Source organism: Rhodococcus sp. I2R (genome assembly GCF_020889545.1).
In the GTDB taxonomy this organism is placed as follows: Bacteria; Actinomycetota; Actinomycetes; order Mycobacteriales; family Mycobacteriaceae; genus Rhodococcoides.
Genome location: NZ_JAHUTG010000017.1, coordinates 1 through 57,027 on the forward strand (window position 1 = coordinate 1; position 57,027 = coordinate 57,027).

58 protein-coding genes and 1 pseudogene are annotated in these 57,027 nt (G+C 64.2%); 46 read left to right on the forward strand and 13 right to left on the reverse strand.

What is annotated here, in order from left to right; translation table 11 throughout:
* Positions 1-15 precede the first annotated feature (15 nt).
* The 3 genes and pseudogenes from KVY23_RS17315 to KVY23_RS17325 all read left to right on the forward strand — a co-directional run.
* Positions 16-4,806 (forward strand): annotated as a pseudogene (locus KVY23_RS17315) (amino acid adenylation domain-containing protein); the annotation flags it as partial.
* A gap of 100 nt (positions 4,807-4,906) precedes the next feature.
* On the forward strand, positions 4,907-9,241 hold the full coding sequence (locus KVY23_RS17320) for an amino acid adenylation domain-containing protein (protein ID WP_363325476.1): 4,335 nt from the start codon (positions 4,907-4,909) through the stop codon (positions 9,239-9,241).
* A 106-nt stretch (positions 9,242-9,347) separates the two neighbouring features.
* Positions 9,348-10,316: a sulfotransferase gene (locus KVY23_RS17325; protein WP_230557587.1), complete on the forward strand. Its 969-nt coding sequence runs from the start codon at positions 9,348-9,350 to the stop codon at positions 10,314-10,316.
* Positions 10,317-10,325: 9 nt separating this feature from the next.
* On the opposite strand, the gene KVY23_RS17330 is transcribed toward KVY23_RS17325, so the two are convergent.
* The 7 genes from KVY23_RS17330 to KVY23_RS17360 form a co-directional block, all read right to left on the reverse strand.
* Complete coding sequence (locus KVY23_RS17330; protein ID WP_268995227.1) at positions 10,326-11,282, reverse strand: triacylglycerol lipase; 957 nt, start codon at positions 11,280-11,282, stop codon at positions 10,326-10,328.
* A gap of 372 nt (positions 11,283-11,654) precedes the next feature.
* Positions 11,655-12,494: an ABC transporter permease gene (locus KVY23_RS17335; RefSeq protein WP_230557628.1), complete on the reverse strand. Its 840-nt coding sequence runs from the start codon at positions 12,492-12,494 to the stop codon at positions 11,655-11,657.
* A gap of 11 nt (positions 12,495-12,505) precedes the next feature.
* Positions 12,506-13,351 (reverse strand): ABC transporter permease, encoded by an 846-nt coding sequence (locus tag KVY23_RS17340; protein WP_206509620.1) that lies wholly within the window; start codon positions 13,349-13,351, stop codon positions 12,506-12,508.
* Positions 13,348-14,319 (reverse strand): ATP-binding cassette domain-containing protein, encoded by a 972-nt coding sequence (locus tag KVY23_RS17345; protein WP_206509621.1) that lies wholly within the window; start codon positions 14,317-14,319, stop codon positions 13,348-13,350. The genes KVY23_RS17340 and KVY23_RS17345 overlap by 4 nt, the downstream gene beginning before the upstream one ends.
* A 125-nt stretch (positions 14,320-14,444) precedes the next feature.
* Entirely contained in the window at positions 14,445-15,401 is a 957-nt protein-coding gene (locus KVY23_RS17350; RefSeq protein ID WP_230557589.1) for a diiron oxygenase, read from the reverse strand.
* Positions 15,398-16,297: a prephenate dehydrogenase dimerization domain-containing protein gene (locus tag KVY23_RS17355; RefSeq protein WP_230557590.1), complete on the reverse strand. Its 900-nt coding sequence runs from the start codon at positions 16,295-16,297 to the stop codon at positions 15,398-15,400. Before KVY23_RS17355 ends, KVY23_RS17350 begins: the two co-directional genes overlap by 4 nt.
* 29 nt (positions 16,298-16,326) lie before the next feature.
* On the reverse strand, positions 16,327-16,839 hold the full coding sequence (locus tag KVY23_RS17360; protein ID WP_230557591.1) for a hotdog fold domain-containing protein: 513 nt from the start codon (positions 16,837-16,839) through the stop codon (positions 16,327-16,329).
* A 482-nt stretch (positions 16,840-17,321) separates the two neighbouring features.
* On the opposite strand from KVY23_RS17360, the gene rpsJ reads away from it, so the two are divergent.
* Genes rpsJ through rpsQ form a run of 11 tightly spaced genes read left to right on the forward strand, consistent with a single transcriptional unit; the run spans position 17,322 to position 22,614 of the window.
* A complete protein-coding gene (gene rpsJ, locus KVY23_RS17365; protein WP_003938093.1) occupies positions 17,322-17,627 on the forward strand; it encodes a 30S ribosomal protein S10 in 306 nt (101 codons plus the stop codon).
* Between the two features lie 14 nt (positions 17,628-17,641).
* Entirely contained in the window at positions 17,642-18,307 is a 666-nt protein-coding gene (gene rplC / locus KVY23_RS17370; protein ID WP_206509625.1) for a 50S ribosomal protein L3, read from the forward strand.
* Positions 18,304-18,981 carry a 50S ribosomal protein L4 gene (gene rplD, locus KVY23_RS17375; RefSeq protein ID WP_230557592.1) on the forward strand — a complete coding sequence of 226 codons (678 nt, stop codon included), beginning with the start codon at positions 18,304-18,306 and terminating at the stop codon, positions 18,979-18,981. The genes rplC and rplD overlap by 4 nt, the downstream gene beginning before the upstream one ends.
* On the forward strand, positions 18,978-19,283 hold the full coding sequence (gene rplW / locus KVY23_RS17380) for a 50S ribosomal protein L23 (protein ID WP_068432316.1): 306 nt from the start codon (positions 18,978-18,980) through the stop codon (positions 19,281-19,283). The genes rplD and rplW overlap by 4 nt, the downstream gene beginning before the upstream one ends.
* A gap of 38 nt (positions 19,284-19,321) precedes the next feature.
* Positions 19,322-20,161, forward strand: a complete 840-nt coding sequence (rplB, locus tag KVY23_RS17385; protein ID WP_075838824.1) for a 50S ribosomal protein L2 — start codon at positions 19,322-19,324, stop codon at positions 20,159-20,161.
* Between the two features lie 13 nt (positions 20,162-20,174).
* On the forward strand, positions 20,175-20,456 hold the full coding sequence (gene rpsS, locus KVY23_RS17390; protein ID WP_008718309.1) for a 30S ribosomal protein S19: 282 nt from the start codon (positions 20,175-20,177) through the stop codon (positions 20,454-20,456).
* On the forward strand, positions 20,453-20,872 hold the full coding sequence (gene rplV, locus KVY23_RS17395; RefSeq protein ID WP_230557593.1) for a 50S ribosomal protein L22: 420 nt from the start codon (positions 20,453-20,455) through the stop codon (positions 20,870-20,872). Before rpsS ends, rplV begins: the two co-directional genes overlap by 4 nt.
* A complete protein-coding gene (gene rpsC / locus KVY23_RS17400; RefSeq protein WP_206509626.1) occupies positions 20,872-21,675 on the forward strand; it encodes a 30S ribosomal protein S3 in 804 nt (267 codons plus the stop codon). The genes rplV and rpsC overlap by 1 nt, the downstream gene beginning before the upstream one ends.
* A gap of 2 nt (positions 21,676-21,677) precedes the next feature.
* On the forward strand, positions 21,678-22,094 hold the full coding sequence (rplP, locus tag KVY23_RS17405; protein WP_075838827.1) for a 50S ribosomal protein L16: 417 nt from the start codon (positions 21,678-21,680) through the stop codon (positions 22,092-22,094).
* Positions 22,094-22,339 (forward strand): 50S ribosomal protein L29, encoded by a 246-nt coding sequence (gene rpmC, locus KVY23_RS17410; protein ID WP_019663551.1) that lies wholly within the window; start codon positions 22,094-22,096, stop codon positions 22,337-22,339. The genes rplP and rpmC overlap by 1 nt, the downstream gene beginning before the upstream one ends.
* Positions 22,336-22,614, forward strand: a complete 279-nt coding sequence (gene rpsQ / locus KVY23_RS17415; protein WP_075838828.1) for a 30S ribosomal protein S17 — start codon at positions 22,336-22,338, stop codon at positions 22,612-22,614. Before rpmC ends, rpsQ begins: the two co-directional genes overlap by 4 nt.
* 89 nt (positions 22,615-22,703) lie before the next feature.
* Here rpsQ and KVY23_RS17420 read toward each other — a convergent pair whose 3' ends face one another.
* Entirely contained in the window at positions 22,704-24,056 is a 1,353-nt protein-coding gene (locus KVY23_RS17420; protein WP_374108739.1) for an AIM24 family protein, read from the reverse strand.
* A 269-nt stretch (positions 24,057-24,325) separates the two neighbouring features.
* Here KVY23_RS17420 and KVY23_RS17425 point away from each other — a divergent pair, with 269 nt between their 5' ends.
* From KVY23_RS17425 to KVY23_RS17535, 23 genes are all read left to right on the forward strand, one after another.
* A complete protein-coding gene (locus tag KVY23_RS17425; RefSeq protein ID WP_230557595.1) occupies positions 24,326-25,195 on the forward strand; it encodes a glycosyltransferase family 2 protein in 870 nt (289 codons plus the stop codon).
* A 155-nt stretch (positions 25,196-25,350) separates the two neighbouring features.
* Positions 25,351-25,719, forward strand: a complete 369-nt coding sequence (rplN, locus tag KVY23_RS17430; protein WP_008718280.1) for a 50S ribosomal protein L14 — start codon at positions 25,351-25,353, stop codon at positions 25,717-25,719.
* The gene (gene rplX / locus KVY23_RS17435; protein ID WP_075838829.1) at positions 25,720-26,037 is read left to right on the forward strand and encodes a 50S ribosomal protein L24; all 318 of its coding nucleotides are present in this window, start codon (positions 25,720-25,722) and stop codon (positions 26,035-26,037) included.
* 1 nt (position 26,038) lies between these two features.
* Positions 26,039-26,611, forward strand: coding sequence for a 50S ribosomal protein L5 (gene rplE, locus KVY23_RS17440; RefSeq protein ID WP_121114007.1), 573 nt, complete (start codon positions 26,039-26,041; stop codon positions 26,609-26,611).
* A 4-nt stretch (positions 26,612-26,615) separates the two neighbouring features.
* Complete coding sequence (locus KVY23_RS17445) at positions 26,616-26,801, forward strand: type Z 30S ribosomal protein S14 (protein ID WP_072806574.1); 186 nt, start codon at positions 26,616-26,618, stop codon at positions 26,799-26,801.
* 594 nt (positions 26,802-27,395) lie between these two features.
* Positions 27,396-27,794: a 30S ribosomal protein S8 gene (gene rpsH, locus KVY23_RS17450; RefSeq protein WP_072806577.1), complete on the forward strand. Its 399-nt coding sequence runs from the start codon at positions 27,396-27,398 to the stop codon at positions 27,792-27,794.
* Positions 27,795-27,808: 14 nt separating this feature from the next.
* A complete protein-coding gene (gene rplF / locus KVY23_RS17455; RefSeq protein WP_230557596.1) occupies positions 27,809-28,348 on the forward strand; it encodes a 50S ribosomal protein L6 in 540 nt (179 codons plus the stop codon).
* Between the two features lies 1 nt (position 28,349).
* On the forward strand, positions 28,350-28,766 hold the full coding sequence (rplR, locus tag KVY23_RS17460) for a 50S ribosomal protein L18 (protein WP_075838832.1): 417 nt from the start codon (positions 28,350-28,352) through the stop codon (positions 28,764-28,766).
* Between the two features lie 34 nt (positions 28,767-28,800).
* Positions 28,801-29,469: a 30S ribosomal protein S5 gene (gene rpsE / locus KVY23_RS17465; RefSeq protein ID WP_075838833.1), complete on the forward strand. Its 669-nt coding sequence runs from the start codon at positions 28,801-28,803 to the stop codon at positions 29,467-29,469.
* Complete coding sequence (gene rpmD / locus KVY23_RS17470) at positions 29,469-29,648, forward strand: 50S ribosomal protein L30 (protein ID WP_075838834.1); 180 nt, start codon at positions 29,469-29,471, stop codon at positions 29,646-29,648. Before rpsE ends, rpmD begins: the two co-directional genes overlap by 1 nt.
* A gap of 2 nt (positions 29,649-29,650) precedes the next feature.
* The gene (gene rplO, locus KVY23_RS17475; RefSeq protein ID WP_075838835.1) at positions 29,651-30,094 is read left to right on the forward strand and encodes a 50S ribosomal protein L15; all 444 of its coding nucleotides are present in this window, start codon (positions 29,651-29,653) and stop codon (positions 30,092-30,094) included.
* Positions 30,095-30,443: 349 nt separating this feature from the next.
* Entirely contained in the window at positions 30,444-31,766 is a 1,323-nt protein-coding gene (gene secY, locus KVY23_RS17480; RefSeq protein ID WP_230557597.1) for a preprotein translocase subunit SecY, read from the forward strand.
* The gene (locus KVY23_RS17485; RefSeq protein ID WP_075838837.1) at positions 31,763-32,317 is read left to right on the forward strand and encodes an adenylate kinase; all 555 of its coding nucleotides are present in this window, start codon (positions 31,763-31,765) and stop codon (positions 32,315-32,317) included. Before secY ends, KVY23_RS17485 begins: the two co-directional genes overlap by 4 nt.
* Positions 32,317-33,114, forward strand: coding sequence for a type I methionyl aminopeptidase (gene map / locus KVY23_RS17490; RefSeq protein ID WP_075838838.1), 798 nt, complete (start codon positions 32,317-32,319; stop codon positions 33,112-33,114). Before KVY23_RS17485 ends, map begins: the two co-directional genes overlap by 1 nt.
* A 269-nt stretch (positions 33,115-33,383) precedes the next feature.
* Entirely contained in the window at positions 33,384-33,605 is a 222-nt protein-coding gene (infA, locus tag KVY23_RS17495; RefSeq protein ID WP_005140011.1) for a translation initiation factor IF-1, read from the forward strand.
* A gap of 99 nt (positions 33,606-33,704) precedes the next feature.
* Positions 33,705-33,818 (forward strand): 50S ribosomal protein L36, encoded by a 114-nt coding sequence (gene rpmJ, locus KVY23_RS17500; RefSeq protein WP_003938068.1) that lies wholly within the window; start codon positions 33,705-33,707, stop codon positions 33,816-33,818.
* Positions 33,819-34,038: 220 nt separating this feature from the next.
* Positions 34,039-34,413, forward strand: a complete 375-nt coding sequence (rpsM, locus tag KVY23_RS17505) for a 30S ribosomal protein S13 (RefSeq protein ID WP_206509631.1) — start codon at positions 34,039-34,041, stop codon at positions 34,411-34,413.
* A complete protein-coding gene (rpsK, locus tag KVY23_RS17510) occupies positions 34,413-34,826 on the forward strand; it encodes a 30S ribosomal protein S11 (RefSeq protein ID WP_019663574.1) in 414 nt (137 codons plus the stop codon). Before rpsM ends, rpsK begins: the two co-directional genes overlap by 1 nt.
* 21 nt (positions 34,827-34,847) lie before the next feature.
* On the forward strand, positions 34,848-35,453 hold the full coding sequence (gene rpsD / locus KVY23_RS17515) for a 30S ribosomal protein S4 (protein ID WP_075838840.1): 606 nt from the start codon (positions 34,848-34,850) through the stop codon (positions 35,451-35,453).
* Positions 35,454-35,554: 101 nt separating this feature from the next.
* Positions 35,555-36,619 carry a DNA-directed RNA polymerase subunit alpha gene (locus KVY23_RS17520; RefSeq protein WP_075838841.1) on the forward strand — a complete coding sequence of 355 codons (1,065 nt, stop codon included), beginning with the start codon at positions 35,555-35,557 and terminating at the stop codon, positions 36,617-36,619.
* Positions 36,620-36,653: 34 nt separating this feature from the next.
* Positions 36,654-37,229 carry a 50S ribosomal protein L17 gene (gene rplQ / locus KVY23_RS17525; protein WP_206509632.1) on the forward strand — a complete coding sequence of 192 codons (576 nt, stop codon included), beginning with the start codon at positions 36,654-36,656 and terminating at the stop codon, positions 37,227-37,229.
* A gap of 5 nt (positions 37,230-37,234) precedes the next feature.
* The gene (gene truA, locus KVY23_RS17530; protein ID WP_230557598.1) at positions 37,235-38,134 is read left to right on the forward strand and encodes a tRNA pseudouridine(38-40) synthase TruA; all 900 of its coding nucleotides are present in this window, start codon (positions 37,235-37,237) and stop codon (positions 38,132-38,134) included.
* Between the two features lie 46 nt (positions 38,135-38,180).
* Positions 38,181-38,747 (forward strand): NADPH-dependent FMN reductase, encoded by a 567-nt coding sequence (locus tag KVY23_RS17535; RefSeq protein WP_230557599.1) that lies wholly within the window; start codon positions 38,181-38,183, stop codon positions 38,745-38,747.
* Here KVY23_RS17535 and eccE read toward each other — a convergent pair.
* Positions 38,741-40,453, reverse strand: a complete 1,713-nt coding sequence (gene eccE / locus KVY23_RS17540) for a type VII secretion protein EccE (RefSeq protein WP_230557600.1) — start codon at positions 40,451-40,453, stop codon at positions 38,741-38,743. The genes KVY23_RS17535 and eccE overlap by 7 nt on opposite strands.
* 187 nt (positions 40,454-40,640) lie before the next feature.
* Between eccE and eccB the strand changes: the two genes are divergently transcribed.
* Positions 40,641-42,092, forward strand: a complete 1,452-nt coding sequence (gene eccB / locus KVY23_RS17545) for a type VII secretion protein EccB (protein WP_206509636.1) — start codon at positions 40,641-40,643, stop codon at positions 42,090-42,092.
* On the opposite strand, the gene mycP is transcribed toward eccB, so the two are convergent.
* The 3 genes from mycP to KVY23_RS17560 all read right to left on the reverse strand — a co-directional run bounded on the left by mycP (position 42,041) and on the right by KVY23_RS17560 (position 46,148).
* Entirely contained in the window at positions 42,041-43,513 is a 1,473-nt protein-coding gene (gene mycP / locus KVY23_RS17550; RefSeq protein ID WP_268995224.1) for a type VII secretion-associated serine protease mycosin, read from the reverse strand. The genes eccB and mycP overlap by 52 nt on opposite strands.
* A complete protein-coding gene (gene eccD, locus KVY23_RS17555; protein WP_230557602.1) occupies positions 43,480-45,027 on the reverse strand; it encodes a type VII secretion integral membrane protein EccD in 1,548 nt (515 codons plus the stop codon). Before eccD ends, mycP begins: the two co-directional genes overlap by 34 nt.
* 110 nt (positions 45,028-45,137) lie before the next feature.
* Positions 45,138-46,148, reverse strand: coding sequence for an LLM class flavin-dependent oxidoreductase (locus KVY23_RS17560; RefSeq protein WP_230557603.1), 1,011 nt, complete (start codon positions 46,146-46,148; stop codon positions 45,138-45,140).
* 204 nt (positions 46,149-46,352) lie between these two features.
* On the opposite strand from KVY23_RS17560, the gene eccCa reads away from it, so the two are divergent.
* From eccCa to glmM, 8 genes are all read left to right on the forward strand, one after another.
* Positions 46,353-50,363, forward strand: coding sequence for a type VII secretion protein EccCa (gene eccCa, locus KVY23_RS17565; protein WP_230557604.1), 4,011 nt, complete (start codon positions 46,353-46,355; stop codon positions 50,361-50,363).
* Positions 50,360-51,976 (forward strand): type VII secretion-associated protein, encoded by a 1,617-nt coding sequence (locus KVY23_RS25150; RefSeq protein ID WP_230557605.1) that lies wholly within the window; start codon positions 50,360-50,362, stop codon positions 51,974-51,976. The genes eccCa and KVY23_RS25150 overlap by 4 nt, the downstream gene beginning before the upstream one ends.
* Positions 51,977-52,145: 169 nt before the next feature.
* Complete coding sequence (locus KVY23_RS17575) at positions 52,146-52,454, forward strand: WXG100 family type VII secretion target (protein ID WP_075838846.1); 309 nt, start codon at positions 52,146-52,148, stop codon at positions 52,452-52,454.
* A 125-nt stretch (positions 52,455-52,579) separates the two neighbouring features.
* The gene (locus tag KVY23_RS17580; protein ID WP_075838847.1) at positions 52,580-52,873 is read left to right on the forward strand and encodes a WXG100 family type VII secretion target; all 294 of its coding nucleotides are present in this window, start codon (positions 52,580-52,582) and stop codon (positions 52,871-52,873) included.
* 100 nt (positions 52,874-52,973) lie between these two features.
* Positions 52,974-53,327, forward strand: a complete 354-nt coding sequence (locus KVY23_RS17585) for a TraR/DksA C4-type zinc finger protein (protein ID WP_206509642.1) — start codon at positions 52,974-52,976, stop codon at positions 53,325-53,327.
* 177 nt (positions 53,328-53,504) lie between these two features.
* Positions 53,505-53,948, forward strand: coding sequence for a 50S ribosomal protein L13 (gene rplM, locus KVY23_RS17590; RefSeq protein WP_075838880.1), 444 nt, complete (start codon positions 53,505-53,507; stop codon positions 53,946-53,948).
* Positions 53,945-54,481, forward strand: a complete 537-nt coding sequence (rpsI, locus tag KVY23_RS17595; RefSeq protein WP_230557606.1) for a 30S ribosomal protein S9 — start codon at positions 53,945-53,947, stop codon at positions 54,479-54,481. The genes rplM and rpsI overlap by 4 nt, the downstream gene beginning before the upstream one ends.
* A 119-nt stretch (positions 54,482-54,600) precedes the next feature.
* The gene (glmM, locus tag KVY23_RS17600) at positions 54,601-55,941 is read left to right on the forward strand and encodes a phosphoglucosamine mutase (RefSeq protein WP_230557607.1); all 1,341 of its coding nucleotides are present in this window, start codon (positions 54,601-54,603) and stop codon (positions 55,939-55,941) included.
* Between the two features lie 4 nt (positions 55,942-55,945).
* Here glmM and KVY23_RS17605 read toward each other — a convergent pair whose 3' ends face one another.
* Positions 55,946-56,986 (reverse strand): LLM class F420-dependent oxidoreductase, encoded by a 1,041-nt coding sequence (locus KVY23_RS17605; RefSeq protein WP_230557608.1) that lies wholly within the window; start codon positions 56,984-56,986, stop codon positions 55,946-55,948.
* Between the last annotated feature and the right edge of the window lie 41 nt (positions 56,987-57,027).

The window sequence follows — 57,027 nt, forward strand, 5'->3', positions numbered from 1 at the left end:
GGGTTGCGGATCGAGTTGGGTGAGATCGAGTCGGCGTTGTTGGCTGAGGGTGTGGTTGCGCAGGCGGTGGTGCTGGTTCGTCACGATCAGTTGGTGGCGTATGTTGTGCCGTCCGCCGGCTCCTCGGTGGATGTCGGGGTGTTGGAGTTGTCGGTTGCGGGGGTGCTTCCGGGGTATATGGTTCCGTCGGCGTTTGTGGTGTTGGATGGTTTTCCGTTGAGTGCGGCGGGGAAGTTGGATCGTCGGGCGTTGCCGGATCCGGTGTTTGTGGTGCGGGAGTTCCGTGAGCCGGTGTCGGAGGTGGAGTGTGTGGTGGCGGGGGTGTTTGCTGATGTTCTCGGGGTTTCGGGTGTGGGATTGGATGATGATTTCTTCGCTCTTGGTGGTAATTCGCTGATTGCTACGCAGGTCGTCTCACGCATCGGTGCCGCCCTGGACGCACAGATTCCGTTGCGGACGATCTTCGACTCGTCCACCGTCGAGGGCATGGCTGTCTCCGTCTCACGTGTCGCAGGCACGGGGGCACGGTTGCCCCTCGTGTCCGGACGACGGCCTCGTTACGTTCCATTGTCGCTCGCACAGCAACGCATGTGGTTTCTCGACAAGTTCGAACCGAACTCGGCTGCCTACAACATTCCGATCGTCGTTCGGCTTCAAGGAGACCTCGACTTCGAGACGCTGTCCAAAGCTATCGATGACGTCCGTGAACGCCACGAATCGCTGCGCACGATCTATCCGGAAATCGATGGTGTCGGGCATCAAGTGGTGGTTCCACTGCAGGCGAACTCATTCGAGCTCGGATTCGACGAGTGCACCGAAATCGAAGCACTGGAACGCATCAAGACACTGGTCACGCGTGGCTTCACACTGGCGCAGAGTGCGCCGTTCCGAGCGCACCTGTATCGACTCGACGATGCCGAGAATCTTCTTGCCGTCATCGTCCATCACATTGCAGCCGATGGATTCTCGATGGGCCCGCTGGTGCGCGACATCGTCACCGCATATTCGGCGAGGTCCTCCGGAACGCCGCCGCAGTGGCGGCCGCTGGCGGTCCAGTATGCGGACTACGCTGTGTGGCAACGGGATATGCTCGGCGACGAAACCGATCCCGAGTCCGTCATGAGCAAGCAGATAGCCTATTGGACCTCTCGGCTCGCCGGTGTGCCCGAACAACTGGATCTGCCGACCGATCGACCGCGGCCCACGCACGCCACCGAACGCGGTGCTGTGCATTCTTTCGCTGTCAGTGCTCGTCTGCATCGATCGATTGTGGAGCTGGGACTCGAACTCGGGTGCACCCCGTTCATGGTCGTGCATGCCGCGTTCGCGGTACTCCTGGCTCGGTTGTCCAATACCGAGGACGTCACTATCGGTACTCCGATAGCAGGCCGCGGTGAGCGCGCCCTCGACGACGTCATCGGTATGTTCGTCAACACCTTGGTTCTGCGCACCGAGATCACCGGATCACGTTCTGTGCGAGACCTGCTCGCAGCAGTACGTGAGATCGATCTGGACGCGTTCGCACACTCCGACGTTCCATTCGAGCGCTTGGTCGAAGTACTCGATCCACCGCGATCCACGGCACGACAGCCGCTCTTCCAGGTGATGCTGGCATTCCAGAACCTCGAGCGAAGCAAGGTCGAGCTCCCCGGCATTGGCGCCGCCGGAGTCGAACTCGAAACCGGTCTGTCCAAATTCGACCTGTATCTGACCGTGTCCGAGAAATTCGACAGCGCGGGTGAACCGCTCGGCATGCTCGCGCAGTTCCTCTATCTCACCGACCTCTTCGACGAAGCCACCATCGTCACCGCAGGTGAGCGCCTCAGAGAAATTCTCGAAACCATGGTGGCCGACCAGTCCGCGCTGATCGGCGACATCGACATCCTGACCACCGACGAGGCCATGGCCGTCAACGAGAGGTGGGTAGGAACAGCCGCGCCCGAGAGCAACGAACTGCTGCTAGACCGCTATCTCGCCGCAGTACGACAGCAGCCCGAGTCCGTTGCTGTCACCTTCGAGGAGAAGTCGCTCACCTACTCGCAGTTCGATTCTCGGGTGAACGAGCTCACCCGGTATCTACTCGCTCGGGGCATCGGGCCCGAGTGCGTCGTCGCCGTGGCGATCACCCGGTCGGTGGAGATGCTGGTCTCCATCTATGCCGTGGTCCGGGCGGGTGCTGCGTACCTACCCGTGGACCCCGACCAGCCACACGAGCGAATTCGGTACGCGCTCAGCAGCGCCGATGTATCGCTGATCCTGTCGACCTCGAGCGATCTCCTCGGCGTGGACGGATTCGAGATCGTCGAAGTCGATACGCTCCCACCGGGGCGCTACTCGAACGCCACGATAGACGAGAACGAACTGGCTGCCGGTGGCCCCGACAACGCCGCCTACGTACTGTTCACATCCGGATCGACGGGACGCCCCAAGGGCGTCGTGATCAGCCACCGGGCAATCGTGAACCGACTGAACTGGATGCAGTCCGAGTACAGTTTGCGCGGCGAAGACGTCGTGGTGCAGAAGACACCGATCACATTCGATGTTTCGGTGTGGGAACTGTTCTGGCCGCTGCAGTACGGCGCCAGGATGGTGGTTGCTCGTCCGGGAGGCCAGCGCGATCCCGCCTACCTCGCGCATCTGCTGCGCGAGCACTCTGTCACCGTGGCCCACTTCGTGCCATCGATGTTGGCGGTGTTCGCAGAGGAACAAGCGGTTGGCCACATCGACTCGATCCGCTGGCTCTTCGCCTCGGGCGAAGCGCTGCCCACAACAACAGCACGGGCCGCGGTGCAGGCATTGCCGTCGACACGGTTGGTGAACCTGTACGGGCCGACCGAGGCCGCCGTCGATGTCACGTTCCACGAGGTGACCGAGGACGATACCGTCGTCGTACCGATCGGCCGCCCGGTTTCGGGCACCCGAGTCCACGTCCTCGACGGGCGCCTGAAGCCGGCCGTGCCCGGTGTCATCGGCGAGCTCTACCTCGGTGGGGTACAGCTGGCCCGGGGCTATGCCTCTCGCGCCGACCTCTCTGCCGAGCGGTTCGTCGCCAACCCCTTCGGTAGCGGCGAGAGGCTCTACCGCACAGGAGATCTCGTTCGGTGGAACCGAGCCGGCGAGATCGAATACGTCGGTCGCAGCGACTTCCAGGTCAAGCTACGCGGCCAACGCATCGAACTGGGTGACATCGAAGCTGCGCTGTTGACGAATTCGGGTGTGTCTCGAGCCGTGGTCACGCTCGTCGACGATCCTGATGTGGGCGAGACGATCGTCGGATACATCGTGTGCAGGGCGGGGCTCACGCTGGACCCAGACGAGGTTCGCGGGACGGCAGCCGGCGCACTACCGGACTACATGGTGCCCACCTCGATCGTGATCATGGACGCTTTCCCGCTCGGACCCAACGGCAAGCTCGACCGACGCGCACTTCCCGAGCCGACGGTGCGGATTCGTCCCTTCCGTCCACCGTCGACCCCGGTCGAAGAGATGATCGCCGAAACGTTCGGAGCTCTGCTCGGTGTGGAACGCATCGGGTTGGACGACGACTTCTTCTCCCTCGGCGGCAACTCGTTGATTGCAACCCGGGTGGTCGCGCGACTCGGGGTGGCATTCGGCGTCGAGATTTCCCTCCGCACTCTGTTCGAGGCTCCCAGCGTCCACGCACTCGCTGTGCGAATCGAGCACGAGAGGGCTACCGGCTCGGATGCAGGCAGCTCGTTGGAGAGCAGTCTGTTCGGACGGCAGCCGATGCAGGCCCGACGCGACCGCGACACACCAGCGCCACTGTCGTTGGCCCAGCAGCGGATGTGGTTTCTGAACCGTCTCGACCCGGATTCCGCTGCGAACAATGTGCCGGTGATCATCAGCCTCGAGGGTGAACTCGACGTCGACGCGCTCGTCCTGGCGTTCCGGGACGTCCTCGCGCGCCACGACATCCTGCGGACCGTCTATCCCGACATCGACGGTGTGGGGTACCAGGTGGTCGAGCCACTCGCTGCGGGCGCAGTATCCTCGGATCCGGTTGTCTTGGAGATCGAGCAGATCGACCCGGGAGAGGCGAGGCCTCGCGCACTCGAGATGCTGGGCGGTGGTTTCGATGTCACTGCCGGTGTGCCGGTGAGGGCAGCGTTGCTTCGCGAGTCCCCCCAGTACCATGTACTGGTCGTTGTGGCCCATCATATTTCGGTCGACGGCTTCTCCATCGGTCCGCTCACACGCGACCTCGCCCAGGCTTACGCGGCGCGCGCGTCAGGTCAGGCCCCCGGCTGGTCGCGTCCCGCACTGCAGTACGCGGACTTTGCGGTCTGGCAGCGAGAGATCCTTGGGGCAGAAGATGATCCATCCTCGATTGCCTCCGCGCAGCTCGACTACTGGATAAGGCAGCTCGCAGGTCTACCGGACGAGATCGAGCTTCCGACCGATCGCCCACGCCCGGCCGAAATGTCGTATCGAGGGGCAGCGACCTCGGTCGCCGTCGACGCGGTACTGCGTCGTCGGATCACCGCCCTGGCCAACGCAAGTGGTGTGACGCCCTTCATGGTGATGCACGGTGCCTTGGCGGTACTGCTCGCGCGCATGTCCGATACCGACGATGTGGCCATCGGCACGCCGGTCGCGGGGCGGGGCAGCGCCGAGCTCGACGACATGATCGGCATGTTCGTCAACACGCTCGTTCTCCGCACACAGGTGGATTCCGCGCTCACGTTCGCCGACTTGCTCGCCGAGGTCCGCGAGAGCGACCTCTCTGCGTTCGCGCACTCGGATGTGCCGTTCGAGCGGATCGTCGACGTGGTGGATCCGCAGCGCTCCCGTGGGCGGCACCCGCTGTTCCAGGTGATGTACACGTTCCAGAACCTCGAAGGCACCAGACTCGAACTCGGGGGACCTGACCGTCGGCGGGATCGAACTGGACACCGTCCATGCGAAGTTCGACCTCCAGATCACTGTCTCGGACAGTCACGACTCCGCGGCAAGTGTCTCCGGGTGGAATGTCGAATTCGTCTACGCGACCGACCTGTTCGATCGATCGACGGTCGACGCTATGGGGGCGAGATTGATGCGCCTTCTGACCGGACTGCTCGACGCACCCGATCGACCGGTCGGCGACATCGAACTCGTCGATCCGTTCGAACGCGCGCGCCTGCTGCAGACCTGGAGCGCGTCGAGCCCGGACCACCCGATGGCAATCGGGACCCTCGTCGACCGCTTCGACGCCGTCGTAGCTGCTTCACCGGATCGCACCGCGGTGCGATGGGATGGGCGACCGTGGTCCTACGACGAGATCGCGCGGCGAGTCCGTGCACTTGCCCACCAACTGATTGCATTCGGCGCCGGTCCGGAAACCCTGGTAGCGGTCGCGCTTCCGCGGTCGGTCGAGTTGGTGGTGGCCCTTTTGGCTGTCTCGACCTCCGGAGCCGGCTACCTGCCCATCGCCCCCTCGTACCCGACCGACCGAATCCAGTTCATGGTCGACGACGCAAAGCCGATCGTCGCCGTCGCGTCCGGGCTGGACATCGATTTCGGTGGTGTCCCGGTGCTCGACCCGAACGCAATCGATCTTCTCGGCACAGGTGGAAGCCCGCTGACGGATGCGGACCGGCGTGCGCCGTTGACGCCGCAGAACGTTGCCTACGTGATCTACACCTCCGGATCCACCGGCACTCCCAAGGGGGTGGCCGTCACCCATGAGAACGTGCTGCGTCTGTTCTCGAACACGCAGCCCGCCTTCGGTTTCGGTGCGGACGACGTCTGGACGATGTTCCATTCCTACGCGTTCGATTTCTCGGTCTGGGAGATGTGGGGGCCGTTGATCCACGGAGGCACGCTGGTCGTGGTCGACTTCGACACCTCCCGCGCTCCCGAGGCTTTCAGAGATCTGCTCGTCGACGAGAGGGTCACCGTCGTCAACCAAACGCCCTCGGCCTTCTATCAGCTCGCCGAAGCCGACCGCGTTCTACCGGATGCAGAGTTCTCGCTCAGATACGTGATCTTCGGAGGCGAAGCCCTCGAACCTCGACGTCTGGAGAATTGGCTGACCCGGCGCGGCGACGGGACAGAGGACCATCAGCGCGGTCCGGTGCTGGTGAACATGTACGGCATCACCGAGACCACCGTGCACGTATCGATCCGCTTCATGACGGCACACGACGCGCCATCGGCCTCGATGATCGGCGTCCCGCTCCCCGGGTTGCGCACCTACGTGCTGGACCGCCGCCTGCGGCCGGTCCCCGTCGGTGTCGCCGGGGAGATGTATGTCGGCGGTGGCCAGGTGAGTAGGGGGTACCGGGGACGATCGGCATTGACCTCGACGAGGTTCGTCGCCGATCCCTTCGGGTCTGATGGCGATGTCCTCTACCGCACGGGCGACCGAGCGCGATGGGTGAGCGCGCACGGCGGAGCCGAGTTGGAGTACCTCGGCCGCGCCGACGATCAGGTCAAGTTGCGAGGCTTTCGGATCGAACTGGGTGAGATCGAAGCAGCAATCTCGGGTCGCGAGGATGTCTCGGCTGTCGCGGTGATCGTCCGCGAGGATCACCCGACGGGACCGCGCTTGGTCGCTTACCTGGTTCCGGTAGACGGCGATTCGCTCGATCTGGACGACATCCGCCGCGGTGTGGCAGCTCAGGTACCCGACTACATGGTGCCCTCGGCCTTCGTTCCGGTCGAGACGATCCCGCTGACGGTCAACGGCAAGCTCGACCGACGCGCCCTGCCCGAACCGGAGGCAGGCTCTCGGGTGTTCCGGGCGCCCTCGGGCGCAGTGGAAGAGATCGTCGCCGTAGTATTCGAAGACGTATTGGGCTGTGGGAGAGTCGGTTCCGAGGACGACTTCTTCGCTCTCGGAGGCAACTCGTTGATCGCGACGCGCGTGGTGTCGAGGCTGAGTTCTGCACTCGACGCTCGGGTCACAGTTCGATCTCTGTTCGATGCTCCGACGGTGGCAGGGCTCGCCGCACTCCTCGGGGCGTCCGTCGGTGAGGGCAGCACCGGGAAGCTGTCCGCTCGTCCTCGTCCCGCGGTCGTTCCCCTCTCGTTCGCGCAACAGCGGATGTGGGTCCTCAACAGGATCGATCCGACATCGACGAGCTACAACGTCTCCCTCGCTCTCAGGCTCAGCGGGCAGCTCGATACCGATGCGCTCGCGGAGGCGATCACCGATGTGCTCGCAAGGCACGAGACCCTGCGCACACGGTATCCAGAGGTCGGCGGAACCGGTTCGCAACAGGTCATGTCGGTGACAGACGTCGAGTGGGACACCACTCCCGTGCCCGTTCGCGACCGAGATGTCGCCGAGCAGGTGCGCACCCTGCTCGGGACGAGCTTCGACGTGAGCACCTCAGTTCCCGTGCTGGTCCGCATCCTGGCGCGGTCGGCGGACGAACACATACTCGTACTGGTCGTCCACCACATCGCGATCGACGGTTTCTCCCTGGGCCCGCTGACTCGGGATCTGATGACGGCCTACGCGGCGCGTTCTATGGGGCAGGAACCGGGCTGGGCGCCCCTCGACGTCCAGTACGCCGACTTCGTTCTCTGGCAACGCGATGTGCTCGGCGAGAGCAGCGACCCTGCCTCGATCATGTCCGCTCAGGAATCGTTCTGGCAGCGCACGTTGGCCGAGATCAGGCCGCAGACGGGCATCGCCACCGACCGCCCACGAGCGGCATCTGCGTCCGGACTGGGCCGAACTCACGAGTTCACGGTGGACGGCGCTGTGGTCCGGGCGCTGCACGAGACTGCGCGCGAACACAATTCGACGCTGTTCATGGCCCTGCACACCGCCCTTGCGATAGTGCTGTCCAAGCTGTCCGGCGACGAGGACATCGTGGTCGGTACTCCGGTCGCGGGGCGAGGCGAGGCAGCCCTCGACGATATCGTGGGGATGTTCGTCAATACGCTCGTTCTGCGAACCCCGGTGTCGCAGGACGTGTCGACATCCGACGTCCTGCAGATCGCGCGTCGGGTGGATCTCGAGGCCTTCGCGCATTCGGATGTGCCGTTCGAGCGCGTCGTCGAGTTGGTGGACCCGCCGCGCGCCCGGTCGAAGTCTCCGTTCTTCGATGTGGTTTTGGCGCTTCAGAATCACGGCGTCGCCAGCCTCGATCTGCCCGGCCTGTCGATCTCCGGCCTCGAGATGCCGAATCCGGAGGCCAAGTACGACCTGCAGTTCGTCTTCTCGGTCGGTCCCGATTCGGACCGGCCGCAACTGAACTGCTCGCTGATCTACGCCACCGACCTCTTCGATGCGGCCACCGTCGCCGTGCTCGAAGAGCGGTTGCTCGCAGTGCTGGACGTGCTCGCTCGCACGCCAGATGCACTCGTTCGTGACATCGACCTCCGCACTGCCGCCGAGCGAGCCGAATCCGACGGCTCGGGTGGGGTAGCAACCTCGGGTGGGGTAGCAACACTGCCGCACGCCCGAACCGTCGCGGACATGATCGACGCGATTGTCGAAGCGGACCCGGACGCGCCGGCGGTGATCGCCGAAGACGAGGTGACTTATCTGGAGTTGGGTGGCAGATCTGCCCGTCTCGGACGGTACCTGGCGTCCCGCGGCATCGGCCCCGGAGACCGCGTGCAGGTCGATCTGCCGATGTCGGTCGACGGGGTCGTAGCTCTCTGGGCTGTGTGGTGTGCGGGTGCGAGTGCCGTCGTCGTCGTAGGCCAGGTGGCCGGCCAGGTCGACTCGGGGCGATCGATCCGCGCGGACTGTGTTCTCACGGCCTCGGCGGCTTCGGGCCACCCCACCGGCACAGTATCCGGCTTCGCACTCGATGATGCTGAGGTCCGAGCGGCCATCGCAGCGCAGTCGCCGCGGCCGATCGGCCACGCCTCGCGAGCGGGAAAACTGTCTGTAGACGAAAACGCGCTCGTAGTCGTCTCCGACCGCGGCCAGGACGTCCTTACGCACGCCGAGCTGGTGGCGCGGGCGCTGGCAGAGGCGGACGCGTGGTCCGTCGGCTACGACTCGCGACTGATGACCGGTCTCGGTGGTTCGGCCGAGTCGGTGTCGGGTTGGGACGCGTTCGGTGTGGCCGTCGCAGCTGCGCTCGGGGCGGCAGTGATCGTGCTGGGGCAGCCTGCATCGACGGAAGCTGACCTGGTGACGGTGCTCGAAGAATACGACGTCACGCACGCGTTCGTACCGTCCGCGGTGTCGCTCGATGGATTCGGGTCCGAACTCGAGGCGGTGGTCCGAACCGATGACGACCGGCCAGCGCCGTGGGCACACGCTCGATGAGGCGTGAACCCGAGGATCGGGAACAGCGGTGCGCAGTAGGGCTGCACGAACTAACATTTCCCGGACACTGCCGGCGAATTGTCGGTTATCGGAAGGGCGCACCGAAATGGAACCAGTGACATCCGAACCGGAGGGCTCCGCTTCGACGGCTTTTTCGGAGCCGTACGACATCAGCGCCTTCCACCGGTTGCAGCTGCAGGGAACCGGCAACAAGCTCGGCTACTACGCCGGCGCGGTCAAGCGCGGGCTGCGCTACCAGGTATTGCCCCACTACTGGGGAAACCCTCCATGGTGGCGATTGAAACACCGCTCACTCGTCGGCAGCCGGGTGCTGCCGGACTTCGCATGTCTCGGCGCGATCAAGAGCGGCACGAGTGATCTGTCCACCTACCTGTTTCAACATCCGTCGATCCTGCCGCCGCTGTCGAAAGAAATATTCTCCGACCGCCCCGAGACATGGCGTCCGCACTACCCGACGGTTGCCGAGATGGACACTGTTCGGGCCGATACCGGGCATGCATCCACCGGGTATTTCACCCCGTGGATGCACCATCACCCGCTGATGGACAACTATCGAGCGGCGTGCCCCGACGCCAAGATCATCCTGATGCTGCGTGACCCCGTCGAGCGTGCGTACTCCCACTACAAGTGGGATCTGTTTCTCGGCGGCCGAGCTCAATCGCGGATCCCGTACTACGCGACATATGCCGAGTACGTGGACATGTCACTCGATCTCTTCCCCGGGATGCCGTATCCATCACCTTCGGGATTTCCCCTGCTTCAAACTGGCATCTACGCCAAGTCGACAGCGAAGTGGCTCGATCGCTTCGGCCGTGATCGCGTGCTCGTCGTCAAATCCGAGGACTTCTTCGCGAACCCGGTTTCAACCGTGTGTTCGATTCACGAGTTTCTCGGGCTGCCGCCGACGCCGCCGACCATGCACAAGGCGGTCAATCAGAACCCTCTGACTGCGCCGCGCCAGGACCCGGAGTCTCGAGCCCGCCTGGCCGAGTTCTACCGACCGTTCAACGAGGAGCTCTACGCCCTACTCGACCGCGACCTGCAGTGGACTTGATACAACATGTCATTCGGATTCGGCGCACACCAGTGGGTTCGTGTTCGAGTAATTCGGGTCCAGCGCGGTACTGATCATGTACGACACATCCGGATCCCGCGTGAGACCCATGTGTGACGCGGTATTGCCCGGGCACAGGTCCTGGGCCCACAGGTTGGTCACCTGACCCGTCCCACGGTCGTCCAGAAAGGTGCGCTCGGGCGGAGTCACGATCTGGTCGTCCCGCGTGGCAATGACGGTGTAGTCGACGCCGGGCATGACCTCGCTACCGGCGTTGAGTTTGCGCAGCATCGGCGATCCGATGAGCTGCTGACTGCCGGCGACGCCGAAGACGAGTTGTGAGGTGAAGTCGCGAGGGATTCCCACCGATGTGGCCAACAGATAGAGCTGTTGCAGGCCGTTGAAGTTCGTTCCGTGATTGGTGGCTCCCAGCGTCACCAGGTTGCGAACCTTGCTTGCGGACGGGTCTGTGGGATTCGAGCCACCGTTGAACTTGAGGTATTGCCGTGCCATGGTGCCGCCTTGCGAATGGCCGACGAGGTCGACCTGCTCAGCGCCGGTGCTTGCGAGCACCGCGTCGACGAACTCGGCGAGTTCAGCGGCCGAGTTTTCGATGTCACCGATTCCCCACACGAGCTGGCTGTGGTCCCACATCACCGGCATGGCGCCGTAGTTCAGGGCGAACACGCAGTAGCCCTGGGCTGCGAGTTCGGGGGAGAGGACGGGCCAACTCTCCTGCATGTCCGTGTCGGTGCCGTGTACCAGGACCACAGGGCGCGGGTGCGCTTCCGACGGGCTGCAGGACCAGTCGTTGGCTCCCTCGGGCGGGGCTCCCATTCGTTCGAGCGAGTCGAGTCGAGGAGTTGCGGCCGGCTGGGCTCCGGCCGTGGGAGCAGTTGCAACCGCGCCGACCAGTACGAGGAGTGAAAAGAAGATCGAAAGTAATGTCCTGGTGTGACGCGACATGCAGTCGACCCTCACTCTGACTCCTTGCTGTGTGGATTCCGGGGCTGTGTGGATTCGGGGGATGTGTGTATTCGCTAATCCCGAAACATCTCGATAATCCAGCATTACTGGAGCTGGCACAAATTGCAAATCCCGGTAGACGGTAAAGGCGATATTCGGCGGCGTCGTCAATTGATGCGTCGTTGGCCGACCGGCCGTTATGGCCTTTAGCTGCAGTTTTGTTCCGAGGAATAGTGAAACGAGCGAGGGCCCCGATTAGGTGCGAAAACTTGCCCGAATGCATGTTGCGTGGACATGGAGCAATTGATTTATCGGCGGAAACTTCCTATGGACCGAAAAGTAACAATGAAACCGTTCGGTGCGTGGTGACGCTTATGCGGTCGACGATGCACGTCGATAGCCCTTGATTGCCGGATAGAGAAACACCAACACCATGCCCAGTGACCACGCCAATGTCTGCAATACCGGGGTCAGAGTCGGACCGCCGAGCGCCAGCGCCTTCATCGCGTCGACCGCGCAGGACATCGGCTGCGCGGCGACGACGGGCTGCAACCACGTCGGGTAGGCCTGAACGGGGACGAAGCCGGAGTTGAAGAACAGCAGCAGTGTGCACAGAATCGAGACGAGTTCGACGAGGGGAGCGTCGCCGGAGACGGTCGCCAGAAACGTCACCATCACCGCGAAGCCGACCCCGAACACGATCGGTAGCAGGATGAGACCGAAACCCGCCAACAAGCCCTCGTTGAAGCGAAACCCCAGCGCAAAGCCCATGGCAACGATCACCAGGGTGGTGACGAATATCCGGACTACCTCCGCCATCATCCGGCCGACGAGTCCGGCGGCGCGGTGCGTCGGGAGGGTCCAGAAGCGAGCGAGCAGTCCGTTGTTGCGCTCCTGCTTGAGTCCCACGGCACTGACGATCGACCCGAACATCGCACCGATCAGGGCGATCAGGGGAACCTGGCCGTACACCGCCGGTTGGCCGGTCGCCATCGAGATCGAGTTACCCAGGACGACACGGAACATCACCAGCATCAGTGCCGGGTACAGCACGGCCTGAATCATCGTGGTGGGGTCGCGTAGCCAGCGCGTCAGCAGCCGTTTGCATTGGATGAGGCTGTGCGTCCACAGCGCCGCCATCGACGTCTCAGGCCACGGGTGGGTGGGTTCCGGGAAATCGAGCGTGCTCTGCGTGGTTCGGCGCTGCTGAATGTCGGTCAAGGTCAGTCCCTCCGTCGAAGGCTGGCCCACAGTGCCAGCGGAATGAGGACGACCGTCAGACCGACGATCCACGCGATGGCCGGGAACACGCCCGCGAACGTGACGGTCCCCTCTGCCATATCGCGCATGGCCGAGGAGAACTGCGAGATCGGTTGATTACGCACGAACGGCCGAATCCACTCGGGAAAGCCGCTTTCGGGTACGAATCCGGTCGATGCCATGCCCAGGATCAACTGCGGCAGCGTCAGTGCCTGGCTCGTGGCCTCGGGGCTTTTCGACAAGGTGCCGATCGCGTCGGCGCCGAACGACAGGACAGTACTGATCGCCAATGCCATTGCGCCGAACATGAGTGCTTGCCCGACGCCTGCACTGAAGCGAAAGCCGATGACGTGGCCGAAGAGCAGTGCCGCGGTCAGTGTCACCGTCGATCGGATGAACGCACTCGACATCCGAGCCATCAGCGGAGCACCGATGACCACGGGCATGGTCTTGAGCCGTGTGGACAGACCTGTCGCTGCCTCGGTCGACGCGCGCTGCGCGGACGAAATTGCCGTGAATGCCATCGCCTGTAGGACGATGATCGGCATGAGGAACTGTGCGTAGTCGATGCCCTGAAACTGCATGACGAACTTCAGCGGCAGGTAGAACCCGATGGTGAAGATGAGCGGCGCGATGACAGCGACCAGCAGTTCGCCCTTGCGCACCATCGTTCGAACGGTCCGGGCCGTCAACACCCGCCACTGAACGAAGCCGGAGGGCTCGAAGCGCCGCTTCTTGGACGCACTCGCACGGCCGACCGTGGGGGTGGAAGCGGAACCGACCGTCGTATCTTGGGCTGTCGTCGTCACTGCGTCGAAACCGTGTTGGTGTGACCGGTGAGTGACAAGAACACGTCATCGAGCGAGGGTCGCCGCAGCGCGATATCGGCCAGCGCGATGCCGGCTTGGTCGATGCGACGCAGGACCTCGGACAAGGTGGCCGCGCCGTCCGGAGCCGGAATCGACAGTCGATCAGCACCCGGCGCAAGATCGGTGGCCACCGCAGCCGGAACGAGCTCGCCCAGCACGCGGACCACGGCGGGGAGCTCGTCTGGATCGACCGGGACCACCTCGCAGAAGTTTCCGCCAGTCATCGCCTTGAGATGGTCCGAGGTGCCCTCGGCAATGACGGTGCCCTTGTCGATCACGATGATGTTGTCGCTGAGTACGTCGGCTTCCTCGAGATACTGCGTGGTGAGCAGCACTGTGATCCCCTGAGCCTTCAAGGCCTCGACGAGTGACCACACGCCCTGCCTGGACCTCGGGTCCAGACCTGTCGTCGGCTCGTCGAGGAACACCACTTTGGGTCGAACGACCAGCCCACACGCGATGTCGATGCGTCGGCGCATCCCGCCCGAGTACCCGCGAACCGGCCGCTTACCGGTGTCGACCAGGTCGAATTCCTCGAGCAGGGCGTGTGCGCGGGTGCGGGCGGCCTTCTTGTCCAGGCCCATCAGGCGGCCGAACAGTTCGATGTTCTCCCGCCCGGAGAGCGTGTCGTCCAGAGCGGCGTACTGCCCGGTCATCATGATCGAGCGGCGAACCTCGGCAGCGCTTTCGGCGACGTCGTGTCCCGCTACGACGGCGCGACCGGAATCCGGACGGATCAAAGTCGAGAGCACCTTGACCATGGTGGTCTTGCCCGCGCCGTTCGGGCCGAGAATTCCCAGGACGCTGCCACGCGGCGCAGAGAAGCTGATCCCACGTAGCGCGTGGACGTCGTCGAAGGACTTGTGGACGTCCTCCACCAGTACAGCTACGTCCTCGGGTAAGGGCATCGATTCTCCGTGCGGTCGGTGTCGAGAAGAGTGTGCGGACGATCGTGGGACTTTGTCCTACCCATAGTCAATCCAGGCATCCGCCGAAAACGTTACCCGCAGCAAAGGCGTAGCCCGCCGCCCGCTTACGTCCAGGCGATCCCGATTTCGTCCTCGACGTCGAGTCGGCGGCACAGCGACCGGATCCCGCTGTAGTCCTGTACCAGCTGGCGGCGGGTGTCGTCGGCGGCGGTGTCGGCGAGCATCCGGTCGGCGTCGACGACGCCCTCGGCGCGCAGGATGGCCGCCCATGTACCGAAGTCGTTGCTGGAGAACGCGTCCATGCCCGCGGCGAGCCCGCCGAGAAAGTGACGCCTATCGCCTGCGCTCAACGTCTCGAACACGATCGCAGCCATCTCGTCGGCGATCGAGGCGTGGCAGTGCTCGTCGCGGTTGTGCAACTTCACGGTGGCGCGATTGACGGGTTGAATCGCCTCGTCGTCCTCGATCAGGTCCAGGTAGGACGTGATCGAGATCTCCGCGACCGTGGTGTAGGCGAGCGTGCTGAGCGCGGCCGCAGACTCGTCGACGGCACCGAGCTGAGCGGCACGTTGGCGACGAACTGTGGCGCTGACGGGGAGGGTTCCATCGGGCATCGCCCATCCGCGCTGTCGCCGGGTGAGCGCGGAGGCATTGAGGTGCATCAGCGTGTGGTATTGCTCGTCGACCATCGCCTGGGTCACCGCAACAGCGAGAACGTCGCCCATTCCGGTGTCGAAGGCGTCGGCAGCGAGAAGCGCGAATCCGGGGTTGACGACGTGCTGCTCCACGTCCATGACGTTCTTGTTGAACGCGATCCATCCCCAGGCGCGGATCCGTTCCTGCGTGGTCTCCGGCAGAGCCCGGTAGACGTCGTGGTCAGCGAACGGAATCAACGCCTCGGGGTAGTCGTGCTTGGCGAGGTCGAACAGATCGTCGAGGTCGGGCTCCGGCTTCTTGACGGTGGCGCGTTTGCCCCAGTTACCGGCCAACCGCGACACAACGGCACTCTCCACGGCGTCGTTCGGGTCGTGCTCGGGTAGCTGTGGCATCTGGATCGTCATCGGTTCCCCTCGGGTCCTTGGTCTCGAACGATACCGAAAAGATCGGCGCACAGTCTGCGATACGACTCGCCGTCGGGTACGGCAGCACCAGCCCGTTCGACCAGAGCGCCGAACTCTTCGCCGGTGCCACTGCCGACGGCTGCATCGAGCCGCGACGCGGCTTCGACGAGCGCCATTCTGGCCTGGTGGGCGTACGGGTTGCCGGCCTGCACGTCCCAATACACTTCGGGTTCGCCGCCGGCGATCCGTGCGAGCAATGCCAGCGAGGTGCGTGCCGGTGGCGGCGCGATTGCGTCGACCAGTGACGGGTCGAGGCCGAGCGAGCCCAGGGCGGACCCGAACGCGAGCACGCTTGCATGGGTCAAGGCCTGGGTCGCGGCCGCCGCTCGATCGTGCATGTCGGAATCGACGTCGACGACTCGTCCGCCCCAGGCCGTGATGCGAGCGACGAAGTCCTCGGCGGCCACACCGGGGCGGTGTCTCACGCACGCCACGGGACGCCCGTCGAATCCGAGTGCAGGAGCGAACATCGGGTTGATGCCCAGGACGGCGTGCACTCGGCCGGACGTCTCGACGGCAGCCGCGAACGCGGATTTGACGGACAGTGTTTCGACCACCAGCGCAACCCTGTCGAACAGAGACAGATCCGTACCGAGCGCAATGTGCTCGGGGACCGCCAAGACCACGAGACGGGCATCGGCCGCTGCTTGGATCAATCGAGCCGACGGATTCAGAATGTCGGCGACCTCGTGCTCGACCCCCTCCGGCGAGGACGGGGAGGTGCGCTCGGATACGTCTGTCGCCAGGACGGAATACCCGTCGTGCGCGAGAGCCTGGCACAGCAATGAACCGACCGCACCATTACCGCCCACCACAACAGCGTCGTGCTTTCTCATCGTTCGAGTATGCGTGTGCGGGCTGAACCTTACGACGAGTCGGTCACCGGCTTCCGTGCCGCGGAGACCCAGACGGTGATATCCGCGTGCACTACCTCTGCGCCTGTGCGATCTCGGATGTAGACGGGAATGACGACATCGGCGCCCTCGGCGATCGCGGCGAAATCCGGGATCTGCGGCAACTCGGCTGTTGCTGTCAGCGAGGTCGTTGCGGGGCGCAAGTATTGGACCTGCATGCCCTTGGGGATCCAGCGATGCGAGGTGGGCACTGTGGCCTCGGCGAGCATCCCCATCGCGACCTCGGCGAGATTGCAGGCGGCGATGGCGTGGAAGGTGCCGAGGTGGTTTCGAATGCCCCACCATTTCGGCGCGCTCACCGTGCATCGGCCCGGTTCCAATGTGCGGACTCGGGGGAGTACCGAGCCGAAGTAGGGCACTCGCAGACACATTCCGACGGAGAAGACCGCGGATCCCAGCAGGTTGTCGGGCAGTCGACGCCAGAGGCCGAAGGTCTGTCCGTAGGTGGGTGAGGTGGAGTTCATCGGTCGACCTTACCGCTCGGTAATATCCGGTATGAGCCCTGTGCGCAGCCCGTGCGCCCCGGATTTGAACTCGACGGCCGCGTACGGCATACTGGTCGGGTTGCCTGGACACGGGACGCGCCTTCGTGCGGCCACGACCAGGTTGAAGCAGAACGGAACCAGCACTCCACGTGAGTGCGTCCGGTTCACCAGCTCGGAGATGCATCGGAAGCCTCGCGCTCACGGTCATCGAAGAAGAGCAAGCGGAAAGAAGTGTCAGTAGAAATCCGACACGCCCGACCGCGTGGACCGGAGAACCATGACAGATGAACAGCGGCAACGGATCGGGTCTTTCCTGATCGCCAACGTTCGGTTCGTCGTGTGAGCACGAGGGCAGTTCGAGTCCTTTCGGCTTCGGTCGAGCGACTCGGGGACTGTGCAGACGAGGTGGGGCAGGCCGAACGGCAGGCCTCACGACAAGCGGCAAGAAAAGGACACTAAGCGTGGCGGGACAAAAGATCCGCATCAGGCTCAAGGCCTACGACCATGAGGCGATCGACGCGTCAGCGCGCAAGATCGTCGAGACGGTCACCCGTACGGGTGCCCGCGTCGTCGGACCGGTGCCGTTGCCGACCGAAAAGAACGTGTACTGCGTCATCCGTTCGCCCCACAAGTACAAGGATTCGCGCGAACACTTCGAGATGCGTACTCACAAGCGGCTCATTGACATCCTCGACCCGACGCCGAAGACGGTCGACGCGCTCATGCGCATCGATCTGCCCGCCAGTGTCGACGTCAACATCCAGTGAGCGCGGAGACAACGATGACTGATAACAAGAATCGACCTGCCACAGGCATTCTGGGCACCAAGCTCGGAATGACCCAGGTCTTCGACGAGAACAACCGCGTCGTTCCCGTGACCGTGATCAAGGCTGGACCCAACGTGGTCACCCAGGTCCGCACGCTGGAGCGCGACGGCTACAGCGCCGTCCAGGTCGCCTTCGGCGCGATCGATCCCCGCAAGGTGAACAAGCCGACCACCGGCCAGTTCGAGAAGGCAGGCGTCACGCCTCGCCGCCATGTGGTGGAGATCCGCGTCGCCGACGCTTCCCAGTTCGAGGTCGGCCAGGAGCTCACCGCAGCTGTGTTCGAGGACGGCGCTTTCGTCGACGTCACCGGCACCAGCAAGGGCAAGGGCTTCGCCGGAACGATGAAGCGTCACGGCTTCAAGGGCCAGGGCGCGAGCCACGGCGCTCAGGCCGTGCACCGTCGTCCGGGATCCATCGGTGGCTGCGCCACTCCGGGTCGCGTGTTCAAGGGAATGCGCATGTCCGGACGTATGGGTGGCGACCGCGTTACCACGCAGAACCTCTCGGTCCACAAGGTGGACAGCGAGAACGGTCTTCTGCTGATCAAGGGAGCAATCCCGGGCCGTCGCGGCAACGTCGTGATCGTCAAGTCTGCATTGAAGGGTGGTGCACGGGCATGACCAGCCTCGAGAAGAAGACCGAAACCAAGCTGACGCTGGACGTCAAGGAGCTCGGCGGCAAGACCAACGGAACCGTTGATCTGCCTGCCACGATCTTCGACGCTCCTGCCAACATCGCGCTCCTGCATCAGGTCGTCGTTGCACAGCTCGCTGCTGCTCGTCAGGGAACCCACTCCACGAAGACTCGTGGCGAGGTTCGCGGTGGCGGCAAGAAGCCGTACCGCCAGAAGGGAACCGGTCGCGCCCGTCAGGGTTCGACGCGTGCACCTCAGTTCGTCGGCGGTGGCACGGTCCATGGACCGCAGCCGCGTGACTACAGCCAGCGCACACCCAAGAAGATGAAGGCAGCCGCTCTGCGCGGTGCCCTCTCGGACCGGGCACGCAGCGAGCGTATTCACGTCATCACCGAACTGGTTGCCGGACAGGTTCCGTCCACCAAGGGTGCCAAGACGTTCCTCGCCGAGCTCTCGGACCGTAAGAAGGTCTTGCTCGTCGTCGGTCGCGAAGACACCGCAGCGTGGAAGAGCGTCCAGAACCTGGAAGGCGTGCATCCCATCGCACCCGACCAGCTCAACACGTACGACGTGCTCGAAGCAGATGACGTCATCTTCAGCGTGGAAGCGCTGAACACGTTCATCGCAGGGCCTGCGAAGAACGAGGAGGGAAGCAAGTGACCACGATCGCCGATCCCCGCGACATCTTGCTGGCGCCGGTCATTTCGGAGAAGTCCTACGGACTGATCGAGGAAGGCACATACACCTTCCTGGTCCACCCGGACTCGAACAAGACGCAGATCAAGATCGCCGTCGAGAAGATTTTCGACGTCACTGTGACCAGCGTCAATACGCAGAACCGTCAGGGCAAGCGCAAGCGGACCCGATTCGGTTACGGCAAGCGCAAGGACACCAAGCGCGCGCTCGTAACGCTCTCCGCCGACAGCAAGCCCATCGAGATCTTCGGAGGTCCGGTCGCATAGCGGCTGGGACTCTTCGGATATAGAGGACGAGAAGACTCATGGCAATCCGTAAGTACAAGCCGACCACTCCGGGCCGTCGCGGCTCCAGTGTTTCCGATTTCGCGGAAATCACTCGCAGCACGCCCGAGAAGTCGCTGATTCGCCCCCTGCACGGTCGCGGTGGACGTAACGCACACGGTCGTATCACCACCCGGCACAAGGGTGGCGGTCACAAGCGCGCGTACCGTCTGATCGATTTCCGTCGCAACGACAAGGACGGCGTGCCGGCCAAGGTCGCTCACATCGAGTACGACCCCAACCGCACCGCCAACATCGCCCTTCTGCACTTCGCAGATGGCGAGAAGCGCTACATCGTGGCACCGAAGGGCATCGCTCAGGGCTCGCCCATCGAGTCCGGTGCCGGCGCCGACATCAAGCCGGGCAACAACCTGCCGCTGCGCAACATCCCGACGGGTACGACCATCCACGCGGTCGAGCTCCGTCCGGGCGGCGGCGCGAAGATGGCCCGCTCTGCCGGTTCGAGCATCCAGCTCCTCGGCAAGGAAGGCCCCTACGCCACCCTGCGTATGCCCTCCGGCGAGATCCGTCGCGTCGACGTGCGCTGCCGCGCAACCGTCGGCGAGGTCGGTAACGCCGAGCAGTCGAACATCAACTGGGGCAAGGCCGGCCGTATGCGCTGGAAGGGCAAGCGCCCAACCGTCCGTGGTGTCGTCATGAACCCGGTCGACCACCCACACGGTGGTGGTGAGGGCAAGACTTCCGGTGGACGCCACCCGGTCAGCCCGTGGGGACAGGCCGAAGGCCGTACCCGCAGTAAGAAGAAGGCGAGCGACAAGCTCATCGTCCGTCGTCGCCGTACCGGCAAGAACAAGCGCTAGGAGGGAGTTCAGAATGCCACGCAGCCTGAAGAAAGGCCCGTTCGTAGACGATCACCTCCTCGCGAAGGTCGACGTTCAGAACGATAAGGGGACCAAGCAGGTCATCAAGACCTGGTCCCGTCGCTCGACAATTCTTCCCGATTTCATCGGTCACACGTTCGCCGTCCACGACGGTCGCAAGCACGTGCCGGTGTTCGTGTCCGACTCGATGGTCGGCCACAAGCTCGGGGAGTTCGCACCGACCCGCACGTTCAAGGGTCACATCAAGGACGACCGGAAGGCGAAGAGGCGATGAGCAACACCGAAACCGCCAACCCGACGGCCAGGGCAGTCGCTAAGCACGTCCGCGTCACGCCCATGAAGGCACGTCGCGTCGTGGACCTGGTTCGTGGGCGTTCCGTCGAGGATGCGCTCAACATCCTGAAGTTCGCACCGCAGGCCGCCAGCGAACCGGTCGCCAAGGTGATCGCGTCCGCATCTGCGAACGCGGAGAACAACCTGGATCTCGATCCCAGCACTCTGATCGTGGCGACGGCATTCGTGGACGAGGGCACCACCCTCAAGCGATTCCAGCCGCGCGCTCAGGGTCGGGCATTCCGGATCCGCAAGCGCACGAGCCACATCACGGTGATCGTCGAGAGCCTGCCCAAGACCGGTGGAACCAGCCGTAACCGCCGTAAGGGCCAGGCATCCAAGGAAGGGGCTCAGTAGTGGGTCAGAAAATCAACCCGCACGGCTTCCGCTTGGGTATCACCACCGATTGGAAGTCGCGCTGGTACGCAGACAAGCAGTACGCGGAGTATGTGAAGGAAGACGTCGCGATCCGCAAGCTCCTGGCCACCGGCATGGAGCGTGCGGGCATCGCCAAGGTCGAGATCGAGCGCACCCGTGACCGTGTTCGCGTGGACATCCATACGGCACGCCCCGGCATCGTCATCGGTCGTCGTGGCGCCGAGGCAGACCGCATCCGCGGAGCTCTCGAGAAGCTGACCGGCAAGCAGGTTCAGCTCAACATCCTCGAGGTCAAGAACGCTGAGTCCGAGGCTCAGCTCGTGGCCCAGGGTGTTGCAGAGCAGCTCAGCAACCGCGTCGCATTCCGTCGCGCGATGCGTAAGGCCATTCAGTCGGCCATGCGTCAGCCGAACGTCAAGGGCATTCGTGTCCAGTGCTCCGGTCGTCTCGGCGGCGCCGAGATGTCTCGCTCGGAGTTCTACCGTGAAGGCCGTGTGCCACTGCACACGCTTCGCGCGGACATCGACTACGGACTGTACGAGGCCAAGACCACCTTCGGTCGTATCGGCGTGAAGGTCTGGATCTACAAGGGCGACATCGTCGGAGGCAAGCGCGAGCTCGCCGCTGCAGCACCCGCTGCAGGCGCCGACCGCCCGCGCCGCGAGCGTCCTTCGCGTCCGCGTCGCTCCGGTGCCTCGGGTACCACGGCGACGAGCACCGAAGCCGGCCGCGCGGCATCCGCAGAGGCTCCGGCCTCGACCGAGCCGAACAAGGAGGGCTGACGATGTTGATCCCCCGCCGGGTCAAGCACCGCAAGCAGCACCACCCGAAGCGATCGGGCGCTGCCAAGGGCGGAACCGCTGTGACGTTCGGTGAGTACGGCATCCAGGCTCTCGAGCCTGCCTACGTCACCAACCGTCAGATCGAGGCCGCTCGTATCGCGATCACTCGCCACATCAAGCGTGGCGGCAAGGTCTGGATCAACATCTTCCCGGACCGCCCGCTCACGAAGAAGCCTGCCGAGACCCGCATGGGTTCCGGTAAGGGTTCGCCCGAGTGGTGGGTCGCGAACGTCAAGCCGGGTCGCGTGATGTTCGAGCTCTCGTTCCCGGACGAGGCCACTGCACGTCAGGCGCTCACCCGCGCAATTCACAAGCTGCCGATGAAGGCACGCATTATCACCAGGGAGGAGCAGTTCTGATGGCTACTGGAACCCCAGCCGCAGAGCTCCGCGAGCTCACCGGTGAAGAGCTGGTCACCAAGCTGCGTGAGTCGAAGGAAGAGCTGTTCAACCTTCGTTTTCAGATGGCTACCGGCCAGCTGGACAACAACCGTCGACTGCGCACCGTTCGTCACGAGATCGCGCGCATCTACACCGTTCTGCGTGAACGTGAGCTCGGCCTGGCGACAGGTCCCGCCGACGACACTGCAGGTGACGCGGCATGAGCGAGGAAAACACTGTGACAGAAGAGCGCAACAACCGTAAGATCCGGATCGGCTATGTCGTATCCGACAAGATGGAAAAGACGATCGTGGTCGAGCTCGAGGACAGGGTCAAGCACCCCCTCTACAGCAAGATCATCCGTCGTACCACCAAGGTCAAGGCACATGACGAGAAGGGCGACGCCGGAGTAGGCGATCGCGTTCAGCTCATGGAGACCCGCCCGCTGTCCGCCACGAAGCACTGGCGACTGGTCGAGGTCCTCGAAAAGGCCAAGTAAGCAATTCGCTGCGACAATGCCCGCTCCCGTTCTGGGGGCGGGCATTGTCGTGTTCGAGGCAGGTTTTCGTCCAGCGCCTTTCTCGTGCTCTAGCGTCCGAGCAGCCCGCCGAGCGCACCGCCGACGCCAGCTTGTTCACCACTGCCGGAGCCGCCGATAATCCCGCCCGGCGGTTGCTCGGACGGTTGCACCACGACGAAGCCTCGGCCGACGAACTCGAGCGTGAAGCGCTCGCCGGTGGAACGTCCGATCAAGGTCCCGAGACCGAACGAGTCATTCTTCTTCACCCTGGTAGACAAGCTCGACGACCACGCAACTGCCGCCTGCGGATCGGCGAACGTGGCCTGGTCGACCTGCAGGACAACGGGAACCCCGTCGGTCGTGATGGCGATTCGACCGCGACCGGTGAACACGCAATTGAAGAAGCCCGCATTGCCCCCCGACGCCGCGCCTTGTACTCGCTTGACGTCGTAGGACAGGGACGAATCGAACGCCAACACGTTCGCACCGTTGATGGTGAGGCCGTCGGTGCCGTCGAGATCGATCAGGTGGACGTCCTGAGCAGCGTTTGCCAGAAAGAGGTCGCCGCGTCCGGACACCGTCATGAGCGGAACGCCTTCACCGGACAGTGCCTGCTTGAAAGCGCGTCCGATACCGCCCGCCCCCTTGGCCTCGAACTTCAGATCGCCCTGGTACGCGACCATCGACCCTGCGCGGGCCATGATCTCGCCGTTCATCCCCACACGGCACATCTTGCTGCCCTGCTTCTGGATGCCGGCGCCGGGAACCTCGGCGTGTGCGGGCGCGAACAGTTCACTTCTCACGGGTGTGGACCCTTCTGTCGTGGCGGAGGGGAGTGGCGGGATGCTGCTCTGTCCGGCACCGGTCGGAGGTGCGGTTGCGAAGGGTGCGCTCTGGTCCTCGTCCTCGTCCGGGCTCTCGATCTCGATGCCGTAAGCCGTCGCCAGCCCGGCTAGGCCGTCGAGAAAACCCTGACCGATTGCGCGTACCTTCCACGCGTCGCCGCGTCGGTAGATCTCGAGGCATACCAGGGCATTCTCCTGTCCGAGCGCGTCGGCGCGGTAGGAAGCAAACGGTGTGCCGGCGGCATCGGCGATCGTCGTCGATACCGGCCCAGCATCTGCGAACGTCGGCGGTCCAGTTCCGTCGAGCGAGGCGGTTATTGCGACGGTGACGATCTCGGCCGGGATGGCCGCGCAGTCGAGAATGATGCGATGAGAGCCGCCGTGGGCCTGGTACTCGACGCCGGGGCCTATGGGTTGGTTGTAGAAGATCAGATCGGCGTCCGAGCGAACTCGGCCGTCGGTTCCGAGCAACAGCGCCGAGACGTCCACGCGTGTGGACGTCTCGAGCGTGGCAGTCATCTTCGAAGTCGGAGCGGGGCAATTTTCCCCGCGAGCGAGGGGCTTCACCCGGTCCAGTGTGCCCGAGACGAACACGCGCCCGGCGACCGTCCCTGTTTCACTGCTGTCGTACCGGGTATAACCAGGACGCTTGAGGTAGATGAAAGTTGTCCGGGAATTGTTCGCGCTGCGCACGATCATTATTGTCGATAGTGTGACTGCAATTCATCTTTCTAAAATCGTCGATATGCGCGACCACCCGAGAGAGTGAAGCAGTCATGACCGACACGAGCAGAACTGCGTCCGACAATCAGCCGGCAAACGGTTCCACGCCTGATGGTAAAGAAGTGGTTTTCGTATCCGTCGTCATTCCCGCACGCAATTGTCTGCCCGATCTCGACGACCAGTTGGACGGGCTTGCCAAACAGACGTACACGGGGCCGATCGAAGTAATCGTCGCGGACAATGGTTCCGAGGACGATCTCCAGGCTCACCTCCGCGAATATGCGCAGAGAGGTCTGCTGTCCGTGCGGCACATCGACGCTGGAGAACGCGCTGGGGCGTCGTACGCCCGCAATCGCGGCGCGGAAGCGGCACGTGGCGATTTCCTCGCGTTCTGTGATGCCGACGACGTAGTGCATCCAGAGTGGCTTTCCGCACTCGTCGAGCTGGCAGAAAAGAACGACGTGGTCGGTACAGCAATAGAGACCGAATCCATCAATTCGCCGCGCGCGCTCGACTGGACGCCTACCACGCCCCCGGAAAAACAGGGAAAAACACCATTTCTGCCGCACGCTATCGGTGCGAGTTTCGGTTGTTGGGCGTCTGTATATCGGGAACTCGGCGGAATGAGCTGCGAGTTGCGTGCAAGCGAGGATGTCGAATTCTGCTGGCGGGCCCAATTGAATGGTTACCGTTTTGCATTTGCACAGACACCGTTGGTGGGATACCGACTGCGAGCCGAATTGATTCCCTTGATGAAACAGTCCTACCAATTGGGATACGGCTTCGCGCAGTTGCAGGGGATCTACCGCGCCCAGGGATGTCCGCCGGTGCACGTGCGCCGTGTGCTGCGGTGGTGGGGCCTGCTGCTGTTGGCCAATCCACTCGTACCGCGCGTTCTCACTGGCATATCCAAGGGGCAGTGGCTGCGGGCGGTCGCCGCGCACATCGGAGAGGTGCGAGGCGGCGTCAAGTATCGAGCCTTCGTGTGGTGACCAGCATCGATTTGGATTCGGCGGCGTAGTTCCCTACACTTGACCAGTTGCCTGTGGCAGCGGTGTGCCTTCGTGCACCCGTGGGCCAGGTGGCCGACCGCGCGTGTCGGGACGGAAATCCGGCACGTCTGTACATCCAGGTCTAGGAGAAGTTTGTGATTCAGCAGGAGTCGCGAGTACGCGTTGCTGATAACACGGGCGCGAAGGAAATCCTTTGCATCCGCGTTCTCGGTGGCTCGTCACGTCGCTACGCCGGGATCGGCGACATCATCGTAGCTACGGTGAAAGACGCCATCCCAGGTGGAAATATCAAGAAGGGTGAGGTCGTCAAGGCCGTCATCGTCCGCACCGTCAAGGAGCGTCGCCGCCCGGACGGTTCGTACATCCGTTTCGACGAGAACGCTGCCGTGCTGATCAAGCCGGACAACGATCCTCGCGGAACCCGCATCTTCGGCCCGGTGGGTCGCGAGCTGCGTGAGAAGAAGTTCATGAAGATCGTCTCGCTCGCCCCGGAGGTGCTGTAAATGAAGGTGCACAAGGGCGACACCGTTCTCGTGATCGCAGGCAAGGACAAGGGAGCCAAGGGCAAGGTCATCCAGGCCTACCCCGAAAACTCCAAGGTCCTCGTCGAGGGCGTGAACCGGATCAAGAAGCACACCGCGGTCTCCGCGAACCAGCGCGGCGCATCCTCGGGCGGAATCGTCACGCAGGAAGCCCCGATCCACGTATCGAACGTCGCAGTCATCGACTCGGACGGAAACCCCACTCGCGTGGGCTACCGCACCGACGAAGAGTCCGGCAAGCGCGTTCGTGTTTCCCGGAAGAACGGGAAGGACATCTGAGATGACTACCACTGAGAACAAGGCAGGCGTGCAGCCTCGCCTCAAGGCGCGCTACCGCGCCGAGATCAAAGACGCCCTCAACACCGAGTTCGCATACGAGAACGTCATGCAGATCCCGGGTGTCGTCAAGGTCGTCGTCAACATGGGTGTCGGTGACGCTGCCCGTGACGCGAAGCTGATCAACGGTGCAGTTGCCGACCTCGCCGCGATCACCGGTCAGAAGCCGGAGATCCGCAAGGCACGCAAGTCCATCGCGCAGTTCAAGCTTCGTGAGGGAATGCCCATCGGCGCACGCGTCACGCTCCGTGGCGACCGCATGTGGGAGTTCCTGGACCGTCTGACCTCCATTGCCCTTCCCCGAATCAGGGACTTCCGCGGCCTCTCCGGCACGCAGTTCGACGGCAACGGCAACTACACGTTCGGCCTCAACGAGCAGTCGATGTTCCACGAGATCGACGTGGACAAGATCGATCGTCCGCGCGGCATGGACATCACTGTGGTGACCACCGCAACCAACAACGAAGAAGGCCGCGCGCTGCTCAAGCACCTCGGCTTCCCGTTCAAGGAGAACTGAGTCCATGGCTAAGAAGGCACTGGTCAACAAGGCCAACAAGAAGCCGAAGTTTGCGGTGCGTGGATACACACGCTGCAACCGCTGCGGCCGTCCCCACTCGGTGTTCCGCAAGTTCGGCCTGTGCCGTATCTGCGTTCGCGAGATGGCACACCGCGGCGAGCTCCCCGGCGTTCGCAAGAGCTCCTGGTGAACTGAGGCCTTCGGGCTTCACCGCATCACGCTGACGGGCGTGGGTTCCTTCACGGAACCCACGCCCGTTTTGTTGTATGTCCTGCCGTGACCTAGCACCGATATTGCCGACCCCGCACATTGGTTCAGGTCATAGCGCCTGTGCGTACTCGGCAAAAACGGTGTCAGCTCTGCAGGCATCGAGCCCGCCGTGAGACACGAGCGCGAGCCGCTTCGGGCCGACCTGTGGACCGTGATCAGTGCCCCGCGCCGGCAACCTTCAGAGCGGATGATTTGGTGTTTTCAGCCTGGTTGCCTACACTTGTGCGGTTGCCCGGGCTTCGTCGTGCCTGCACGCGAGTCCTTGCAGTTTCAACGCAACCTCGGGTTCTCCGCACTTGGAAAGAAGAACACGCGGAAGCTCGAAACACCTGGCAGTGCAGTGATGCATTGCTTGGAGCGCAACCCCTGACCGTCAACAGTCGGTCAGGACATGTTCACTTCGCTGTAGGCCCACGATGTGACGAGCCAGGCCCCCGGGTCGAGAACAACCCAGGGGCACCAGCTCGCGCGTGCTGCATGGGAACCGCTGCGAGAAAGGTGCACAGGTCACACCATGACGATGACCGATCCAATTGCAGACTTCTTGACCCGTCTGCGCAACGCCAATTCGGCGTACCACGACGAGGTGAAGCTTCCCCATTCGAAGCTGAAGGCGAACATCGCCGAGATCCTCAAGCGTGAGGGCTACATCGCTGATTTCCGTACCGAGGACGCCGAGGTGGGCAAGACCCTCATCGTCGATCTCAAGTACGGACCCAGCCGTGAGCGCAGCCTCGCAGGCGTGCGTCGCATCTCGAAGCCTGGTCTTCGTGTGTACGCAAAATCCACCAATCTGCCCAAGGTTCTCGGCGGCCTGGGCGTGGCGATCATCTCCACGTCCACCGGTTTGCTCACAGAGCGTCAGGCGGCCAAGCAGGGTGTGGGCGGAGAAGTCCTCGCCTACGTCTGGTAGGGGAGGCCACCACCATGTCACGTATTGGAAAATTGCCGGTCACGGTCCCCGCGGGCGTCGACATCACGATCGACGGCCAGAATGTCGCGGTCAAGGGTCCTAAGGGGTCTCTTGCACTGACGATCGCCGAGCCCATCCAGATCGCCCGCTCGGACGACGGCACCATCGCCGTCACCCGCCCGGACGACGAGCGTCGTAGCCGCTCGCTGCACGGCCTCTCGCGCACCCTCGTCGCGAATCTCATCACCGGTGTCACCAACGGGTACACCACCAAGATGGAGATCCACGGCGTCGGTTACCGCGTTGTCCTCAAGGGCAAGGATCTCGAGTTCGCGCTCGGGTACAGCCACCCTGTGCTGATCGAAGCACCGGAAGGCATCACGTTCACGGTCGAGTCGCCCACGCGATTCACCATCAGCGGCATCGACAAGCAGGCGGTCGGTCAGATCGCTGCCAACATCCGTCGTTTGCGGCGCCCGGACCCGTACAAGGGCAAGGGCATCCGCTACGAGGGTGAAGTTATCCGCCGCAAGGTCGGAAAGACGGGTAAGTGATATGAGCCAGCAAACAGCAGACAAGGCGAACGTCGTGAAGCGCACTCCGCGCGGCACGGACGTGTCGACCAAGCGTCGCCTGTCGAAGGCGCGCCGCCACTTCCGCCTTCGCAAGAAGATCTCCGGCACGCCCGAGCGTCCTCGCTTGGTCGTCAACCGCTCCTCGCGGCACATTCACGTGCAGCTCGTAGACGACCTCGCCGGCCACACGCTGGCCAGTGCATCGTCGATCGAAGCAGACGTGCGTGCCCTCGACGGAGACAAGAAGGCCCAGAGCGCAAAGGTCGGCGAACTCATCGCTGCTCGCGCAAAGGCAGCCGGCGTCGAAACGGTCGTCTTCGACCGTGGCGGCAACGACTACAGCGGCCGCATCGCGGCGCTGGCAGATGCCGCTCGCGAAGGCGGGTTGGCATTCTGATGATGACTGAAACTGACAACGGAAGGACAGCCTGATGCCGGGACGTCAACGGCGTGACGGCGGAAGCGGCCCCGCCGGACAGAACAGTGGACCGAACAGCGGTGGTGACAACAGCCAGCGCGGTGATAACCGTGGTGGACGTGACCGTCGCGACAACTCGCGTGGCGGCAACGCTGCCGAGAAGTCGAACTTCATCGAGCGCGTAGTTGCGATCAACCGCGTCTCCAAGGTCGTCAAGGGTGGTCGTCGCTTCAGCTTCACCGCCCTCGTGATCGTCGGAGATGGCAACGGCTTGGTCGGCGTCGGCTACGGCAAGGCCAAGGAAGTTCCCGCGGCGATCCAGAAGGGCGTCGAGGAGGCTCGCAAGAGCTTCTTCCGCGTTCCGATGATCGCGGGCACCATCACGCACCCCGTTCAGGGTGAAGCAGCAGCAGGCGTCGTCATGCTCCGTCCGGCCAGCCCGGGTACCGGAGTCATCGCCGGTGGTGCTGTCCGCGCCGTGTTGGAGTGCGCAGGCATCCACGACGTGCTCTCGAAGTCGCTCGGTAGCGACAACGCGATCAACGTCGTTCATGCCACCGTGGCAGCCCTGCAGGCACTGCAGCGTCCCGAGGAGGTCGCGGCTCGTCGCGGTCTGACCCTCGAAGAGGTTGCGCCCGCTGGCATGCTCCGTGCGCGTGCACAGGCAGGAGCGACCAAGTAATGGCACAGCTCAAGGTCACCCAGATCAGAAGCACCATCGGCCAGAAGTCGAACCAGCGGGACAGCCTGCGGACTCTCGGCCTCAAGGGGATCCGCAAGTCCGTCGTCCGTGAGGACACCCCGCAGACCCGCGGACTGGTCAATGTGGTGCGCCACCTCGTAACTGTTGAGGAGGTCTAACCATGACCATCAAACTGCATCACCTGCGTCCCGCTCCCGGATCCAAGTCGACCAAGATTCGCGTCGGCCGCGGTGAAGGCGGCAAGCGCGGCAAGACCGCGGGTCGCGGAACCAAGGGAACCGGCGCACGCAAGAACGTGCCGGCGCGTTTCGAGGGCGGCCAGATGCCCCTCCAGATGCGACTCCCGAAGCTCAAGGGCTTCACCAACCCGAACCGTGTCGAGTTCCAGGTCGTGAATCTTCGCGACATCGAGCGCTTGTTCCCCGAGGGTGGACAGGTCGGCATTGCCGATCTGATCGCCAAGGGCGCAGTGCGCAAGAACGAGCCCGTCAAGGTGCTGGGCGACGGCAAGTTGACCGTGAAGGTCGATGTCTCCGTCAACAAGTTCACCGGTTCTGCCAAGGAAAAGATCGCCGCTGCCGGCGGTTCCGCAACCGAGGTATAACCCAGATCGACTCCGGTCGATCACGCTCATCGTGTGTCGATGGCCGCAGCAACGAGCCTCGGTAGAGGCTCTCGCTGCGGCCATCGCGCCGTTGTGGCCGCTGGGTCGACCAGAGGTCGTCGGCCGCCCGGTCGGGACACTGCGCGGGTAGGTCGCTGCATCGTCCGAATGGGCGGGTGCGCACTGATCGACCGGCCGTCGGATGCACACTGTTAGAGTTCTAGAGTTACGTGACAATGCCTTTCATGCGGGTGACTCGTGTCACCCGCAATCCAAGGTCGGACGTCGTGTAGGTCGAATGTGACCGGACGGCTGTTCGACACCAACGCGCCTCGTGCCAGGAGGATCTTTGCTTTCCGCCTTCGTGTCGGCCTTCAGGACTCCTGACCTGAGACGAAAGATCCTTTTCACGCTCGGTCTGGTCGCCTTGTACCGCTTCGGCGCTACCCTGCCTTCGCCCGGTGTTGATTACGCCAACGTCCGAGCCTGTATCGAACAGGTCTCCGGTGGCGATCAGGCCGGTATCTATTCGCTGATCAATCTCTTCTCGGGTGGGGCGCTGCTGCAGCTGTCGGTCTTCGCGATCGGCATCATGCCGTACATCACCGCGAGCATCATCGTTCAGCTACTGACGGTGGTCATCCCCAAGTTCGAGCAGCTCCGCAAAGAGGGACAGTCCGGCCAGGCCAAGATGACGCAGTACACGCGCTATCTGTCGATCGCGCTGGCTATCCTCCAGGCCACCGGACTCGTGGCCCTGGCTTCGCGTGGGCAGCTCCTTCAGGGATGCCAGCAGGACATCATCGCCGACCAGAGCATCTTCGGGTTGGTCATCATCGTGCTGGTCATGACCGCCGGTGCGGCCATGGTCATGTGGTTCGGTGAATTGGTCACCGAACGTGGCGTCGGCAACGGTATGTCCCTGCTTATCTTCGCCGGTATCGCATCGCGAATCCCGTCCGAGGGCAAGTCCATCCTCGACAGCCGCGGCAGCTTCGTCTTCGCGATGGTCTGTGTGGCCGCTTTCCTGATCATCGTCGGCGTCGTGTTCGTCGAGCAGGGCCAGCGCCGCATCCCGGTGCAGTACGCAAAACGGATGGTCGGTCGCAAGATGTACGGCGGATCGTCGACGTACCTGCCTCTCAAGGTGAACCAGGCGGGTGTCATCCCGGTCATCTTCGCGTCCTCGCTGCTGTACCTGCCGAATCTGATCGCGCAGCTGACCTCGGCGAGTACCGCGACGGATCCCAGCTGGTGGCAGCGGATCATCAACGAGTACCTGGTGAACCCGTCGAACCCGGTCTACATCTCCATCTACTTCGGCATGATCGTCTTCTTCACGTACTTCTACGTCGCCATTACCTTCAACCCGGAGGAACGGGCCGAGGAGATGAAGAAGTTCGGTGGATTCATACCGGGGATCCGGCCAGGCCAGCCGACAGCCGACTATCTCAACTACGTGCTCAGCCGCATCACCCTTCCGGGTTCGGTCTACCTGGGCACCATCGCCGTGCTCCCGAATGTTTTCCTCGACATGGGAAACAGTGGGGGAGCGCAGAACCTGCCGTTCGGCGGCACCGCCGTCCTCATCATGGTGAGCGTCGGCCTCGACACCGTGAAGCAGATCGAAAGTCAGTTGATGCAGCGCAACTACGAAGGGTTCCTCAAGTGAGACTCGTACTTCTTGGTCCTCCCGGTGCCGGCAAGGGCACCCAAGCCGAGATCTTGTCCGAGAAGTTGGGTGTACCCCACATCTCGACCGGCGACCTGTTCCGCGCCAACATCGGCGAGAAGACCCCGCTCGGAATCGAGGCGAAGAAATACCTCGACGCCGGTGACCTGGTTCCCAGCGAACTGACTGTCGACATGGTTCGCAGTCGTTTGGCCGAGCCCGATGCGGTCAACGGATTTCTGCTCGACGGCTTCCCTCGGTCGGTCGGTCAGGCCGAGTCGCTCGTCGAGATCCTCGCAGACCTGGGCGCCAAGCTCGATGCTGTGCTCTCGTTCGTGGTCGATGAAGATGTCGTAGTCGAACGGATGCTCTCGCGAGGTCGTGCGGACGACAAGGAAGACGTCATCCGCAATCGGCTCAACGTCTACCGCGACGAGACCGCACCCCTGCTTGACCACTACTCGGACCAGATCCTCTCCGTCGATGCGATGGGCGAGGTCGACGAGGTCAGCGCCCGCGCGCTGAAGTCCATCGAGGGCCTCGGCAAGTAATGGCCTTCGGTCGCAAACGCAAGGTTGTCCCGTTCCGCAGCGCCGGTGAACTCGACGCGATGGCTGCGGCGGGTGCGATCGTCGGCGCTGCGCTGGTGGCGGTGCGGGACGCAGCGAAGCCCGGCGTCTCGACTCTCGAACTGGACCGTGTCGCCGAGGCTGTCATCAGGGATGCCGGTGCCGTTCCGTCTTTCCTCGGATATCACGGCTTCACGGGGAGCATCTGCTCGTCCGTGAACGACCGGGTGGTTCACGGCATCCCGTCCGCACGGGACGTTCTCGCCGCGGGCGACATCATTTCCATCGATTGCGGCGCAGTTCTCGACGGCTGGCACGGTGACTCGGCCTGGACATTCGGAATCGGCGAGATCATCGAAGCAGATGCACTGCTCAGCGAGGCAACTCGGCTGTCGATGGAGGCCGGCATTGCCGCGATGCTCCCAGGCAACCGTCTCACCGACGTCTCGCATGCAATCGAGACCGGTACACACGATGCGGAGAAGCTGCACGGGCGCAAGTACGGCATCGTCGACGGGTACGGCGGGCACGGAATCGGCCGTGAGATGCACATGGAGCCATTCCTCGCCAACGAAGGTGCACCCGGTAAGGGGCCCGAATTGGTGATCGGCTCCACCCTGGCCATCGAGCCGATGTTGACCCTCGGAACCTACGAGACCGAGATCCTCGATGACGATTGGACCGTGGTCACCACCGACGGGTCGCGGGCTGCGCATTGGGAGCACACCGTTGCCGTGACAGAAGACGGCCCTCGAATCCTGACGCTTCGTCCCGAATAGACGAGTCCGAGCGCAGTCGGCCGACCCTGCTCCTTCGACCGCGAAATCCGATCGCGGGACAGTAGTCGACAGCACGGCATTTGGCCTGGTGAGAGTTTGCCGGTAACATAGTTCGACGGTGCGCTCTGCGTACCGGTTGTTTGCATGCCTGCGCGAGCCGGCCTTACATCGACCGGTCCACACCGCCGACGCAAGTCGGTGGCCAGTGAGCATCACGTTAACGGAAACAGATGCAATCAACCAGGTGTCAAACCAGGGACGCGGAGGATATGGCTAAGAAAGACGGTGCCATCGAAGTCGAGGGCCGAGTAGTCGAACCCTTGCCCAATGCGATGTTCCGCATTGAGCTGGAGAACGGTCACAAGGTGCTCGCACACATCAGTGGAAAGATGCGCCAGCACTACATTCGTATCCTCCCGGAGGATCGAGTCGTCGTGGAGCTCTCTCCATACGACCTCACGCGGGGTCGCATCGTTTACCGCTACAAGTAACAAGCTTCTCCGGCCAGGTCCGGTCGGAGAGAACCATGCTCGAATCGCGCCGTAGGTATTCGTGCGGCGTGCGCGAGCTACACACAGGAGATCAGCGACGTGAAGGTTCAGCCGAGCGTCAAGAAGATCTGCGAAAAGTGCAAGGTGATTCGTCGTAACGGACGAGTCATGGTGATCTGCGAGAACCTGCGTCACAAGCAGCGTCAGGGATAACCACCGAGCATTTCGCGTTTCTGCTTGGCACACAGCAAGAAGAAGACCTCCCAGCACCAACCGTGACACACGCGTTACGGCACACCCCCGGCACGGAGGCCGGGGCCCCACTGAGTTAGTTGAAAGACGCTTCTCCTGCCTACGGGTTCACACCCACAGGTGAGAAGGACACAGGGGACGGACTGGGAGCAGACCTCCGGCACACGAAAAGGAATGCCACATGGCACGTCTCGCAGGTGTGGATCTTCCGCGCGAAAAGCGCATGGAGATCGCACTGACTTACATCTACGGCGTCGGCCGTACCCGCTCGAAGGAGATCCTGGACGCAACCGGCGTCAACCCGGATCTGCGTAGCAAGGATCTGTCCGACGAAGATCTGACCAAGCTCCGCGAGTACATCGAGGAGTCCCTCAAGGTCGAGGGCGACCTGCGTCGCGAGGTGCAGGCCGACATCCGTCGCAAGATCGAAATCGGCTGCTACCAGGGCCTTCGCCACCGTCGTGGTCTGCCCGTACGTGGACAGCGCACCAAGACCAATGCGCGCACCCGTAAGGGCCCCAAGCGCACCATTGCCGGCAAGAAGAAGGCGAAGTAATGCCCCCTAAAGCACGCGGTACCGGTCCGAAGAAGACGCAGAAGACGCGTCGCAGGGACAAGAAGAACGTCCCCCACGGATCTGCGCACATCAAGAGCACCTTCAACAACACGATCGTGTCGATCACCGACCCGGCCGGCAACGTCATCTCGTGGGCGTCCTCGGGCCACGTGGGCTTCAAGGGCTCGCGCAAGTCGACTCCGTTCGCTGCTCAGCTCGCTGCCGAGAACGCAGCGCGCAAGGCTCAGGAGCACGGCGTCAAGAAGGTCGACGTGTTCGTCAAGGGACCCGGCTCCGGCCGTGAGACCGCAATCCGCTCACTTCAGGCCGCAGGCCTCGAGGTCGGCACCATCTCTGATGTCACCCCCCAGCCGCACAACGGTTGCCGTCCGCCGAAGCGGCGTCGGGTCTAGCGGGAAGGAAAGGTTTAGAAAATGGCACGTTATACCGGTCCTATCACCCGCAAGTCTCGTCGTCTGCGCGTCGACCTCGTCGGAGGAGACCAGGCATTCGAGCGTCGTCCCTACCCGCCCGGCCAGCACGGTCGCGCGCGGATCAAGGAGAGCGAGTACCTGCTCCAGCTTCAGGAGAAGCAGAAGGCTCGCTTCACCTACGGCGTCATGGAAAAGCAGTTCCGCCTGTACTACAAGGAAGCCAACCGGCGTCCCGGCAAGACCGGCGAGAACCTGCTGACGATCCTCGAGACCCGTCTCGACAACGTCGTCTACCGCGCCGGTCTGGCACGTACGCGTCGCCAGGCTCGTCAGCTGGTCACGCACGGTCACTTCCTCGTGAACAACAAGCGCGTGGACATCCCCAGCTACCGCGTCTCGCAGTACGACATCATCGATGTACGCGAGAAGTCCGCACAGACCTTGCCGATCCAGATCGCTCGCGAGAGCTACGGGGATCGTACGGTCGCGCCGTGGTTGCAGGTCGTCCCGAACCGTCTTCGCATCCTGGTTCACCGGGTACCGGAGCGCGCACAGATCGATGTGCCGCTCCAGGAGCAGCTCATCGTCGAGTACTACTCGAAGTAAGGCGTAGCGCGTCTGCGGGTGGCCGTCCCGGTCACCCGCAGACGTTCTCGCCTCCACACGTGGACGTCAAATAGCGGACGTCCGTACAGGAGGAACACACAATGCTCATTTCACAGCGACCGACGCTGACCGAAGAGGTCATCGCGGACAACCGCTCGAAATTCGTCATCGAGCCGCTCGAGCCTGGCTTCGGTTACACACTCGGCAACTCGCTCCGCCGTACCCTGCTGTCGTCGATCCCCGGAGCCGCTGTCACCAGCATCCGTATCGACGGCGTTCTCCACGAGTTCACCACTGTCCCCGGAGTCAAGGAAGACGTCACCGACATCATCCTGAACCTCAAGGGCCTCGTGGTGAGCTCCGAAGAGGACGAGCCGGTCACCATGTACGTCCGCAAGCAGGGCCCAGGCGCTGTGACCGCAGGCGACATCGTTCCCCCGGCCGGCGTCACGGTGAACAACCCGGATCTGCACATCGCGACCTTGAACGACAAGGGCAAGTTGGAGGTCGAGCTCGTTGTCGAGCGTGGCCGCGGCTACGTTCCTGCCGTCCAGAACAAGGCATCGGGCGCAGAGATCGGCCGTATTCCGGTCGACTCGATCTACTCGCCCGTACTCAAGGTCACCTACAAGGTGGAGGCCACCCGCGTCGAACAGCGCACCGACTTCGATCGGCTCGTTCTCGACGTGGAGACCAAGAATTCCATCACCGCGCGGGACGCGCTCGCTTCGGCGGGCAAGACCCTGGTTGAGCTCTTCGGCCTCGCCCGTGAGCTGAACGTCGAAGCAGAAGGTATCGAGATCGGACCCTCGCCCGCCGAGGCCGATCACATCGCTTCCTTCGGACTCCCCATCGAGGATCTGGACCTGACGGTCCGTTCCTACAACTGCCTCAAGCGCGAGGGTGTTCACACCGTCGGCGAGCTGGTTGGTCGTACCGAGTCCGATCTGCTGGACATCCGTAACTTCGGACAGAAGTCCATCGATGAGGTGAAGGTCAAGCTGCACTCGTTGGGCCTTTCGCTCAAGGACAGCCCCGCTTCCTTCGATCCGACCACAGTGCCCGGATACGACGCCACCACGGGAACGTGGAGCGATACGGACGCAAGCACCTTCACCGACGGTGAAGGTACCGAGCAGGACTACGCCGAGACAGAACAGCTGTAATCAGCTCGTTGGAGCTCTTACTAGGAGATTCATCATGCCCAAGCCCACCAAGGGCCGCCGTCTCGGCGGGTCGGCGTCGCACCAGAAGGCCATCCTGGCCAACCTGGCGACGGCACTCTTCGAGCACGGCCGCATCACCACCACAGAGTCGAAGGCCAAGCGCCTTCGTCCGCACGCCGAGAAGCTGGTGACCCACGCAAAAAAGGGTGACCTGGCTCATCGTCGTGAGGTACTCAAGACGATCAACGACAAAGATGTCGTGCACAAGCTGTTCGCCGAGATCGGGCCTTTCTTCGCCGATCGCGACGGTGGCTACACGCGCATCATCAAGACCGTCCCCCGCAAGGGCGACAACGCGCCGATGGCCATCATCGAGCTCGTCAACGAGCAGACGGTGTCCAACGAAGCAGATCGCGCTCGCCGCGTGAAGGCTTCGAAGACCGCTCCGGCTGCCGCCGAGGCACCGGCCGAGGAGAACGTCGTCGAGGCTGTCGAAGCCGACGCGACCGATGCCGAGGTCGAGAACGCCGAAGCAGTCGTCGACGGCATCGAAGACAAGGACGCACACGCGTCGGACGCGTCCGACGCAGAAGACGCCAAGAAGGACTAGTCCTCTTGGTTTCGGAGCACGAACGAAGCGGGCCCGCCATTCCTTCCGAGGATGGCGGGTCCGCTTCTTTGCGTACCGCTGCTGCCGTGCGCCGGTACCGGATCGACATCTCTTACGAGGGCACCGACTTCTCCGGCTGGGCCCGCCAACCCGGTATCCGCACGGTGTGTGGAGTTCTCGAGCAATCCTTCTCGACGGTGCTCCGTGAACCGATCGAGCTGACGGTCGCGGGACGTACCGATGCCGGAGTTCACGCCAGCGGGCAGGTAGCGCACTTCGATGCAGTCGGCGAAATCGAAGAACCGGAGCGTCTCGTCCGCAGAATGGCACGGTTTCTTCCGACCGATGTGAGGGTCAAGGCGATCACCCGAGTGTCCGCGGACTTCGACTCCCGGTTTTCTGCCCTCCGCCGCCACTACGAATACAGGTTCAGCACGGCCCGGTACGGAGTCGACCCGCTCGACGTTCGCGGCGTGGTGTCCTGGCCCCGCGACATCGACCTCGACACCATGCGTGAGGCATCGTCGACACTGCTAGGGCTGCACGACTTCGCTGCCTTCTGTAAGCGACGTGAGGGTGCGACGACGGTGCGCGAACTGCAACGTTTCGATTGGGAGCGCGTCGGAGATCGGGTGACCGCCTACGTCAGCGCTGATGCGTTCTGCTGGTCCATGGTGCGGAGCCTGGTCGGTGCGATCCAGGCAGTCGGGGAGGGGCGACGCACTCCCGAGTGGACCGCCGCTCTTCTCGATGCACGATCGCGTTCGAGTTCGGTGACGGTGGCACCGGCGCACGGACTCGCACTCGTCGCTGTCGACTATCCGGACGCAGCCGAGCTGGCGAGCCGCAATGTCGCGACCCGGGAAATGCGAAGCGGCATCCCCTCCGGGCCTGGTTGCTGTTGATGCCTGCCGCTCGAAGCTGGTGCTGCGCAATGGCTACGCTGGGACCGTGACACCAGCACCCGTTCGGCTCACCGTAGTCGTTGCCAGCGTCAGGCCCGAGCGTTTCGGTCCGGTGGTGGCCGAGTGGTTTTCGCGTACCGTGGCCGAGCGCTCCGACTTCGAAGCCTCGACGCTGGACCTCATCGACCTCGACCTCCCGATCGACCTGTCGCCCTCGCAGGGGGCCGAAGCGCTCGTCTCCGCGATCGGCGCTGCGCAAGCAGTGGTCGCCGTGACTCCCGAATACAACCACGGGTATCCGGCATCACTGAAGGTCGCGCTGGACACCGTCAAGTACGAGTGGCGCGGAAAGCCGATCGGGTTCGTCTCCTACGGCGGCATCTCGGGCGGCATGCGCGCAACCGAACAACTTCGACAGGTCGCGGCGGAACTGCACATGGTATCGGTCCGGGACAGTGTTGCCTTCCCGCGCGCCCGAAGAGCGTTCGACGAACAGGGTTGCACATCGAACGAGGCTGCCGCCGATTCTGCGACGCGCATGCTCGACCAGCTGCACTGGTGGGCGACCGCATCGACGATGGCGGCCTCGGTCCGGCCCTACCCCGGTCAGTAGGTTCCGACCGGGTTTCGAACACTCCGGGGTCGTCCGATGAATGCAGTTTCCTGCGCGATGGTCACCAGTATCAACTCGATGTCGTGACGAGATGTTCTTACGAGAACTCGGTCCCCGGCGGCGCCCGGCTGCACGATACTCACGTCGGGATCGCGCATCGGTGTCAGCGAGGGATGCTCGGTCAGGGTCAACACCGTGGTGCCGTCGAAACGGCTCGGTAGCCCCACATCCACCGTGTCCGTGAAGTCCTGCACGACAAGGTCGATGGATGGACCGTTGCGGCGCGCGCCGTCGTCGATCCGCAGGTTGTCAGGCGTTGCCAGCGAGTCGACGAGGGGCCGCCAGGCATGCGGTCGGTCGGTTCGGACGAGAATTCTTGCGCCGGTGGCAACCGCGCGAAAGACAAGTTGCTGCGCGAGGTACAACTCACCGGCGACGAGTACGGAGCGCACTCCACGGCCGTGCATGCGCGTGGCGATGCCGTGGCCGGACGCGTCCGAGCCCAGCAGTTGCCCACATCCGCTCGTGGGTGGGCTCAGTTCGGAAGCTCGGGTGCGTGCGATGCGCCGCCCGGGCTCGGTGTGGCCGGGAGCCGGGACGGCAATGGGCAGAGTCAACAGAAGGGCCAGGCGGTGTCTACCGTTCATCGACGACAACCCGGGTGCATCCAGTGCTGGTGCGCCCGAACGCGTGACGAGATTGCAGAAGCCGCTCATGTTCACCTGCTCGTCGGCGGCACCCGGCGTCAGCCGAAGGGATACCGTCGTCGACAGCGACGGCGTCGCCCACACATCCGCCAGGAGTTCCTCGTCGATTGCCCGACAGTCGATTTCGTAACCGGTGGCAGCCGCGCCGGGTAAAGGTGCCGTCCGCCAATTCTGGGTGAGGTCATCGATGGCGACACCGCGGCACAGGTGCAATACGACGTCGCGAATTTGGTTGCGCGTCAGGACCGTCGACGCAACTCCTTGCGCATCGAGCGCTCGCGCAACGCGTTCGGTCGCGATACGCACGGTGGCGGCAGCTCCGACACTGCCTCCGCCGCGTACTCGAACCGCCTCGGTGTTGGATCGCAGATCTGCGGTGACCGTGACCCAGACCGTCCTGTCCGCGACAGCAGGGAGCGGCCCGATCAAACGTTCGTACACATCCGCTGCGGGTGTGCCCGAAGCAGTCCGCCGGCCGTGCGAGACGACATCGATGCCCGACAGTGAGATGTCGTGCTGGGTCAGACACCGTGCCAGAGTGCCCAGATCCAGTGTGGAGTCCGTCGTGGCACCCGCGCGTCCGAGGCGGGTCGCCGCACCCTCGGCCGGGCGAAGCTCGAGAATGCAGGACACCAGGTCACCGTGTCGGTGGACTCCGAAGGGATTGCCGTCGACATCGATATGGTCGACTGTCGCGCCAACGGACGGCGCCCACCCGGACGCGTATCGAATCGCCGTCACTGCCCAGTCGAACGGTGTCCTACCCGCTGTGGTGACGAACGGGATCGCTGCGGTCAGCACCGCCACGACGAGCACCGTGCGCATCGAGAAGCCGGCGGCTATGGCGGCGGCGCACAGCAGGGCCAACACCAGTTCGATACAGACCAGCCGCCGGAGCGTCGGGACGCGAAGTCCGATTCCGAGCCGCACGCTGGACCGACTCCGCCGTCTGGGTGCAACACGATCGAGCGGATCGGCAGCACGCTGCGCGCCAGTCATATCCGTTGATCCCTCCCCCCGAAGGCTGTGCCACGAGCGTGCGCCGGACAGCGCGTTCATCACTCGTTCGGTGCACTCTACAAGGCTCGGGTGACCCGGGTACCTCGACGGCCACCGAGTGGGTACTGTGACCCGCGGGGCGGCCCGTGGGGGAACGGGCCGACGGATCGGTTTCGGGGGAGGGCTCGTGGCGGCGACGCCGACAACGAAGTGGCAGGTCGGCGGATACAGGTTTCTCGTCCGACGGATGGAGCACGCCCTGGTGCGTCGCGACGTGCGCATGCTGCACGATCCGATGCGGTCCCATTCGCGTGCGTTCGCGGTGGGAATGGTGGTGGCGTGTCTCGGACTGGCCGGGTGCGCCGCGCTGGCGTTGCTGAGACCTCAGGACAAGATCGGCGACGCGTCCATCGTGGTTGCGAAGGATTCCGGCGCCATGTTCGTTCGGATGGACGACACTCTGCATCCGGTACTCAATCTCGCGTCGGCCCGTTTGATCGTCGGAAGCCCGGACACCCCGACGATGGTCGATTCGGCCGAACTTGCGGATCGCAGGCGTGGCCCGCTCGTCGGCATTCCCGGCGCTCCCTCCTCGCTGCCGCACGACGAGGCAGGCATAGCGGTTCCCTGGACAGTGTGCGACACGCTTGGAAGCAGCGGCGCGACAGCGGGAACCACCGTGCTGGCCGGCGATCCCCAGTACGATGAGGACAGCGCGCCCCTGTCCGATACGCAGGCTTTCCTGTGGCGAACATCGGACGGTACCTATCTGGTGTACGACGGTGTTCGGGCTCGGATCGATCTTGCCGACCGTTCGGTGGTGCGCGCGCTGGGACTCGAAGGCGCAGAACCGTCGAGTGTCAGCTCGGCGCTCGCGAACGCCGTCCCGGTCGTCCCTGCCATCTCACCGCCCCCGATACCCCGGGCGGGTGAGATACCCGACTACGAGATCGCAGGCAAGACCATCGGTTCGGTGGTCAAGGTGTCCGGGGTCGCGGTCGACTACTATGTGGTGCTCGAGGATGGCATCCAACCGGTGAGCCAGGCGACCGCTCAACTCGTGAAATTCGCGGACTCGCAGGGCAGCCCGGAGATCGAGGCGCTCAATCCGGATGTCCTGAGGCGAGCACCGACGGTGACCCGTCTCGCAGTCGGCTCGTTTCCGGATATTGCGCCGACCATCGTCGACACCTCGGCCCAGCCGGTGAGCTGCCTGTCTTGGATTCCGCAGAACGCACCGGATGGCGGACCGAAAGCGCGTCTGGAATTGTCCGCCGGAAGGACGCTGCCGTTGCAGGAGTCAGCTGCACCGGTCCGGTTGGCGCAGGCGGACGGTGGCGGTCCCGCAGCCGACGAAGTCTATCTGTCGCCGGGCAGCGGCGGGTTCGTGCAGAGCACTGGAATCGCACCGACCAGCTCGCGCCGCGACGGCCACTTCTTCGTGGCGGACACCGGAGTTCGCTTCGGGGTTGCCGACGGCGAGGCCGCCGCTGCACTCGGCTTCGGCGCGGCCGCCCCAGCCCCGTGGCCGATCGTCGAATTGTTGGGAACGGGCCCTACGTTGAGCCGGGCGGATGCCCTCACCGCTCACGACGGAGTCGGTCCGGACCCGGCCGGGGCTGCGCTTCCCGCGGGATGACGTCTCGTCCTCTTCGGTAGTAGGACGGACACGCTCAGTCCGGCGCCGAGAAGGACGAGCACCACCGCCGTCCCGGTTGCAGCGACGGTCCTGGGGCGCAGATCGGGCGGGGCAGCCGGAATCGGTGCGGCCATCGCCGACGGTTCGGCCGGTGCCGGAACGTACTTGCTGTCGATGTTGCCTGTGACAGCTGCCAGCGGATCGACGACGCCATGGCCGACGAGATGGTTCCATCCCTCGGCGGGCGCATGCGCGGTCGCTTCGATGCGTTCGATGACCTCCGCTGCGCTCAGGTCGGGTCGGTGGGCCCGCACCAGCGCAGCTACCGCTGCGACAAGGGGAGCCGAAAAGCTGGTGCCCTGGATCGGCGCGAATCCTCCCTGACTGTCGACGGTGCCGTCGGCCAGGCCTGAGCCCGTCGGCGACAACGAGGTCATCGCGGTCCCGGGCGCGGCGACGTCCATCCAGGGTCCGGCGAGACTGAAGGCTGCGGGAGTGCCGTCCGGGTTCACCGAACCGACCGTCAACACCTGATCGTCGAACCACGCCGGTGTTGCGATGGTGGCGATACGTTCCCACTGGTCGGCGAAGGGGTCTGCGGGATCCGGGGGTGGGTTCTGGCCTCGACACGGTGATGTCCCGCCGACGTTCCCGGCCGCTGCGACCACGACGACATCCTTCACGCGTGCGGCGTAGTCGATTGCTGCCCCGAGCGGGCCGTCGACGTATCCCGCTCCGCTCGGCACACAGGCGACCTCCGAGATATTGATGACGGTCGCACCGAGATCGGCGGCAGTGCGCACGGCCATGGCCATCGTCATCACGTTGCCGTAACCCGAGGCGTTCTCGGCGCTCGGATCGCCCTCGTCTTCGGCAGTGCGCGCAGGTTGGAAGGCATTGCTGGACTGCCTGATCGAGATGATCTGCGCGTCGGGAGCTCCACCGGAGAAGCCGCTAACGTCCACCGATGATCCGGCGATGAGCCCCGCGACCAGAGTGCCGTGCGCGTCGCAGTCCGAGAGCCCGTCGCCGGTGTGCACGTAGTCCCCGCCTGCCCTCAATCCCGGCAATCTGGGGTGGGGAGTCACACCGGTATCGATCACGGCCACGACCTGACCTGCTCCACGGGTGATCGGCCAGACGGCGCCGAAATCGAGCGCGTCGATCGCCACCGGGACTGCGGGCCCGTCGGGTACGGACGACACGGGCATGCAGGCGTTTCGCTGCTCGGTCGGCTCGAGTGGCGCCGCGGGTGCAGCTTCCGGCAGCAGTCCCGGATCGACGAATGGGCGGTCGGCGGCGGCGGACCGCATTCCGAAGGGCATCAGAGCGCAGCTCACCGCGAGTCCGAGGACGAGTACGACTCGCGCGGTTGCGGCCCGGGCGTTCACAGTCCGCGCATCGCCGCGTACAGACCGCATACCCAGCACGCGAGCGGAATGACAGCGGCGATAGCGGCGTATTCGACGAGTTCCGCGGCGCGGCGCAACACGGGTGAGAAGACGCGAGTGGGCACGAGGGAACCGAATATCAACGCCGCCACGGTTGCGGCGAGTGCCGCGACGAAGGCCCCGATCTGCGGGAGCGGCGCCGCGAACACGACGACGCCGAGCAGGCTCAGCCCGATGGTCGATCCCGCTGCCACGAGTGGGACCGCGTGCTGTACCTCGGCGAAGGTTCGCCCGCGCAGGGTCAGGGCCAACGCCGTCACCAGTGCCAGCAACACACCCGGCCAATACATGCCACGTGGTGGCTCGGAGCCGAACGCGGCAAGCAAAGCACCAGTCGTTGCTGCGGCGCCGGCGGCACACACGAGCCCGGTCAGGTAACTGCGGGCCCGTCCGGAGGCGCTCTCGAGCTCGGCGACGGTGGGTAGCTCCTCGTCCGCGACCTCGTCGAGGGAAGCGCCGGCGGTAGGTACCGGCGGCAGGGGCAGGCGTGCCTGCATCATCGACAGGCGCGGCGCGGTGGCCAGGGCTGCAAGTGCGACGAGTGTGACGCCGGCGCCGACTGTGCTGAGCGGAAGTTCGGTGAACGAGGCCGTCGCCGCCGCTGCGGACGCGATTGCCGAGGCCGTGGCCATCGCAGTGAAGAGCGCGTATCCGTGTGCGCCCAACCGCAGTGCAAGCACCGCACCCGCACCTGTCGCGGCGGCTCCGAGAAGCAGATGCGGCGCGCCGAGGGACCCGGGCACGAACATCACTCCCGAGGTGAACATCAGCGGTAGCGCACAGCCGGAAAGGAAGATCCCTGTCCTGTCGTCGCCGTAGATCCGCCCAACGATCGAGCCCGCGACGAGAAAGAGCACTGCTGCGGTGGCAGCGCCGATGCCTGCATCGAACGAGATTCCGGTGTCGCCGACAGGCGGCGTGCCGGACAGGGCGCCGAACTGCGACTCGAGCAGCGACAGGCAGGAGAGCGCGATGGCGAAGGCGCCGACGCCGAAACCGACGAGTTGCGCAGTACGCGCCGTCCACAGCCCGCTCGGGGCATGGCCGGTCGTGGCGACCGCGTACATCAGGTCGTCGAACAGCGGCGGTGGCGCGGGCGAGTCCGCGGTGCCGAGAACGAGAATCTCGCCGTCACGGATCGATGCCTCGTCGAGCGTCATGGTCCCGTGAAGCGGTGATCGGCCGATCTTCGACAGCACCCAGGGGCGACCCTGTCGGTCGGCGGCGGTCTCGTGTCCGGTCTCGCTCGAACCCGCACGCGAATTGAGCAGCCCGACGATCCCTGGGACGAGCACGGAGATCGGCACATCGGTGGGCAAGGCGAGGTCGACCTGGACCGAGTCGGAGAGGACGGTGAGCCGACACAGGTCGACGGGCTCGACAGGTGCAGTGTTGTCGAGCTCCCGTGTGCCGGAACTACCGTTCTGCGACGCGGGCGCCGGCACGCCGGCCGCGTTCACGGCCTGCGAAAGATCCCCTGTCATGCGTTTCCCCCCGGAATATGCGCGTCCCCCTGCCCGGGAGCGACTCTACGACATCGATGTGCAGCCGAGCGCGGACGGTAGCGGGGGCAGGGGATTGCCCCGGGGAGGGCTCAGGCAGGTGTGCCCGCGTGCGTTCGATTTTTGAGATCGGTGACCTCGGCGAGGAGTTCGTAGGACCGTAACCACGACCGGCGATCACCGGAGCCCGAGGCGACGATGAGCTCGTCGGCGTCCGCGTGTCGTGTGAAGCGATCCAGATAGTCCTTGACCGCCGACGGCGTGCCCACCGCGGAATACTTCGTCATCTGCAGGATCTGTCTGCCCTGCGGTGCATCCAGGATCAAGTCGGCTTCCTCGTCGGTGAACTTCCGTCCTCGACCGAGAAGTAGGCGGACGCGGCTTCGTTTGGTGGCCAGGAACTGTTGCTGCGCTTGCTCGTCGGTGTCCGCGGCGATGACGTTGACACCGGCGATCACATGAGGGGTCTGCGACTGTTCGGACGGCCGGAACTCTCGACGATAGATTTCGACGGCCTGCTCGAGTGCATCCGGAGCGAAGTGCGAGGCGAACGCGAACGGAAGGCCCAGCGCAGCCGCCAGCTGGGCGCCGAAAAGTGAGGACCCGAGTATGTACAGCGGAACCTCGGTACCGGACCCGGGTGTGGCGACGACGCCGTGCACCCGTGACTCATCGGAGAGGTACCCCTGCAATTCCTGCACGTCCTGGGGGAATCGTTCGGCCGAGGCCGGATCTCTGCGCATGGCGCGCATCGTTTGTTGATCGCTACCGGGCGCGCGACCCAAGCCGAGGTCGATGCGGCCCGGGTGCAGCGTCGCGAGCGTGCCGAACTGTTCGGCAATGGTCAGCGGCGCGTGGTTGGGCAGCATCACCCCACCGGATCCGAGCCTGATTCGACTCGTGTGGGCGGCGATATGGCCGATGAGAACGCTGGTGGCCGAGGACGCGATCGAGCTCATGTTGTGATGCTCGGCGTACCAGATTCGCTGGTATCCCCACTCCTCTGCCTGCTGTGCGAGTAGAACGCTGGCGTCGAAGCTGTCTCTGACGCTTTCGCCCTCGCCGATGTGTGCGAGGTCGAGAATGGACAGGGGTACGGACACGGTGGCCAGCCTTTCGAATCGGTGCAAACGTCGCACTGCGACTCAACCGGTATCGGTGGTCAGGTATTCCGCCTTCCGGCACCGGAGCAGGCTGGCCGAGTGATCGTCGATGGGCTAGCCTTGCGCGGATAACAGACAGCTCGCCTGGGAACGAGAGTGTCTGCGGTAATGGGGGATACCGACAGGGGTGGGGGCTTTCGCAGCGTGAGTACGGTTCGGTTCGACAGGGGTGCACGCCGCCCGGTGCCGCGCACACCGGGCGGTGAGGTGGCACTGCAGGCGCCGCCGGAGATCCCACGTGTGGTCCCCGGCAACCTCATGACCAAGCTGATGCCCGTGGTCATGGTCGCGGCCATGGTGGGCATGGTGGCCCTGATGTTCACCTCGGGCATGGCTGCGAACCCCATGATGCTCATGTTCCCGGCGATGATGCTGGTCTCGATGCTCGGTATGGTCGCCGGCGGTGGTCGCGGAAACGGTGCGCGCACCGCGGAGGCGAACGAGGATCGCAAAGACTATCTGCGCTACCTGGACCAACTGCGCAAAGACGTCGGCGGCACGGCAGCGCGTCAGCGCGAGGCCCTCGAATGGTCGCATCCGGATCCCGACGTGCTGTGGACGATGGTCGGCACTGCCCGAATGTGGGAGCGCCGCGGCGCAGATCCTGATTTCTGTCACGTTCGTATCGGCCGCGGGGCTCAGCGGTTGGCGACGCGGCTCGTGCCGCCGGAGACCGGTCCCGTGGACGAGCTCGAACCGGTTTCGGCTGTATCGCTGCGACGGTTCGTACGCGCCCACTCCGTGGTCGAGCATCTTCCCACCGCGGTGTCGTTGAGAGGTTTCGCGGCCGTGTCCGTGGCCGGGGATCGCGATGCCGGACGTGCGACCGTACGCGCGATCCTGGCTTCGTTGTGCACATTTCACGATCCGGATCAGGTTCGGGTCGCAGTGGTCTGCGGGCCCGACACCGTGGCGCACTGGGACTGGACGAAATGGCTTCCGCACACCCAGCACGACATCGATCGGGACGGCGTCGGGACTGCTCGGATGATCTACGGGTCGTTTCTCGAACTCGAGGGCGCTCTCGGTGAACACCTCGCGCTTCGAAACCGTTTCACCAGGGGAGCCCCTGTCGCAGCAGGTGTTCCGCACCTGGTCATCGTGGTCGATGGCGGCCTACTCGACAACAGCGGCACCGATGTTCTCCGGACCGGATTGGACGCGGTCACAATAGTCGATCTGACTGATGTAGCGACTGCCCTCGCAGCGAGCCGAGGGTTGCGCCTGTTCACCGAGAACGGTTCCATCGGAGCCTTGACCGGGGCGCACGTCGAAGTCTTCGGTTCGGCCGACTCGATGAGTGTGGCTCAGGCCGAGACGGTTTCGCGGCGCCTGTCGCCGTATCGCACGACCTCACGTCTCGGCGCGGAGTCGGTGGCAGATGACCTCTCGTCGATGTCGAGCTGGAACACCCTGCTCGCTATCGCCGACGTGGGCCAGCTCGAACCGGCACGAGTGTGGGTGCCACGTCGAGGTCGAGATCGATTGCGTGTGCCCATCGGAATCGCACCGGACGGAAGTCCGGTCGAGATCGATCTGAAGGAGTCTGCGGAGAACGGCATGGGCCCGCACGGGCTGTGCATCGGTGCAACCGGCTCCGGCAAGTCCGAATTTCTCCGGACGTTGGTACTCGGCCTGATTGCGACGCATGCTCCGGAGCAGCTCAATCTCGTTCTCGTCGACTTCAAGGGCGGTGCGACGTTCGCCGGCCTCGACGAGGCACCGCACGTCGCAGCAGTCATCACGAACCTGTCGGACGATCTCGCGATGGTAGATCGGATGAAGGACGCCCTGGCCGGCGAGATGAACAGGCGTCAGGAGCTCCTGCGTGACTCGGGGAATTTCGCGAATGTCACCGATTACGAGAGGGCGCGCTCCACGGGAGCCGCTCTCGCGCCGATGCCTGCACTGTTCATCGTTGTCGACGAGTTCTCCGAATTGCTCAGTCAACAACCGGATTTCGCGGACCTATTCGTGGCGATCGGTCGTCTCGGACGGTCCCTGCACATGCATCTGCTGCTGGCGAGTCAGCGATTGGAGGAAGGCAAGCTCCGCGGACTGGACAGCCACCTCTCCTACCGGATAGGGCTGAAAACGTTCTCGGCGAACGAATCTCGGACGGTGCTCGGGGTCCCCGATGCCTACCATCTACCCGCCCAACCCGGCGCGGGCTACCTCAAATGCGACTCCGCCGAGATCGTACGGTTCGCGGCGTCGTACGTCTCCGGCCCCTATGTACCTCCGCGTCGTAGCGCCCGCAGAAGCAGGCGCTCGGGCGCCGACATCCGGCCGCGCTACTTCGGCGCCTTCGCTGTGCAGATAGAACGGCCGGCCACCGATGAGACGCTTCCGGCGTCGGTCACTTCGATCCCCGATGAGCTCGGCGCAGATGCCTCCATCGATCGCGCGGACGGGCGCACGGTGCTCGATGTGGTCGTCGATCGAGTCCGAGGTCACGGAGCGCCGGCTCACGAGGTGTGGCTACCGCCGCTCGATCGCTCACCGAGCCTCGATCGGTTGATAGCGGATACGAGAACCAGCTCCGCGGGTGGGGCGAATGCAACACTGCGCGTTCCCGTCGGCGTAGTGGACCGGCCCTACGATCAGCGACGCGAAGTATTGGAAGTCGATCTGGCCGGTGCGCAGGGGCATCTGGCAATTGTGGGGGGTCCGCAGTCCGGGAAGTCGACTGCTCTACGCACGCTCGTGATGTCGCTGGCGTCGACCCACACTCCCGAACAGGTTCAGTTCTATTGCCTTGATTTCGGCGGGGGAACTCTGAACGGGCTCATCGATCTCCCGCACGTGGGTTCCGTTGCGAGCCGACTCGACGTCGATCGAGTGCGCCGGACAGTCGCCGAGGTCGCCACCGTCGTCGGCCAACGTGAGCAACTCTTCCGGCGACGCGGAATCGACTCCATGGCCGACTTCCGTCGGCGCCGGGCGGAGCAGCCGATCGACGCGGAAGACAGCTTCGGTGACGTGTTTCTCGTGGTCGACGGGTGGGCGAGTATTCGCTCGGACTTCGAGACGCTCGAGACGCAGTTGGCATCGCTAGCCGCTCAGGGCTTGTCCTACGGAATACACCTGTTGATCACCGCGAGCAGGTGGGCCGAGATTCGACCGGCAACCAAAGATCTCATCGGTACCCGGGTGGAACTCAAACTCGGCGATCCATCGGACTCCGAGGTCGGCCGAGCGAAAGCCGGTCGCGTTCCCGAGGACCGCCCAGGACGAGGGATGACGAAGGACGGACTACACCTGCTGACGGCCCTGCCGAGAATCGACGGGTCCTCCTCCGCGGTCGACCTCGGAGCCGGTATCCAATCGGCAGTGGCGAAGATAGCTGCCGAGTACGACGGTAGAGCGGCCCCGCCTGTCCGGATGCTGCCCGACAACCTCACTCTCGTCGAACTCCGACGCCAGTTGGTCGACCGTTGGCCCAGGTCGCGTGAGAACACCCCGGAATTGTGGGTCCCCGTCGGAATCGACGAGGCAGAGCTGAAACCAGTTGCCGTCGATTTCGCCGAGCAAGCGCACTTCCTCGTGTTCGGGGACACCGAATGCGGAAAGACCGCGTTGCTGAAGTCGATCTGCTCCTCGCTGGTGGAGTCGAATTCCCCCGCGCAGGTCAAGATCGTCCTCGTCGACTACCGGCGCACGATGCTCGGTGCGATCGATGCCGAGCACCTCGCGGGCTACGCAGCATCTGCTCCTGTCCTGTCGACCATGATGGCGGAGCTGGCAACGAAACTCGGTGAGCGGATGCCGGGAGCGGACGTGACGCCGCAGCAACTCCGTGAGCGGTCATGGTGGAGCGGACCCGAGATCTTCGTGATCGTCGACGACTACGATCTCGTCGCGACCGCGTCGGGAAATCCGCTGACGGTGCTGGCGGACTACCTCCCGCATGCCCGCGACATCGGGTTCCATCTCGTGGTTGCCCGGCGATCCGGTGGCGCTTCGAGAACGATGTACGACCAGGTCGTCTCGCGTATGCGTGACCTCGTCTCACCTGGCCTGGTGATGAACGGCAATCGCGACGAGGGCAATCTGATCGGATCGGTCAAGCCGGGGCCGATGCCGCCAGGACGCGGAATGCTGGTCGACCGTCGTGGGCAATCGCTGATCCAGCTTGCATGGTCGCCGCAGTGAGCACAGACCGGACTTACGCTGCGATCCATCTCGGCGACGGTTCCATTTCGATCCTGCTGGCGACGGGATCGCACGTCACACATCGCGAGTTCTGGACGCAGGTGTCGATGCACGAAGGGGTGCTGGTGTGCCTCGACGACCGCGATTCGCGTGCGGAGATCGGCGAGCATGACAGGGAGCGGGACGTCGCTTCGTCCGAGGGGGAGGGTGTCGAGAGCTTCCCTTGGGCCTTCATCGACGATCCCGACATCCTCGTCGGCGAAACATTGGTCCGCACCGAGCATGTTCTCGGTGCGCTGGTGGAGCAAGCGTTGCGCGGTGCGGGCGCCGTTTGCCCGGTGGATCTGCTGGAAATTGCGTGCCCGTCCTCGTGGGGTCCACCGCGGCGCGCCACCCTTCGGCGGGCAGTGCAGCCGGTGGCTCGCGAGGTGCTGGTGGTGGACGCAGCTACTGCCGCGGCTCGATCACGGGGAGAGCGGGTACCCGCCTTCGCAGTGGTGGTCGAACTCGGTGAGCTGTCCTGCACCATCAGCGCACTGTCACTTCGTGCCGAGGCAGACGGATCCGAGGACGACTACGTCAGGTCGGCGCACTGGGCAGCGATCGGTTGCCGTGACCTGGACTCGGAGCCGAGTAGCGAAGGATCCATCCGCGACACCGTCGCCGGGCACGTAGCGGCCGGTGTGCGGACCGACCCGGTGGAGGTGTTCGTGTTGGATGCCTCGCGTCGCCGTGGCGCAAGAGCACTACTCGCCGACACCGGATACAGGGTGCACCGGCTGCGGGGACCCGACGTGGTCGTCTCGATGGCTGCGCGCGTCGGGATCGCCGAGCAGGCGGACCCATTCGGTCCGCGCTTGTCCCATCCCGTGCTTTCACACGATCTGGCCGAAGATCCTCTGCCGTTGACCTCGTCGCGCGCCGCAGCCTGGCTCGACGAGGTCCACGCAGCGCCACGCGCAGAACGACGGACCGGTGCCGTCATCGTGGGCGCCCTCGGTGCGCTCGTTCTGGCTACTGCGGCCGTCACCGGGATCCGCGCTCTGTGGCCGAACCCGTCCCCGGTCGCGGTGCACACGCTGGGGGACCCCTCGACTGTGCCGCTGTCCTCGTCGGTGTCACCGCCGCCAGTACTACCGTCCTCCTCGGTGTCACCGCCGCCGGCACCGTCGTCCTCGCCAATGCCGCCGTCCGGCACCTATTCGTTCGGTCGCGCGAGTGTCGAACTGCCCGCGACGTGGTCCGAACGAGCGGAGACGGACCGGTCGCTTCTGATTCCGCCGGATGGGCCGGATCGTCGCATCGTGCTCACTACCGTCGAGTTGGCTCCTGGCGTGTCGTTCGACGATGTCGCGGATGATCTGGCCGACCAAGTGTCCGCGCGCGGTGAGAGGCCGACCATCGACGGCTACACCCGAGCCACGGACTTCGGCGGACGGGTAGGTATCTCCTATGTCGAGTCCCCGGACGAGTACTCCGTCGTCCGATGGCGCGTATTCGTCGAGGACGGCATTCAAATCGGCATCGGATGCCAATCCTTGCTGGGTGCGGAAGCTGCACTCGAGGACGACTGTTCCCGTGCTGCGAGCACCCTGCGGGTCTCGCCTCCGTGACCGACCGCCCGGTTCTTCGGAAAGATCACCATCGAAATGGAACCTCCGATGGTGTGGGTGCGTCCAATCAGATGTAGGGGGGACATCCGCAGGTTTGCCGTAGCGAACCGCAGCCCCGACCGAGTATTCGCCCGAGTGCTCGCAACCGAAGAACACAAGAGGAGTCGACATGGCAGAAACCGATATTGCGACCATGCTCGCCGTCGCCGCGAAGGTCGACGGCCTGCGCGAGCAGATCGGCGGCTTGTTGCGCGCGCTGCGCGCGGACGTCGACATGGCTGCATCGGGAATCTGGAAGGGTTCCGCGTCGACGACATTCGCGCAGGTCATGACCAGCTGGGACTCCAGCGCCTTCAAGCTCGAGAACGCGCTGTCGGGCATCAGCGAGTCGATCAAGACGAGCGGTATTCAGTACGACCAGTCCGAGCAGGACAACGCGTCGCAGCTGCGCAGCGTGGGCGGATCGCTCAACCTCTGATCTGCTCACCCGATCTGATCGCAGAGTCGAATTCGGCTACACGAAAACATGATTGAGAATTCAACCCACAATCCACTGCGCGATGCGGAGTCGACAACGGTCGACCGAACGAACACGAGGAACTCATGATGAACGGTGAAATCAAGTACAACTTCGGCGCCATCGGCGACCTGACGGGCGGTCTGACGACCAAGTGGTCTGCCCTCAACGAGCGGCTCGACGAGATCAAATCGTCGATTCAGCCTCTCGTCGCCACCTGGCAGGGGGCAGACTCCGATGCCTACCAGGTCAAGCAGGCGGAGTGGAACGCGGCTCAGGCGGAGCTGAACGGTGTTCTGCAGAGCTTGATCGGTGCTGTGTCCTCGGGCAATCAGCGGATGCAGGAGCAGGAAGCGCTGAACAGGTCGCGCTTTTCCTGACCGACGCACAGCGGCCCCGGTATCGACGAGTGATCGGCGATATCGGGGCCGTTTCGGTCGGATGTGCGTGCAGAGTGCGCATCCGTAGTTCACTTGCTTCATGGATGAGTGCGCCGAGCGCAACCGCGAGCGGATAGCCGAGGAACGGGCCGTGGTGTCGGCGCGTCTCGAGTCGCTGCAGCGACAATTCCGCGCGATCATCGACGGGTCGAGGTGGTCCACCGACGACGACGAGCACGATCCGGAGGGATCTACCATCGCGTTCGAGCGGGCCACAGTTCTGTCCCTCGCGCGGGATGCGGAGGCTGAGTTGCGGGAACTGGACGCGGCAGCGGAGCGTGTGCGGACCGGTGCCTACGGACGATGCGAGCGGTGCGGAGTGGCGATCGCGGACGCTCGCATGGAGGCCCTGCCCGCAGCCCGACGGTGCATCGCGTGCGTCCGGCTGCGCTGATCTCCGCTGTGGGCGTTTTGACCTGGGGGAGTAGTTCCCGGTATCGTCGCTCGTTGGCGTGTATGGGGTCGCCGCGGCATGTGCTGCGCGGCGAACTCTTGCTCTCGGGTCTCAACTGGCCGCCGAGGTCATCAACACGTCTTGGCCAGCAGCGACATCATGAAGACAGGAATTTCTGTGTCTACATACAGCCCGAAGGCCGGGGACACCACCCGGACTTGGCATGTGATCGACGCCACGGACGTCGTGCTCGGACGCCTCGCCGTCCAGGCAGCGACCCTGCTCCGCGGCAAGCACAAGCCGACCTACGCACCCAACGTCGACGGCGGCGACTTCGTCGTCATCATCAACGCGGAGAAGGTTGCCATCAGCGGCAACAAGCGCGATGACAAGCTTCTCTACCACCACTCCGGCCACCCGGGCGGTCTGAAGTCGCGCACCGTCGGTGAGGTTCTCGCGAAGAACCCCGACCGTCTCGTGGAAAATGCCGTCAAGGGCATGATCCCCAAGAACAAGCTCGGCAATGCCATCGTGGGCAAGCTGAAGGTCTACGCGGGACCGAACCACCCGCACGCCGCCCAGCAGCCCGTTCCGTTCGAGATCAAGCAGGTGTCCCAGTGACGGCGCCGGAGGGAAATGACGTGACGTCGCAGGAAAACCCGGAAGAGGTCGTGGAGATCGCCGCGGACGAGTTCGTGTCCGTGGAAGAGCCCTTGGTGGTCGACGAAATCGAGGCCGCTGCTGCCGCTCCCGCGCCGATTTCGATCGATCGCCCGGTCCAGACCGTCGGTCGTCGTAAAGAAGCTGTCGCTCGCGTGCGTTTCTCGGGCGGAACCGGTGGTTTCAAGCTCAACGGTCGCAGCCTCGAAGACTACTTCCCGAACAAGGTTCACCAGCAGCTGATCAAGGCTCCGCTGGTGCTCGTCGATCGTGCGGAGTCCTTCGACATCATCGCGCTTCTGCACGGTGGCGGACCGTCCGGCCAAGCAGGCGCGTTGCGTCTGGCCATCTCGCGCGCCCTCATCGAGGTCACGCCCGAGGATCGTCCGGCTCTCAAGGCTGCCGGCTTCCTCACGCGTGACGCGCGTGCGGTCGAGCGCAAGAAGTACGGCCTGAAGAAGGCCCGTAAGGCTTCGCAGTACTCGAAGCGCTGACGCTTTACCAAGTTCTACCCGCGAGGGCAGGCGCCGATGCAGTATCCGGTGCCTGCCCTCGCGGCGTTTCGCACAATCGATTCTTTGTTCTGCTCCGGCGATAGGGGGGACGGGTCCGCATGACTCGACTGTTCGGTACCGACGGTGTTCGGGGTCTGGCCAACGGGCTGTTGACGCCGGAACTGGCGTTGAAAGTCGCCAGAGCCGCGGCAACGGTGTTGGTTCCGGCCTCGGGCGATGCTCGGCCGGTAGCTGTTGTCGGCCGCGATCCACGCGCGAGTGGGGAGATGCTGGCGGCCGCTGTCACGGCTGGGCTCACCGCATCCGGCGTCGATGTCGTGGACGTCGGTGTTCTGCCTACCCCGGCAGTCGCATTCCTGACGGCCGAATACGGCGCCTGCCTGGGTGTCATGATCTCGGCCTCGCACAATCCCATGCCGGACAACGGGATCAAGATCTTCGCTGCAGGCGGCCACAAGCTGGACGACGAGGTGGAGGTGCGGATCGAAGAGTGCATCGCGCGCGGCGGTGACACGGTATCGGCACCCACCGGTGCAGGTATCGGCCGTGTGAACTCGGCAACGGACGCCGCCGACCGCTACATCTGTCACGTGGGCGCCGCGCTTTCCGGTCGACTCGACGGCTTGACGGTCGTGGTCGACTGCGCGCACGGATCGGCGTCGTTCGTCGCCCCCGCGATCTACACCGCCGCCGGTGCGAGGGTCGTCGCGATCAACGCAGACCCGGATGGTCTGAACATCAACGACGGTTGCGGTTCGACCCACATGGAGGACCTACAGAAGGCTGTCGTCGAGCACGGTGCCGATCTCGGTATCGCGCACGACGGTGACGCGGACAGATGCCTGGCCGTTGACGCTTCCGGTTCGATCGTCGATGGGGACGCCATCATGGCGGTGCTGGCGGTCGGGATGAAGGAATCCGGCGTCTTGACCGACAACACACTGGTGGCGACGGTCATGAGCAATCTCGGGTTGCATATCGCGATGCGCGAGGCGGGTATCGCCATGCGGACCGCTGCCGTAGGTGACCGCTATGTTCTGGAAGAGTTGCGTGCGGGAGGTTTCGCCCTGGGCGGCGAGCAGAGCGGGCACGTGGTCGTTCCGCGCCACGGCACGACGGGGGATGGCGTGCTCACTGCGCTGCTCGTCATGGGTCGGATGTCGCAGACGGGGCGCTCACTCGCGGACCTGGCCTCGGTGATGACTACGCTGCCGCAGGTGCTGATCAACGTCGAGGTGTCGGACAAGGCCGCAGTTGCGACCGCGCCGACGGTTCTCGACGGGGTGGCCGATGTGGAGCGCGTTCTCGGCGACACCGGCCGAGTCCTGCTGCGGCCGAGCGGGACCGAGCAACTCGTGCGTGTGATGGTCGAGGCAGCCGAACCTGGCCTCGCCCGCCGGCTCGCCGAGGAGCTGGCGAGCCGGGTCGGGCAGGTCTGAGAGGTCAGTCGGTCAGGTTCTTCAGTGCGCTGAGCTGCGCGACGCGTCCGGCAGTATCCGCGGCCAGCGGAGTGACGTTCAGGGTGGTCACGCCGGCTTCGGCGAACGCGGCCACTCGCTCCTTGACGAAGCTCTCCGGTCCGATGAGGTTGACTGCCCGCACCAGTTCGTCCGGTACAGCAGCGGCAGCTTCCTCCTTCTTGCCGGCGAGGTAGAGGTCCTGGATCTTCTCGGCCTCGGCTTCGTAGTCGTAACGCTGGGCGAGATCGTTGTAGAAGTTCTTTCCTTTTGCGCCCATGCCGCCGATGTACAGGGCGAGATGCGGTTTGACCCACGGTAGGTACTTTTCGGCATCGTCGCCGATGGCGAGGGCGGGGCTCGCGAACACCTGTAGGTCGCCGAGGGCGGGGTCTCGCTTGGCCTTGCCTGCAGCCAACGCCTCGCCCCAGACCTGTTCGGCCTTTTCTGGGTAGTAGAAGATCGGCTGCCAGCCCTCTGCAATCTCGGCGGTCAGTTCGACGTTCTTCGGGCCGAGCGCCGCGATGACGACCGGGATACGTTCGCGCACCGGATGATTGATCAGCTTCAGTGGCTTGCCCAGACCTGTTCCCTTCTCGGCCGGGAGCGGGATCTGGTAGTACTTGCCCTGGTGCTGAACCTTCTCGCGACGCCACACCTGGCGGCAGATGTCGATGACCTCGCGGGTACGGGCGATGGGTGCGTCGTACTTGACGCCGTGGAAGCCCTCGACCACCTGGGGTCCCGAAGCTCCGAGGCCGAGCACGAATCGCCCGTCGGAAACGTAGTCGAGGCCCGCGGCGGTCATGGCAGTCAGGGACGGCGTGCGGGTGTAGATCTGAAAGATTCCCGACGCGATTTTGATCGTCGAGGTCTTGGCCGCCAGGAATCCGAGCTGGCTCACTGCGTCGAACGAGTACGCCTCGGGTACGAAGATGATGTCCAACCCGGCTTTTTCGAGCTCGGCCACCTCGGCGACCGTTTCATTGAATCCCCCCGAGTAGTTAACCATGGTTCCGATGTGCATCGATGCTCCTCGCAGGTGAGATGTGCTCTGGCTCGCTTTAT

Excerpts from the sequence above, each read along its gene's own strand:
- KVY23_RS17325 (WP_230557587.1), top strand. The coding sequence starts at position 9,348 with ATGGAACCAGTGACATCCGAACCGGAGGGCTCCGCTTCGACGGCTTTT.
- KVY23_RS17330 (WP_268995227.1), bottom strand. The coding sequence starts at position 11,282 with ATGTCGCGTCACACCAGGACATTACTTTCGATCTTCTTTTCACTCCTC.
- KVY23_RS17345 (WP_206509621.1), bottom strand. The coding sequence starts at position 14,319 with ATGCCCTTACCCGAGGACGTAGCTGTACTGGTGGAGGACGTCCACAAG.
- KVY23_RS17350 (WP_230557589.1), bottom strand. The coding sequence starts at position 15,401 with ATGACGATCCAGATGCCACAGCTACCCGAGCACGACCCGAACGACGCC.
- KVY23_RS17355 (WP_230557590.1), bottom strand. The coding sequence starts at position 16,297 with ATGAGAAAGCACGACGCTGTTGTGGTGGGCGGTAATGGTGCGGTCGGT.
- KVY23_RS17360 (WP_230557591.1), bottom strand. The coding sequence starts at position 16,839 with ATGAACTCCACCTCACCCACCTACGGACAGACCTTCGGCCTCTGGCGT.
- rplC (WP_206509625.1), top strand. The coding sequence starts at position 17,642 with ATGACTGATAACAAGAATCGACCTGCCACAGGCATTCTGGGCACCAAG.
- rplD (WP_230557592.1), top strand. The coding sequence starts at position 18,304 with ATGACCAGCCTCGAGAAGAAGACCGAAACCAAGCTGACGCTGGACGTC.
- rplB (WP_075838824.1), top strand. The coding sequence starts at position 19,322 with ATGGCAATCCGTAAGTACAAGCCGACCACTCCGGGCCGTCGCGGCTCC.
- rpsS (WP_008718309.1), top strand. The coding sequence starts at position 20,175 with ATGCCACGCAGCCTGAAGAAAGGCCCGTTCGTAGACGATCACCTCCTC.
- rplV (WP_230557593.1), top strand. The coding sequence starts at position 20,453 with ATGAGCAACACCGAAACCGCCAACCCGACGGCCAGGGCAGTCGCTAAG.
- rplP (WP_075838827.1), top strand. The coding sequence starts at position 21,678 with ATGTTGATCCCCCGCCGGGTCAAGCACCGCAAGCAGCACCACCCGAAG.
- rpmC (WP_019663551.1), top strand. The coding sequence starts at position 22,094 with ATGGCTACTGGAACCCCAGCCGCAGAGCTCCGCGAGCTCACCGGTGAA.
- rpsQ (WP_075838828.1), top strand. The coding sequence starts at position 22,336 with ATGAGCGAGGAAAACACTGTGACAGAAGAGCGCAACAACCGTAAGATC.
- rplX (WP_075838829.1), top strand. The coding sequence starts at position 25,720 with ATGAAGGTGCACAAGGGCGACACCGTTCTCGTGATCGCAGGCAAGGAC.
- rplE (WP_121114007.1), top strand. The coding sequence starts at position 26,039 with ATGACTACCACTGAGAACAAGGCAGGCGTGCAGCCTCGCCTCAAGGCG.
- KVY23_RS17445 (WP_072806574.1), top strand. The coding sequence starts at position 26,616 with ATGGCTAAGAAGGCACTGGTCAACAAGGCCAACAAGAAGCCGAAGTTT.
- rpsH (WP_072806577.1), top strand. The coding sequence starts at position 27,396 with ATGACGATGACCGATCCAATTGCAGACTTCTTGACCCGTCTGCGCAAC.
- rplF (WP_230557596.1), top strand. The coding sequence starts at position 27,809 with ATGTCACGTATTGGAAAATTGCCGGTCACGGTCCCCGCGGGCGTCGAC.
- rplR (WP_075838832.1), top strand. The coding sequence starts at position 28,350 with ATGAGCCAGCAAACAGCAGACAAGGCGAACGTCGTGAAGCGCACTCCG.
- rpsE (WP_075838833.1), top strand. The coding sequence starts at position 28,801 with ATGCCGGGACGTCAACGGCGTGACGGCGGAAGCGGCCCCGCCGGACAG.
- rpmD (WP_075838834.1), top strand. The coding sequence starts at position 29,469 with ATGGCACAGCTCAAGGTCACCCAGATCAGAAGCACCATCGGCCAGAAG.
- rplO (WP_075838835.1), top strand. The coding sequence starts at position 29,651 with ATGACCATCAAACTGCATCACCTGCGTCCCGCTCCCGGATCCAAGTCG.
- map (WP_075838838.1), top strand. The coding sequence starts at position 32,317 with ATGGCCTTCGGTCGCAAACGCAAGGTTGTCCCGTTCCGCAGCGCCGGT.
- infA (WP_005140011.1), top strand. The coding sequence starts at position 33,384 with ATGGCTAAGAAAGACGGTGCCATCGAAGTCGAGGGCCGAGTAGTCGAA.
- rpsM (WP_206509631.1), top strand. The coding sequence starts at position 34,039 with ATGGCACGTCTCGCAGGTGTGGATCTTCCGCGCGAAAAGCGCATGGAG.
- rpsK (WP_019663574.1), top strand. The coding sequence starts at position 34,413 with ATGCCCCCTAAAGCACGCGGTACCGGTCCGAAGAAGACGCAGAAGACG.
- rpsD (WP_075838840.1), top strand. The coding sequence starts at position 34,848 with ATGGCACGTTATACCGGTCCTATCACCCGCAAGTCTCGTCGTCTGCGC.
- KVY23_RS17520 (WP_075838841.1), top strand. The coding sequence starts at position 35,555 with ATGCTCATTTCACAGCGACCGACGCTGACCGAAGAGGTCATCGCGGAC.
- rplQ (WP_206509632.1), top strand. The coding sequence starts at position 36,654 with ATGCCCAAGCCCACCAAGGGCCGCCGTCTCGGCGGGTCGGCGTCGCAC.
- eccE (WP_230557600.1), bottom strand. The coding sequence starts at position 40,453 with ATGACTGGCGCGCAGCGTGCTGCCGATCCGCTCGATCGTGTTGCACCC.
- mycP (WP_268995224.1), bottom strand. The coding sequence starts at position 43,513 with ATGCGGTCTGTACGCGGCGATGCGCGGACTGTGAACGCCCGGGCCGCA.
- eccD (WP_230557602.1), bottom strand. The coding sequence starts at position 45,027 with ATGACAGGGGATCTTTCGCAGGCCGTGAACGCGGCCGGCGTGCCGGCG.
- KVY23_RS17575 (WP_075838846.1), top strand. The coding sequence starts at position 52,146 with ATGGCAGAAACCGATATTGCGACCATGCTCGCCGTCGCCGCGAAGGTC.
- KVY23_RS17580 (WP_075838847.1), top strand. The coding sequence starts at position 52,580 with ATGATGAACGGTGAAATCAAGTACAACTTCGGCGCCATCGGCGACCTG.
- KVY23_RS17585 (WP_206509642.1), top strand. The coding sequence starts at position 52,974 with ATGGATGAGTGCGCCGAGCGCAACCGCGAGCGGATAGCCGAGGAACGG.
- glmM (WP_230557607.1), top strand. The coding sequence starts at position 54,601 with ATGACTCGACTGTTCGGTACCGACGGTGTTCGGGGTCTGGCCAACGGG.
- KVY23_RS17605 (WP_230557608.1), bottom strand. The coding sequence starts at position 56,986 with ATGCACATCGGAACCATGGTTAACTACTCGGGGGGATTCAATGAAACG.